At 55.8% G+C, this 57,671-nt stretch carries 49 protein-coding genes, 1 pseudogene and 2 riboswitches (1 of these 52 running past the window's edge); of the genes and pseudogenes, 20 read left to right on the top strand and 30 right to left on the bottom strand.

Translation table 11 applies throughout. The features are described 5' to 3' along the window. The 3 genes and pseudogenes from ACTNBK_RS06115 to ACTNBK_RS06105 form a co-directional block, all read right to left on the bottom strand. A protein-coding gene (locus tag ACTNBK_RS06115) for an SNF2-related protein (RefSeq protein ID WP_441144521.1) crosses the window boundary here: on the bottom strand, positions 1–546 show its 5' end (the start). 5,316 nt of this gene lie to the left of the window's left edge; only the first 546 of its 5,862 coding nucleotides appear in the window; the start codon lies at positions 544–546; its stop codon lies off the left edge, out of view. A 519-nt stretch (positions 547–1,065) separates the two neighbouring features. Then, positions 1,066–1,578 (bottom strand): annotated as a pseudogene (locus tag ACTNBK_RS06110) (hypothetical protein); the annotation flags it as partial. Positions 1,579–2,399: 821 nt separating this feature from the next. Continuing rightward, complete coding sequence (locus ACTNBK_RS06105; RefSeq protein ID WP_441144507.1) at positions 2,400–2,756, bottom strand: TnpV protein; 357 nt, start codon at positions 2,754–2,756, stop codon at positions 2,400–2,402. On the opposite strand from ACTNBK_RS06105, the gene ACTNBK_RS06100 reads away from it, so the two are divergent. Beyond that, positions 2,743–3,510: a hypothetical protein gene (locus tag ACTNBK_RS06100; RefSeq protein ID WP_441144505.1), complete on the top strand. Its 768-nt coding sequence runs from the start codon at positions 2,743–2,745 to the stop codon at positions 3,508–3,510. The genes ACTNBK_RS06105 and ACTNBK_RS06100 overlap by 14 nt on opposite strands. 131 nt (positions 3,511–3,641) lie before the next feature. On the opposite strand, the gene ACTNBK_RS06095 is transcribed toward ACTNBK_RS06100, so the two are convergent. From ACTNBK_RS06095 to ACTNBK_RS05990, 22 genes are all read right to left on the bottom strand, one after another. After that, entirely contained in the window at positions 3,642–3,884 is a 243-nt protein-coding gene (locus tag ACTNBK_RS06095; protein ID WP_441144503.1) for a hypothetical protein, read from the bottom strand. A 147-nt stretch (positions 3,885–4,031) separates the two neighbouring features. Then, on the bottom strand, positions 4,032–4,247 hold the full coding sequence (locus ACTNBK_RS06090; RefSeq protein ID WP_441144502.1) for a transposon-transfer assisting family protein: 216 nt from the start codon (positions 4,245–4,247) through the stop codon (positions 4,032–4,034). A 1-nt stretch (position 4,248) separates the two neighbouring features. After that, positions 4,249–7,293, bottom strand: a complete 3,045-nt coding sequence (locus tag ACTNBK_RS06085; protein ID WP_441144500.1) for an LPD28 domain-containing protein — start codon at positions 7,291–7,293, stop codon at positions 4,249–4,251. A 2-nt stretch (positions 7,294–7,295) separates the two neighbouring features. After that, on the bottom strand, positions 7,296–7,577 hold the full coding sequence (locus ACTNBK_RS06080; protein WP_270487280.1) for an immunoglobulin: 282 nt from the start codon (positions 7,575–7,577) through the stop codon (positions 7,296–7,298). Continuing rightward, positions 7,574–9,676 (bottom strand): DNA topoisomerase 3, encoded by a 2,103-nt coding sequence (locus ACTNBK_RS06075; RefSeq protein WP_441144498.1) that lies wholly within the window; start codon positions 9,674–9,676, stop codon positions 7,574–7,576. The genes ACTNBK_RS06080 and ACTNBK_RS06075 overlap by 4 nt, the downstream gene beginning before the upstream one ends. Further along, positions 9,648–10,340: a conjugal transfer protein TraG gene (locus ACTNBK_RS06070; protein ID WP_441144497.1), complete on the bottom strand. Its 693-nt coding sequence runs from the start codon at positions 10,338–10,340 to the stop codon at positions 9,648–9,650. The genes ACTNBK_RS06075 and ACTNBK_RS06070 overlap by 29 nt, the downstream gene beginning before the upstream one ends. Further along, positions 10,337–10,531: a hypothetical protein gene (locus ACTNBK_RS06065; RefSeq protein WP_025579406.1), complete on the bottom strand. Its 195-nt coding sequence runs from the start codon at positions 10,529–10,531 to the stop codon at positions 10,337–10,339. Before ACTNBK_RS06065 ends, ACTNBK_RS06070 begins: the two co-directional genes overlap by 4 nt. After that, positions 10,528–11,286 carry a DUF4366 domain-containing protein gene (locus tag ACTNBK_RS06060; RefSeq protein WP_441144496.1) on the bottom strand — a complete coding sequence of 253 codons (759 nt, stop codon included), beginning with the start codon at positions 11,284–11,286 and terminating at the stop codon, positions 10,528–10,530. Before ACTNBK_RS06060 ends, ACTNBK_RS06065 begins: the two co-directional genes overlap by 4 nt. Beyond that, positions 11,276–11,521: a DUF4315 family protein gene (locus tag ACTNBK_RS06055; protein WP_270587633.1), complete on the bottom strand. Its 246-nt coding sequence runs from the start codon at positions 11,519–11,521 to the stop codon at positions 11,276–11,278. The genes ACTNBK_RS06060 and ACTNBK_RS06055 overlap by 11 nt, the downstream gene beginning before the upstream one ends. A 25-nt stretch (positions 11,522–11,546) precedes the next feature. Next, positions 11,547–13,244 carry a CHAP domain-containing protein gene (locus ACTNBK_RS06050; RefSeq protein WP_441144495.1) on the bottom strand — a complete coding sequence of 566 codons (1,698 nt, stop codon included), beginning with the start codon at positions 13,242–13,244 and terminating at the stop codon, positions 11,547–11,549. Then, complete coding sequence (locus tag ACTNBK_RS06045; RefSeq protein WP_441144494.1) at positions 13,237–13,605, bottom strand: hypothetical protein; 369 nt, start codon at positions 13,603–13,605, stop codon at positions 13,237–13,239. Before ACTNBK_RS06045 ends, ACTNBK_RS06050 begins: the two co-directional genes overlap by 8 nt. Beyond that, positions 13,586–16,006, bottom strand: a complete 2,421-nt coding sequence (locus ACTNBK_RS06040) for a VirB4-like conjugal transfer ATPase, CD1110 family (protein ID WP_441144492.1) — start codon at positions 16,004–16,006, stop codon at positions 13,586–13,588. The genes ACTNBK_RS06045 and ACTNBK_RS06040 overlap by 20 nt, the downstream gene beginning before the upstream one ends. After that, positions 15,951–16,418: a PrgI family protein gene (locus ACTNBK_RS06035; RefSeq protein WP_154473817.1), complete on the bottom strand. Its 468-nt coding sequence runs from the start codon at positions 16,416–16,418 to the stop codon at positions 15,951–15,953. Before ACTNBK_RS06035 ends, ACTNBK_RS06040 begins: the two co-directional genes overlap by 56 nt. 20 nt (positions 16,419–16,438) lie before the next feature. Continuing rightward, positions 16,439–17,308, bottom strand: a complete 870-nt coding sequence (locus tag ACTNBK_RS06030; protein WP_154473816.1) for a VirB6/TrbL-like conjugal transfer protein, CD1112 family — start codon at positions 17,306–17,308, stop codon at positions 16,439–16,441. A 69-nt stretch (positions 17,309–17,377) separates the two neighbouring features. After that, positions 17,378–17,596 (bottom strand): Maff2 family mobile element protein, encoded by a 219-nt coding sequence (locus ACTNBK_RS06025; RefSeq protein WP_003525154.1) that lies wholly within the window; start codon positions 17,594–17,596, stop codon positions 17,378–17,380. Positions 17,597–17,815: 219 nt separating this feature from the next. Next, positions 17,816–19,693 (bottom strand): VirD4-like conjugal transfer protein, CD1115 family, encoded by a 1,878-nt coding sequence (locus tag ACTNBK_RS06020; protein WP_441144487.1) that lies wholly within the window; start codon positions 19,691–19,693, stop codon positions 17,816–17,818. Then, positions 19,690–20,190 carry a PcfB family protein gene (locus tag ACTNBK_RS06015; protein ID WP_154474034.1) on the bottom strand — a complete coding sequence of 167 codons (501 nt, stop codon included), beginning with the start codon at positions 20,188–20,190 and terminating at the stop codon, positions 19,690–19,692. Before ACTNBK_RS06015 ends, ACTNBK_RS06020 begins: the two co-directional genes overlap by 4 nt. A gap of 87 nt (positions 20,191–20,277) precedes the next feature. Beyond that, entirely contained in the window at positions 20,278–21,024 is a 747-nt protein-coding gene (locus ACTNBK_RS06010) for a BRO family protein (protein ID WP_441144485.1), read from the bottom strand. 53 nt (positions 21,025–21,077) lie between these two features. After that, complete coding sequence (locus tag ACTNBK_RS06005; protein ID WP_441144483.1) at positions 21,078–21,956, bottom strand: DUF6017 domain-containing protein; 879 nt, start codon at positions 21,954–21,956, stop codon at positions 21,078–21,080. Positions 21,957–22,243: 287 nt separating this feature from the next. Next, positions 22,244–22,519 carry a DUF5720 family protein gene (locus tag ACTNBK_RS06000; RefSeq protein WP_002586530.1) on the bottom strand — a complete coding sequence of 92 codons (276 nt, stop codon included), beginning with the start codon at positions 22,517–22,519 and terminating at the stop codon, positions 22,244–22,246. 14 nt (positions 22,520–22,533) lie between these two features. Then, a complete protein-coding gene (locus ACTNBK_RS05995; RefSeq protein ID WP_154474030.1) occupies positions 22,534–23,469 on the bottom strand; it encodes a ParB/RepB/Spo0J family partition protein in 936 nt (311 codons plus the stop codon). Continuing rightward, positions 23,426–24,247 (bottom strand): ParA family protein, encoded by an 822-nt coding sequence (locus ACTNBK_RS05990; protein WP_441144481.1) that lies wholly within the window; start codon positions 24,245–24,247, stop codon positions 23,426–23,428. The genes ACTNBK_RS05995 and ACTNBK_RS05990 overlap by 44 nt, the downstream gene beginning before the upstream one ends. A 207-nt stretch (positions 24,248–24,454) precedes the next feature. Between ACTNBK_RS05990 and ACTNBK_RS05985 the strand changes: the two genes are divergently transcribed. From ACTNBK_RS05985 to ACTNBK_RS05895, 19 genes are all read left to right on the top strand, one after another. Further along, the gene (locus tag ACTNBK_RS05985) at positions 24,455–25,675 is read left to right on the top strand and encodes a DUF4368 domain-containing protein (RefSeq protein WP_441144479.1); all 1,221 of its coding nucleotides are present in this window, start codon (positions 24,455–24,457) and stop codon (positions 25,673–25,675) included. Positions 25,676–25,751: 76 nt separating this feature from the next. Further along, positions 25,752–26,261, top strand: coding sequence for a hypothetical protein (locus ACTNBK_RS05980; RefSeq protein WP_441144477.1), 510 nt, complete (start codon positions 25,752–25,754; stop codon positions 26,259–26,261). Positions 26,262–26,284: 23 nt separating this feature from the next. Further along, positions 26,285–27,952 carry an ABC transporter substrate-binding protein gene (locus ACTNBK_RS05975; protein ID WP_441144476.1) on the top strand — a complete coding sequence of 556 codons (1,668 nt, stop codon included), beginning with the start codon at positions 26,285–26,287 and terminating at the stop codon, positions 27,950–27,952. Between the two features lie 69 nt (positions 27,953–28,021). Continuing rightward, positions 28,022–29,014 (top strand): ABC transporter permease, encoded by a 993-nt coding sequence (locus ACTNBK_RS05970; protein WP_441144474.1) that lies wholly within the window; start codon positions 28,022–28,024, stop codon positions 29,012–29,014. Continuing rightward, positions 29,007–29,843 carry an ABC transporter permease gene (locus ACTNBK_RS05965; protein WP_441144472.1) on the top strand — a complete coding sequence of 279 codons (837 nt, stop codon included), beginning with the start codon at positions 29,007–29,009 and terminating at the stop codon, positions 29,841–29,843. Before ACTNBK_RS05970 ends, ACTNBK_RS05965 begins: the two co-directional genes overlap by 8 nt. Continuing rightward, entirely contained in the window at positions 29,830–30,750 is a 921-nt protein-coding gene (locus ACTNBK_RS05960) for an ABC transporter ATP-binding protein (protein WP_441144470.1), read from the top strand. Before ACTNBK_RS05965 ends, ACTNBK_RS05960 begins: the two co-directional genes overlap by 14 nt. Positions 30,751–30,790: 40 nt before the next feature. Next, positions 30,791–31,435, top strand: a complete 645-nt coding sequence (locus ACTNBK_RS05955; RefSeq protein ID WP_441144468.1) for an ABC transporter ATP-binding protein — start codon at positions 30,791–30,793, stop codon at positions 31,433–31,435. A gap of 12 nt (positions 31,436–31,447) precedes the next feature. Next, positions 31,448–32,491, top strand: coding sequence for a homing endonuclease associated repeat-containing protein (locus tag ACTNBK_RS05950; RefSeq protein WP_441144466.1), 1,044 nt, complete (start codon positions 31,448–31,450; stop codon positions 32,489–32,491). 39 nt (positions 32,492–32,530) lie between these two features. After that, positions 32,531–32,666: riboswitch (cobalamin riboswitch) on the top strand. A gap of 404 nt (positions 32,667–33,070) precedes the next feature. Next, a riboswitch (cobalamin riboswitch) is annotated at positions 33,071–33,277 on the top strand. Between the two features lie 239 nt (positions 33,278–33,516). Beyond that, positions 33,517–33,909, top strand: a complete 393-nt coding sequence (locus tag ACTNBK_RS05945; protein ID WP_441144465.1) for a homing endonuclease associated repeat-containing protein — start codon at positions 33,517–33,519, stop codon at positions 33,907–33,909. Positions 33,910–34,376: 467 nt separating this feature from the next. Further along, on the top strand, positions 34,377–36,017 hold the full coding sequence (locus ACTNBK_RS05940; protein WP_441144463.1) for a hypothetical protein: 1,641 nt from the start codon (positions 34,377–34,379) through the stop codon (positions 36,015–36,017). Between the two features lie 718 nt (positions 36,018–36,735). Then, complete coding sequence (locus ACTNBK_RS05935; RefSeq protein ID WP_441144461.1) at positions 36,736–46,197, top strand: S-layer homology domain-containing protein; 9,462 nt, start codon at positions 36,736–36,738, stop codon at positions 46,195–46,197. A 193-nt stretch (positions 46,198–46,390) separates the two neighbouring features. After that, complete coding sequence (locus ACTNBK_RS05930) at positions 46,391–46,879, top strand: homing endonuclease associated repeat-containing protein (RefSeq protein WP_130848931.1); 489 nt, start codon at positions 46,391–46,393, stop codon at positions 46,877–46,879. A gap of 155 nt (positions 46,880–47,034) precedes the next feature. Further along, a complete protein-coding gene (locus ACTNBK_RS05925) occupies positions 47,035–48,543 on the top strand; it encodes an S-layer homology domain-containing protein (RefSeq protein ID WP_441144458.1) in 1,509 nt (502 codons plus the stop codon). 27 nt (positions 48,544–48,570) lie between these two features. Further along, positions 48,571–48,879: a hypothetical protein gene (locus ACTNBK_RS05920; RefSeq protein ID WP_242622403.1), complete on the top strand. Its 309-nt coding sequence runs from the start codon at positions 48,571–48,573 to the stop codon at positions 48,877–48,879. Continuing rightward, complete coding sequence (locus ACTNBK_RS05915) at positions 48,876–49,832, top strand: DUF4430 domain-containing protein (RefSeq protein ID WP_441144456.1); 957 nt, start codon at positions 48,876–48,878, stop codon at positions 49,830–49,832. The genes ACTNBK_RS05920 and ACTNBK_RS05915 overlap by 4 nt, the downstream gene beginning before the upstream one ends. A 94-nt stretch (positions 49,833–49,926) precedes the next feature. Then, positions 49,927–50,388, top strand: a complete 462-nt coding sequence (locus tag ACTNBK_RS05910; RefSeq protein WP_441144454.1) for a DUF2284 domain-containing protein — start codon at positions 49,927–49,929, stop codon at positions 50,386–50,388. A gap of 261 nt (positions 50,389–50,649) precedes the next feature. Next, positions 50,650–51,558, top strand: coding sequence for an energy-coupling factor transporter transmembrane component T (locus tag ACTNBK_RS05905; protein WP_441144518.1), 909 nt, complete (start codon positions 50,650–50,652; stop codon positions 51,556–51,558). Further along, positions 51,555–52,541 (top strand): TIM barrel protein, encoded by a 987-nt coding sequence (locus ACTNBK_RS05900; RefSeq protein WP_441144452.1) that lies wholly within the window; start codon positions 51,555–51,557, stop codon positions 52,539–52,541. Before ACTNBK_RS05905 ends, ACTNBK_RS05900 begins: the two co-directional genes overlap by 4 nt. Positions 52,542–52,545: 4 nt before the next feature. Beyond that, complete coding sequence (locus ACTNBK_RS05895) at positions 52,546–55,194, top strand: ATP-binding cassette domain-containing protein (RefSeq protein ID WP_441144516.1); 2,649 nt, start codon at positions 52,546–52,548, stop codon at positions 55,192–55,194. 198 nt (positions 55,195–55,392) lie between these two features. On the opposite strand, the gene ACTNBK_RS05890 is transcribed toward ACTNBK_RS05895, so the two are convergent. The 5 genes from ACTNBK_RS05890 to ACTNBK_RS05870 all read right to left on the bottom strand — a co-directional run bounded on the left by ACTNBK_RS05890 (position 55,393) and on the right by ACTNBK_RS05870 (position 57,548). Further along, the gene (locus ACTNBK_RS05890) at positions 55,393–55,683 is read right to left on the bottom strand and encodes a hypothetical protein (RefSeq protein ID WP_441144450.1); all 291 of its coding nucleotides are present in this window, start codon (positions 55,681–55,683) and stop codon (positions 55,393–55,395) included. A gap of 42 nt (positions 55,684–55,725) precedes the next feature. Then, positions 55,726–56,319 carry a sigma-70 family RNA polymerase sigma factor gene (locus tag ACTNBK_RS05885; RefSeq protein WP_441144448.1) on the bottom strand — a complete coding sequence of 198 codons (594 nt, stop codon included), beginning with the start codon at positions 56,317–56,319 and terminating at the stop codon, positions 55,726–55,728. A gap of 18 nt (positions 56,320–56,337) precedes the next feature. Further along, positions 56,338–56,742 carry a zinc-finger-containing protein gene (locus tag ACTNBK_RS05880; RefSeq protein WP_441144446.1) on the bottom strand — a complete coding sequence of 135 codons (405 nt, stop codon included), beginning with the start codon at positions 56,740–56,742 and terminating at the stop codon, positions 56,338–56,340. Positions 56,743–56,770: 28 nt separating this feature from the next. Next, positions 56,771–57,139: a hypothetical protein gene (locus tag ACTNBK_RS05875; protein WP_441144444.1), complete on the bottom strand. Its 369-nt coding sequence runs from the start codon at positions 57,137–57,139 to the stop codon at positions 56,771–56,773. Between the two features lie 97 nt (positions 57,140–57,236). Further along, positions 57,237–57,548, bottom strand: a complete 312-nt coding sequence (locus ACTNBK_RS05870) for a C39 family peptidase (protein ID WP_441144515.1) — start codon at positions 57,546–57,548, stop codon at positions 57,237–57,239. Positions 57,549–57,671: the final 123 nt, after the last annotated feature.

The raw sequence follows: 57,671 nt of genomic DNA, 5'->3' as shown, positions 1-57,671 counted from the left end.
AATGACTGAAATCGGCTCCACCCGGAAGATGGGGAATCCCACCGCATTTGCAAAGGTCACATCTTGAAGTTCCACCCGGCCAATATCCGGCTCCAGCTTGCTGACCCGGAAAGTGCGCCCATCCAATGCAAAGGTGGTCTCGCCGGGAATTAGGTTGTGACGGGCATACTCGGCATCGGAAAGCGATTGGTTCGACTGCTTCTGTTCTTCAGCGGCAATCTGCTCCACATCCGCCATCACGCGCTGAATGAACGGGTCATTGTCCAGCTTTTCTTCGTCCACCAGCTCGCCATTCACAATACCGCGCTCGGCCAGCGCCTCCCGGATGGCGATGGGGTCGATGTTGTCAAACCGGTCCTGTTCCGCTTCGGTATAAAACCGGTCCTCCTTGATAAGCTGAGCGATCCGGCGCTGTACCTTGGGCCAGGGCAGCTCAATTCCCTCTGGGCTTCCGGCGCGGATCACAAACAGGCTCTTGCTGTCACTGCCGCTGTATTCCTGAGCCAGCCATGCAGCGGTATCTTTTTCCCGCCCATGCTGTTCCATGTAGCGGACAACGGCGTGTTTGCTCTGAATATCGCCGTTCCATGCGCGGATGGCATCGTCAATGTCATCCTGCGAGAGAGGACGCAGCATTTCATGGAGCCGTGGGTAGGTTTCGTCAATTACTTCCCGGTGCAGCCGTTGGCGGAACTCCGGCACATCGGAATAGAGCCGAATCAGCTCCAAATCACCGGAGCCGAGAACGGCACGGCGGATGGCGGCATTGCCCTCGATGACAGCATTTTCACGGTCAGAATGACCGCAGGCATTGCGGTATGCGGCATCCTCGGAAATGGCGGCAGTCACCACAGGCTTATATTGCTCATACAATTCCCGAATCGTAGGGGATGTGGTTGCTTCTGTATCCCGGAATACTCTGTTCCCGTCTGCACCAAACTCCGCTTCCTGAGCGTCGATGTGCTGCTCTGCCTCATGGTCGATGGAGGGCATGGAATACTCCTGACGCTCCCTGCCGCCCTCCGGGACAGCGGAAATGGTCACATCATGCTGATCCCGCAGCTGTTCCACAACCTGTTCCAGCCGGTTTGCCGGAAAGCCGCACATTTCCACACGGCCACCGCCGGGGATAGCGCGGGTTGTAAGGTTGAATCCCAGCTCCGCAGCGGCGGTTTTAGCATCCTCGCCGTACAGCTCAAAGAAATCGCCCATCTGATACAGAACCATATCATCCGGGTGATGCTCCTTGACCCCGTTGTATTCCCATATCTCCGGTGTCGGTTGCTGGGCCTGAATCGCATCGTCCTCGGCCAGCGCCTTTTCCTCCCGAATTTTGTCATACTCAGCCTGTTCCTGCTCGGTGAGGTAACGGCCTTTCCGAATCAGTTCGGTGATCCGCTTGGACACCTTTTCCCAAGTGAAGTTGACGTCCGGGCAGTCTTGCTTTTTATAGTGCAGTCCTTTCCCATCGTGATCTTCGCCGCTGTGTGTTGCACCGGACAAGGCATGAGAGCGTCCGCCAATGCCATACTCGTCTTTGAGGAATCTCACTTTCTCCTTATCCGTATGGTTTGCCATGAAGAACGCATAGATACGGCCTTTTCCTCCGGCGAAACTGCTTCCGCCGGTCATGGCGGCGTCGATCTCATCCTCGGTAATAAAGTGCTGGACGGTTGGCACTTGGGAAAGGTCTGAAGAAAAGGTCCTGCGGGGCAGGTCAAGGTCCTTCAAGTTCTCCCAGATCTCCCTTGGTCTGTGATAGTGAAAACGCAACAGATCACGGTCCTGCTGATAGGCAGTCCAGAAGGCGGCGTATTCTTCCTTGAGTGTCTGGCGGAAAGCCGGGTCACTCAGCTGCTCCGTCAGGCGGCGGGTCTCCTCCGGGAAACCATTGCCTTTGATCTCTGACAGACAGGACAGATACCCGGCTTCTCTGGCTTTATCGCTGAAATCGTGGTACAGATGCCAAAGTTTTTCCGTAAGGAGGGAGCGTTCATAGCCCGCTGCCTCGGTCAGCTCCACATTGGTGGCAAAATTTCCGTCCTGCAAAAGCTGGCCGATGCGCTCGGCGGCGCTCTCCCAGGAAATGACCTGGGCGGACTTGTCGTAACGGGCTGTTTTGCCGTGGGAAAGATGGATACCGTCCTCGGCATACCATGCGGTGACGCTGCCGATCCCGTTGCCGCCGTGATAGAGCGTTTTCAGTATCTCGGCAATCTCAGCGGTAGTTTTCTGCTTTTCAAAGGCTGCAACCACACGCTCCCTTTGGCGGTCCGTGTTGCCGCCCAGCCGCAGCACATGGTCAATATCCGCCTGGGCAAAAGAAAAAGCAGAGGATGTTTTCACATTCTCTGCTTCATCTATGATTCGGATTTGTTCGTTTTCGGAGAGGAAGAAACTCAGCTGTGAATAAGCTCCGCCATCAGAATCTCCTCGGCCTGCGCCTTGCAGGTGTTCATCAGGCCCACCCAGCGCATCGGATCGCTTGCTTTCAGCTGCTCTGTTGCGCCCGCGTCTTTCGCCAGCTGGGGCATCAGCTGCTCCAGACGGCTCTGTGCGGTCTCGTCGATTTCCAGCAGGTGTGGGTACAGCTTCTCGCTCAGCAGCATCTGGTTGTAGAGGATGGGACGGTGTTCCTTCAGGTAGGTTTTCCTCATCCTGCCGTACTTGCCCAGGGGCTTCTCTGGCTGCTGGCTCAGCTTCAGGTCGGGAATCAGATAATCTCCGTTCTGGATGTAGTTCATGGGATTCTTCATGTTGGGGTCTCCTTTCTTTGATGGCCTCACGCTCGGCATTTCGGATGGTAACGCCGATCTGCCGCAGCACCTGTTGATTGATCTGGCTGACCGCCGTTCCCAGTGCGCCGATGGTAGCAGGGGTGTTGAAGTCGAAAATCGCCATAAAGTCCTCATGGGTAAAATAGCGTTCCGGCTCCAGTCCGCAGCGAGACATCAGGGCGTAGGAAATGCTGACGGTGGCGGCTGCCTTAAACTGCACTCCGATGTTATACTCATCATATTCCTCCAAAAAGGAACCGTCAACGATATAGAAGAAGTCCTGCTGATGCTCCGTCCAGTATTCCTCAGCCAGTTTTCCGGCTACCTCAGTGAGCTGTCCGGCAAGGTCATCACCGGAAACATCATAGGTGCGCTCCAGCATGACCTGCACGGAATCCAGATGGCGCTCCTCCAGCTGCCACAGCCAAGGAGTGCGGGAATGTTCACGGGTTCCGGTGTCCGTGATGTCGAACACATAGCGCAAACGGGGTCTATCACCGGAATCGTCCACCAGGGCGATACCCTTGGAGCCGCGCCTTACATACCGGCCCATCTTTTCATTCCACAAATCGTACTCTGCACAGGCGGTAGCGTCCGGGCGCTGGGCGTAGATCATCAGCTGCTCATGGAACGGGTACTTGTAAAGGCGGGAAGCAGTAGTGAGAAACCCTGCCCATTCCTGCCAGCTCCCCGTGAGCTGCGTTGTCACCTTCTCCGCCATCTGTGCATATAGTTCGGCTTTGGTTGGCATGGTGTTCTGTCCTCCTTTCGGTTTTTGGGTAAAAGAAAAGCAGGAAACCTAAAAGATTTCCTGCTAAGTAAAACTGTGAGTATTAAATTATTATTGGTTATACAAACTTGAATTTACATAAATCTGTTTATCAAATTATACGCTGTAACTGCATAGACAAAAATTGCTACACCTACAAATATTATAGCATCTTTCTTTGCCCCTTTATCATAACAATCCTTTGCATTTGTCAAAAGGGTTAATCCCATAAAAACAAACATAATTGGCATTGTAACATCATAGGAGATTATATTCATCAGTCCTAGAGAGGCAGAAATAATAGTTAAAACGGTAAATATTACTTTCCAAATACGCATACATAGTCCTCCTTTACAAATTCCGATTTGTTGCTTACATTATACTTCATTCATCCCTCCAAGTATAGTAGGAGTTTGTAAAGAATTGAGAGAAACCGCCTTCCCATCGAACAGTTTCTCTCACTATGTCATCCCGACACGATAAATTTACTGGTCAAAATCCGGGTACAACTCCAGCTCGGCAAACTCGGCATCGCTCATAGCCTGGAGCTTCATCAGGGCGCTGTCGGTCAGTTCCCTCAGTTCCGTTTCCTCCGGCGAAAGTTCGCCGCGCATCTCGGTCAGAGCCTCCATCAGCCCGGTGCGGCTGCCGGTGTTGTAAATGCACATCAGGTTCATTTCTTCAAAAGTAAAGTTTCCCATATCATAGCTCCCTTTCTGCGCTCTTTTTAGGCGCTGTCTTTTTGTGTTCCGTCCGGGGCTGGCTTTTCAGCTGCTCCATGACGGACTTTTTCTTGTCCCGTTCCTCCCGATGGGCAGCGGCAGCCAGATCCATCAGGGAAATGGGCTGACCGCTGCGGGCCTGCTGTTCCAGCTGCGCCACGGTCGGCTCTTTTGGGCCGTTGTTGATGATGCCGTCGATCATGCCGTAGTCATCCTCCAGCATCATTTCCGCATTTTTCAGCGGATTGTCCGGCAGGAATCCGGGAATCTCGGTGAAACCAACGCTGTCGCAGTAATGACAGGATACTTTACCGTCCTGCTTGATGGCAACGATGTCGCTGACACTCAGGGAAGGGCTGTGAAAATCCACAGGCTTTTTCAGGTTGAACTGTTCATACAGCGTTTCCAGCTGCTCCATAGTGCTGCCGGAACCGTTCAGCGGGGCGGTGTAGATTAAGTCATAATTACTTCGGTCCACGGCCAGATTGTGCGATTGCAGCCAGTCCAGATTCATAAACCGTACATTCTGCGGATCGTCCCGGCTCACCTGATAAATGGCAAAGCAGCAGCCCTCATGGGCAAGAAATGCCTGCTCCCGTTCCAGCTGCCGTTCCTGCCGTTCCAGCACCTTTTCATGGAACTGGGGGCTTTTCTCCCATTCCTCACGGTCCACACCAAAAATGCCGCCATGATCCATGATTTCCTGCGAGTCAAATACCAAACTCTCCGTATTGTCCTCATGGAGGACATAGACGGTCAGACCGGCAGCGTCCAGTTCCAGCGCCCGTTCTCTGGTGACAGGCAGCATCCCATCGTAAAAGTAGCCGTATTCCTGCATATCCGAAACAGATACTTCGCTGTCGGGCATAGGGTACTCATCCAAAGGCTGTTCCTGAGCATCCGGCAGCTGGGTGGCGGTTGCTTCTGCGCTCTGCTGGCTGACCTGTTCCTGCATTTGCTGGCAGGCGGCATCCTGCAAGGTCTCAATCATAGACAGCGGGGCATCCTGAACAGACGGATTTTCCAGTTCCAGCCCCTCACAAATCTGCCGGACAGCGGCGGAACGGGACAGTTTCGGGGCATCCAGCTGGCCGCCGTCCAGTTCTTTCATGGTTTCCTTGTCATAGAGGGTATAGTCCCAGCCGGTATCGCACGGCTGAATGTGCAGATAGGTGGCATCGTCCAGAAGAAACAGGGCTTCCTGCGGTATATCCGCCTGTTCCTGCTCCTGTTTGGCGGTCAGGTCAATGCCGCGCTCCTTACAGATTTCCTTGTAGTGGCGTTCGATGTTGTTAATCAGCTCACAGGAAGTCTTATTGATGGTCTCCAGGCTGGCTCGTAATTCTTTCAGCTCCTTGCCCTTGGACCAGGAAGCGATGTAACCGAAGCTGTTTTCCCCGGTCTGGATACCAAAATACTGGCAGACTGCATAGGAAATGCTTTCCGCTTCGACTTCTTCCGTGCGACGGTCCTTTTTCTGTTCCTGCAAAAACTGCGAGAGGGTAAGCATACCGCCGTTAAAATTCAGTCCGGTCTCATCTGTAAAATACAGCCTGCCTTCTTCTGGAAATTCTAACGGTGCAGTCAAAATAACAGAACCAGCGTGGTTCACCACCACTCTTTCCTCAACACAAATTGGGGAACCGGGGTCGTCATCCGAACCGCGCAGGTCATAGCAATAAACGCCTTCGGGCAGATCATCACGGGAAATACGCCCGTTGGAAAACAGGGCGGGTTTCTCAAATAACTCCACCTCCTGATATTGTTCGTCATTGTCAATTTGAATTTTTTTCTGATTATGGAGCTTGCTGTGTGCAATTTCATGGACAGTGGCAGAAACGGTCTGCACCTCGCTCATGCCTTCCCGGATGGCGATGCGCTGCTGGTCGGGGGAAAAATAGCCGTCCGTGTTGGCGACCATCGGCTCAAACTCGATGGGAACCGGGGCAGAGCGCCGCAGGGCTTCCAGAAAGGCTTCATAGTGCGGCACAGTCCCCGAAAGGCTGGAGGCCAGCTCCGGCAGGGGCTTGCCATCGGTCTGGCTCACATCAAACACCTTGACCGGGCGAAACATGGGGATTTCAATTTCTTTTTCCTCCATGACCGCCTTACCGTCTGCATCCAGAATGGGGGCATGGGTGTCCGGGTCGCGCTTCATTTCCTCGATTTTCTTTTTGTAGGGCGTGGGGGCGATGATGGTGATGCCATGCTCGCCCTTTTTCACATGGCGCGCAAACTGGTTTTTCCACTTGTTGAATCCAGCCACCAGCGTAGCTTCCGGCTTCTGCATATAGATGAGCATGGTGTTGTTCACCGAATAACGGTGAAACTTGGACATGACGGACAGATAGCGCATATACTTTTCGCTCTCGAACAGCTCCTTGATACCCTGTTCGATACCCGCCGTGATTTCCTGCAACCGTTCCCGGTTGGTGGGCTTATCAGCCATGATGTTCACTCTCCTCTCTAAATTGGCGATTGTTGATTGATGTTCAGCGATCCATAGCTTTTGTTCCTCCGGGCTGTCCTCCAGAAAAGAATCCAGCAGATAGCCGATATAATCCTTTTGCTGCACCGCCTCTAAAAAACGGGGGTGCATGGGTTCCTCCGGTGTTTTGGGTGTGTAGCCCGCTTCCCACTTGCGGAGAAGATGGAAGTAGTCCGCCAGAACCCGAAAGGCATGGTCCCGGTTCTCCTGAAACTTCTGCGCCTCGGTTTTCAGGCGAACATATCTCCTGCGGGGCGGAGCCTGACTGTCATAGATAAGGCCAAAATCCTGCGCCAGCTTCTCGGCGGCTTCCTTGGGGGACAGGTTGTAGCGCCGGGCGGTCAGGTCTATCACATCGCCGGTGGCTCCGCAACCGAAACAGTAGAAATATTCTTCGTTCAACTTCATGCTGGGATTTTTGTCATCGTGGAAGGGACAGCAGGCCATGCCGCCCCTTTTGACCTCAATCCCATATCGTTCTGCGGCTTCCCGAATGGTGACAGACTGCTTGACCGTCTCAAATACATTTGCGCCCATCGTCAATCAGTTTTTGGTTTGGGGATGGGCGGCCTGTACCCGGCAGCCTTGGCCCGTTCACTGGCAGCCTTGCGGCGCTCGGCGCTGTATGGCTCACGAACGGACACACATCGTTTGGGGACTGTAAAATTGTGCTTATCCTTTTTGCAGACCTGTTCCGGGTGCTTTTTGGAAAGGCGGGTCAGCTTCTCCATCAGTTTTCGGTCATGGGTATAAACTTCGGCGGTGTCCTCGGCCTGATTGTAGAGGAGAATGGTTTCCTGTTCATAAAGGGAGAGCTTCATTTTGCACCGCCTTTCTGCCGGTCAAATTCCAGCTTGAAGTTGGCGTACCGCCCATCGTCCTCCAGAACCACCGTGGCGTCATAGGTCTTGCCGGTCTTTTCGGAATAGCAGCCGGTGATCCTTGCGCGGCCATCCTTGAGCAGTGCCGTTACCAGCGCCTTGGTAGGCTGCTTTTTCTTCATGGCCCACCACTTGTTGTTCTTCCAGATGGCAAATTTGCAGGATTCTGTCTGGCAGAAGAACCCTTTTTGCAGTTCCGCCACATCACCGCCGCAGCGGGGGCATTTGCCCACCACTTCGCGTGGCGGCGTGAACAGGTACTCAGTCCCCTTGATGACCTGATAGGTTCCCACCAACTCCCGGAGCATGGCACAGATCCCACCCATGAAGTCCTCCGGGGACAGCTCGCCGCGCTCGATCTCGCTTAAACGGTGTTCCCATTCAGCGGTCAGCAGGGGCGATTGCAGCTGTTCCGGCAGCACGGTGATCAGGGACACCGCATCTTTGGATGGCATGAGCTGCACGGCTTTCTTACTCTTTTTGCGCTCCAAAAAGCCGGTGGACACCAGCTTTTCCAGAATCCCGGCGCGTGTGGCGGGAGTGCCAAGCCCTTTGCGCTCGGCATCGTCCGGCATTTCCTTTGAGCCGGCAGTTTCCATCGCAGAAAGCAGCGTATCCTCGGTGAAGTGTTTGGGCGGGCTGGTTTTGCCCTCCTTGACGGCAGCGCCGGAAAGGGGCAGCGTCTGACCCTCGGTTAATTCAGGCAGAGCCTTGTCCTCAGCTTCCGGCTCCGCATTTTTCAGCGCAGAACGGTAGGCAGTGTCCAGCGCCCGCCAGCCGGGGCGTTTCACCGTTTTGCCCTTGGCGGTAAACTCTGCACCGGCACACTCCACGGTGACAGCAGTTTCTGAGTAAGTATGCGGTTCCGCCACCGCGCACAGCAGGCGTTGTGCTACCAGCTCCAGCACCGCCTTTTCGCCAACCGGCAGGCCGGACAGGTCAGCGTTTTGGAGATTGCGGGTAGGGATCACTGCATGGTGGTCGGTCACTTTTTTGTCGTTGATGACCGCACCGGCATCACAGGAAATGGCGATCCCTTTGCGAAACGGCATGGCGTTGGCAACCAGATTGACCAGCACCGGCAATCCCTCCGCCATATCCGAAGTCAGATAGCGGCTGTCCGTGCGGGGATAGGTGCAGAGCTTCTTTTCGTACAGATTTTGGAGGTAGTCCAGGGTTTGCTGGGCCGTATATCCCAACAATCGGTTGGCATCCCGTTGGAGGGTAGTCAGGTCATAGAGGGCGGGCGGCTTTTCCAATTTGTCGCGGCATTCCACCTTTTTGACCGTCACATCCGCACTCTGGCAGGCGGCTTTCAACTGCTCGGCAGCAGCCTTGTCCGCCATGCGTTCCCCGGAAACGGAAAAACCGGGCAACTCCAGGACTACCGTGTAAAACGGAACCGGCTTGAAGGTGTCGATCTCGGCTTCCCGTTGGACGATGAGCGCCAATGTCGGGGACATGACGCGCCCAATATTCAAAGTGCGGTGGTACAGCACCGAAAACAGTCTTGTGGCGTTGATACCAACCAGCCAGTCCGCCTTGGCGCGGCAGAGAGCAGCTTGGCGCAGACCGTCATAATCGGCACCGGGGCGCAGGTTTGCAAAGCCCTCCCTTATGGCGGAGTCCTCCATCGAGGAAATCCACAGCCGCTTCATGGGTTTGCTGCATCCCGCCAGCTCATAGACGCTGCGGAAAATCAGTTCGCCCTCGCGTCCGGCATCACAGGCGTTTACCACCTCGGTCACATCCGGGGCGTTCATCAGCTGTTTCAGCACAGCAAACTGTTTCTTTTTGTCTTTACCCACCACCATCTGCCAGTGTTCCGGCAGGATGGGCAGATCGTCATAGCGCCACTTGGCATAGTCCGGGTTATATACATCGGCATCGGCCAGTCCAGCCAGATGACCCACACACCAGCTGACCCGCCAGCCGTTTCCCTCCAGATAGCCGTCCTTGCGGGCAGTCGCGCCGATCACGGCGGCCAGACTTTGGGCAACAGACGGCTTTTCAGCAATCACAAGTTTCATCATCTTCATCCTCCCATTCTTCCCGCACAGGCGTGTGCAGTTTTTTCTCAATGCTGTTTTCCTCATCCAGCAGCAGGTCATAGCCGAACCGATAGTCATAGCGGTACAGCTTTCCCAGCAAATCGTTGATAAGGATACGGCAGGCCAGAATGACACGGGTTTTGTCCACCTGCAACAATCGGTAGCGTTGATAATTGCTGTAATATTCCTCATGGCGGCGGGTACGGCGGACGGTTTCCTCAAACAAAATATCCACTGGGTCCTGACATCCATCCTCTTTTTCTCCCTCCATGCAGTTCAGAAGTTCCATCACCATAGGGAAGCTCCGTTCATCCATTGGGGCTTCTTCTGCCAGAAAGCCTACCAGTGCGGATAAGAGCAGGCGGGCGGCTGTCTGTTCCCGGTCTGTCAAAACTGCCATTGTCTGCGCAGCATCCGGCAGGAGCGTTTCTTCCACAAAATCCGCTACGTTGCCTGAATAAAGCTGACGAATGGAATCTATGGACAGGGGAACCGCTGCGGCATCCAGGGAGAAATCAAAAGGTTCCTCCCGTGTGGGCTTTTTCCGAAATTTGCTCCACACAGTTGAGAGAATGTCGCTGCCAAAATACACGGCGATCACCAGCAGGTCAAAAACCGCAAGCAGCTTGATAAATGTAATCAGAATACTCATTTTTTTCGTTTCCTTTCTTTGAGCCATCGTTCCATCTCACGATGGCAGACTCCCACGCAGGGCTGACCATAATTCCCACAGCCATAGCAGGGGTGGCTTTTGGGTAAAGAGAGAGGACGGGAAGTGTCCTTCCCGCCCTCCGGTCTGCGTGTCATCATGCGTTCATAGGGGCTGTCGGTGAACCGGGTCATAGGGTGTCATCCTCACTTTCTTCACCGCCGCCCCTGTCAGCGTCCAGCTCGCCCGATTCCTCGTCCTCCAGTTCAGTTTCTTCCTCATCCGGCAGTTCCTCGCCGTCCTCATAGTCATAATCGTCTGGATTGCTGTTGTTTTTATGGTTGGCTTTACCCTTAATAAATTTGAAGTAGGCAAAGGCAGCGCCGCCCATCACAGCCAGCACCAGCAGCAGGACAGCCGGATTTAACCCTGCGGGTTCTTTTTTCTCCGGTTCCGTGGGTTCCTTTGGCGGTTCCGGTTCCTTGCCGGTACAGCCAGTCATGTCCGTACTGCACACCTCGCATTTGGTGTTGACTGCACCGGCTTCACATTTTTCCGTGCAGTTGCAGACAGCGGGCACTTTCTCGGCGGATTGCCCGTCCTCCATCAGCGCCATCAGGTCGGCTTCATCCACCTGATTTAAGAAATGGACGGCGGTTTCCTTGTCCTCGTTGGCCCGGTCAATGAGGATGTAGAAATAATTGCCGGATTTTGTGGTGACGGTGATGAGCTGCTTGTTGCCGCCGAAATCATCCACCAGGGCAGCATTGCCCTCCGGGGTCAGGACAGGACTGTCCTCAGTTTCTTCCACCACATTGGTATCGTTGGTGGCATCCTCCGCCGGGGGCTGCTCCGGCCCTTGAGCAAAAGCGGTGACAGAAAAACCGCCCATCAGCACCAGTGCGGCGCAGAGGGCGGAAAGGGTCTTAAAAATTCTCTTATTCTTCATGGGCGGTGTCCTCCTGTTCTTCATGAGCATCCATACCGGGGAGTGTGCCGCCGGACAGCATGGCGCTTAACTGCTCCGGGGTCATACGCATAGCGCGCACCATCTGGACGATCTCCAGATTTTCCGCTTCGGTTTTCTGCGCTTCCAGCGCTTTCAGCTTTTCCTGATACTCTGCGATTTTCTCACGGGTTTTCGTAATTTCCCGGCCAATGCGTTCGATTTTCGTAGCCATAATCAATCACTCCTTATCAAAAGATTTGTCACCAGTTCATCAGGCCGTAGCCCTTGATGCACTCGTAGTTCACATCGTAGCTTCTGATTTTGCAGGCATCGCCGCTGTTTCCCTCTATGGTATAGACCCGGCTGCCGTCTGTGCCGATGACGATGCCCACATGGTCGGCGCTGCCGTCCATGTCCCAATCGAAAAAGATGGCATCGCCAGGGGCAAGGTTGTCATAGCCGCGCGCGCCCCATTGCCCATGTGACTGGAACCAGGGAACCCCCTGGGATTGGCAGCCTGCAAAGCGCGGTTCAGACAGACCCCTCTGGCCGTAGCACCAAGACACAAAGCAGGCGCACCATTCCACACGGGAATTGAAGCCGTACCAGCTCCAGTAGGGCTGCCCGCCCACATTTCCCACCTGACGTTTGGCCAGTTCCACCAGCTCCGGGTTGCCGGGGCGTGTGCCGTTTACAAACTCCACACCGTCCAAACTCTCGGATTCACTGGTATTTGTGGAGCCGCCGCCGAAGATCAGCGGCTTGTTGCCCAGCGTCTGCCGGTACACCTGATACATTTCCAGCTGGTCCGGGGTCAAAAGCTCTGTGGCAAGAGAGGAAATGGGGCGGCTCTCCAGCTTGACATGAAGAATCCGGTATTCGTATTCGTGGGTGTCGCCATCCTCGTCCGTATAGGTGCGAATCTGGATTTCCTCGGTGAGCGTCAGGGTATATTGGGCGGAAAACACGCGCTCCAGTTCGCCCTGGGCGCTGGACTGAGTGTACCCCTGCAAGACGGCGGAGAGAAACGCCGCCAGCTCATGGGGGTCATGCCCGATCATATCCAGGTCATAACGGTATTCGTCATATCCCGGATGGCTGCTTTCGATGTTGTCGATCTCGGCTTGCAGCGCCGTTTCTCTGGCGGCGTAATCGGCCTCCACCGCCAGCATTTCCGGGTCATCCGATGGATAAGTGGTGCCGGAGAGAACGGAACCGATGCTCTGCGCCATCATGGAGCAGGAGGACATGGTGTTGAGCAACAGGCAGATGAGAAGAAAAATAGCACCTACAAGCAAAAATCCTTTTTTATGGCGCATAATAAATGCTCCGGCCTGCTGTGCCTTTTCCTTGACCGTCTTGGCAGCCTTGCCGGTCTTTTTTGCGGTGTTGGCGGTGTTTCCGGCGCGCTTGGCGGCGGCGTATTCCTTTTTGATGGCCTGTTTCTGCTGCCAGCGTGAAAACGGATTGCTGGTAAGCTGGGGATTTTCCCGCAGGGACTTTTGATACAGGGCATTTACATTGGCCTTTTCCAGCTTTTGCTCCGCCTGTGCCGCCTTGCGGTATGGCTTCAGCTTGTGGCTGCGGTAGCCTTCCCGGACCAGCCTAACGCCGGTCTCTGCGCTTTCCTCAGACTTGTGGGCGCTCTCCACGCCCACATTGTCCTGTTCCGTTTCACGGATTTCCTTGTGGAGTTTCCCCAGCGCCGCATCTCCCGGAGCATCCCGGACCGCATGGGACAGCTTGGAGGGCGGTTTTTTCTTGTCCTCCAGCACCAGTTTGGTGGTCACTTTGCCGGTCTTAGGGTCCACCGTCTTTTGCCGCACCTGCTTTTTTGGGATTTTCGCCTGCGCCCTGTCTGCTTTGGCGGCGGCCCGGTCTGCCTTGCGGATGGGCTTTTCCAGCGCCGGGTCAGCGCGTTCCTCGTCTGTAAAGTGCAGGCGCGGTTCCTTACGCATACCAGCCACCCGCCATCAGGTCATCCAGCAGCACACAGGTTTCCGCATATACCGGAATCTGAATGGTTTCTGCCGGAAAGACCGTTGTGGACAGGAAAAGCGCCATCAGGGTTCCTCTTGCCATGTCCCGATCCTGAATCGGGCTGCCCATAAACAGCTTGGGAACATCCGGTATGCCCTCTGTCCAGATATGGTGAATCCGGGTAAATCCGGCATAGCCCTTGGGCGTGAGATTTTTTGCTGCCTTTTCCTGCTCATAGCAGTAATGGACGGCAGCGCGAAGCAGTTCTACCATCTGCTCACAGCCGCTGACAGCGGCCAGAAGCAGACCTGCGCCTTTTTCAATTTCTTTCTTTGTCATGCTGTTCATCCTCCTTTTTTAAGTCCAACGGTTTCGTGGTCATAATGCGGTACAGTTCCGTATTCTTGGGGAAATGGTCCACGAAAGGCAGGATGGTGGAGCCGTAGAACAGCAGTCCTTCACCCTCGCCGGAGTGGGTCACATAGGAAAGCTGGTGCGGGGAAATGCCCAGCTGTTTGGCAAGAATCTGCCGGTCTCCGCCCGCCTGGTTGAGCATATATACGAAGTCGGAGTTTTCAAAGATGTTCTCCACCTCGCGGCTGCTCAAAAGGTCTTTGACGTTCTGCGTGATACCGGTCGGGATGCCGCCCCATTTACGGAATCGCTTCCAGATCTCCACCGTATAAGCGGCGGTCTGTTCCTCTTTCAGCAGCAGGTGCATCTCGTCGATGTAGTAACGGGTGGACTTGTGGGCGGCACGGTTGATGGTAACGCGGTTCCACACCTGATCTTGTACCACCAGCATCCCGATTTTCTTCAGCTGCTTGCCCAGTTCCTTGATGTCATAGCAGACGATACGGTTGTTGATGTCCACATTGGTCCGGTGGTTGAACACATTGAGGGAGCCGGTCACATAGATTTCCAGCGCTGTGGCGATGTACTGTGCCTCTTTTTCCTCCTGCGCCCGCAAGAGATTATACAAATCCTCCAGTATGGGCATATTCTCCGGGCGCGGGTCATTCAGGTAAGTCTGATAGACCAGCCGCACACAACGGTCGATGATGGTTTTCTGTACTGGCTGCAAGCCCTCCTTGCCGCCCACGATCAGCTCGCACAAGCTGAGAATGAAGTCGGACTTGAGGGACAGTGGACTTTCATCATCCGAGTAGTCCAGATTCAGGTCCATCGGGTTGATATAGTTGGTAGAGGTGGGCGAAATTTTGATGACCTGCCCATGCAGACGCTCCACCAGCGGGGCATATTCCGCTTCCGGGTCCAGAATTTCCACCTCATCGGAAGTCAGCAGGAAGCAGTTGGCGATCTCACGCTTGGCGCTGAAAGATTTACCGGAACCCGGTGTGCCGAGAATCAGGCCATTGGGGTTTTTCAGCAGCTTGCGGTCCACCATGATAAGGTTGTTGGACAGGGCATTGATGCCATAGTACAGAGCTTCTTTGCCGTTCTGGAATAATTCCTGGGTGGTGAACGGCACAAAGATTGCCGTGGAACTGGTGGTCAGCCCCCGCTGAATCTCAATCTGGTTGATACCCAGGGGCAGGCAACTCATCAGCCCTTCCTCCTGCTGGAAGTCCAGCCTTGTCAGCTGGCAGTTGTATTTCTGCGCGATGGAGCTGGCTTGGAACACATTGTTGTCCAGCTGGCGGGGATTGTCTGCCGTGTTCAGCACCAGGAAGGTCACAAGGAACATACGCTCGTTGCGGCTCTGCAAATCCTGCAAGAGCTTTTTGGCCTCAACACCATAAGTGGCAAGGTCGGAAGGGATGATGTCCATGTCATATCCTGCTCTGACCGCCTTTTTCTGTTCCTCGATTTTGGATTTATCCAGATCGGTGATTTTCCGCTTCACCGTCTTGATGGCCTTGATCTGATCCACCGACTGAATGTGCATACTCACAATGAGCGAGCTTTCCATATCCAGAAAATCAGCCAGCATCCGGTCATTCAACTCCGGCGCTAAAATCTGCAAAAAAGAAACCGCCCCGTATTTCTTGCCCATACGGAACTGCTTGCCGGTGCGGAACTCAAAGGAGCTGGGGGCGATAAAGTCCTTGGTGGACAGACCGCTGGTGGAGAGCCAGTCCCACTCAAACCGGAACGGCAGCTGCTCATCCATGTGGAAGATACCATGCAGCTGGGCAAGCCGCGCCTTTCCATCCAGCGTTTCCGCCGCTACGCCCAGCCGCTTGAAGTTATTGAGAATGTCGGTCTCAATGCGCTCCAAACGGGGCTTGGCCGCCTTGATGCTGTCCGCGTCAATGCCAAAGGTGAGATACTTGGTTTTGATTAGGCCGTTGTTGCCCTTTGCCAGCTGGTTTTGCAGCATGGTGGTGTACTCCACCCGGATACTGTCAAAATCATCCCTTTGAAGGGGGATGTTGATGGCGCGGGCAAAGGTTTCCTCCGATGCTGCAAGGTTCAAAAAAGACAGCTCAAACTGAATCGAGCTGTCGAAGTAGTTGAGAAAATCGCACCAGCCCTCGAAGATCGCGGTTTTATCCTCGTTCTGTGAAAGCTGATAATTGATGTCCTGAAATTGAATGGTTTTTGTGTAGTGACCGTCTGATACCCGGCAGATACCGTCCGGCCACATCCGTTCATAAGAGATGCTGTCCTGCGCGGATTTTTCCTTTTTGTCCGTGCGGTTGGCGCGGGCAATGGCAGCTTCAATCTGCTTTCTGTCGGCGCGGGACAGCTTTTTCTTTGTTTTGACCGGCTGCACAGCTTTTTCCTCGTTTTTTCCGAACAGCTGGTGCAGCCAGTTTTTGATTGCCGTAAACAATGTGTGACACCTCCTCGTCGAGATTTGCCTGCCGCTGCAACACGGCATAGAAGTTATTGGTGCGGTAGGGGCGCTGCCTGGGGCGGATCACCGTGACGCGAATGATATTGCCCACAATCTTTTCCAACGGCTGGCCATGCTTTTCGTACATCGCCAGCAGGAAGAAGGGCAGCATAACCAGCATCATACACATGGCAGCCACGCTGTTTCCCGCAGGCCCCCGGAGCAAAAAGAAAAGCGGTACGCCGATCAGCGCCCCGCCGCCGAAGCAGACCATCTGCCTCTTGGTTAAGTTGAACGCGACCTTGGTTTTGACTTTCGTAAGGTCCTTGGGTACGGGTACATAAGCCAATGTGGAAACCTCCTTCCGTTTTAGTGCGCCTGAAAGACTGATTTTGCGAGACTGCCGGTTTTGAACAGCGTAAAGCACAGCAGCACGGTGTAGCCCACGCAGCTCCAGATCGCCATGATGATGTCATCTTCCAGAGCGATGTTCTGCACCAGCACAGCATAAATTGCCACGCAGACGATGATGAGAAACGCCTGAAAGCCCAGCGCCAGCAGGGAGCGCAGATAGTTCTGGCCCATGCCGCCCCATTCCTTGCCCATCATGGCAGCCATAGGGATGGGCGCAACGGATGTCACAAGGTAAATTTCAATCATACGGCCATAAATCACGATGAAGATGCAGATATACAGCGCCCACATGGTAACGCCGATAAACATACTCTGGAACCAAAGCCCGAACAGCGGACCCAAATCCATTTCCATCAGCCGGGGTTCCATGTCCGTAAGGACAGAGGAAATATCAATGGCGGTATCCGAAGAAATGATGCCGGATGCCTGTGCCACCACACTCTGCGCCATATCGAACACGCCCATGACGATATTCCATGTATTCGTGACAAGGAGTATGGCTGTGGCTGACTTGAACACCCATTTGAAAATCATCCAGGTGTCCACATCATGCAGGTTGTTTTTGTCGGTAATCATCTGGATCAGTTCCAGCGTCATTACAATCGCCAGAATCACACCGGCGATGGGAACCATGATGGAGTTGGACAGATTCTCAATCATACTGAAAATGCCGCCGTTCCAGCCCTGCGGCGTTTGCCCAACCTGTACGGATATATCTCCGACCTGCTGGTTTACAGAATCGAACATCCCGGACAGGTTGCCCATAATGCCGCCTACCAGCATTTCTTTCAGCCAATTTGTCAGGGCTTCAAGTAAGAAATCCATACGGTGTCAACCTCCTTTCCGCCGCCCCCGCAAAACTGCGGGAACGGCAAGGATTTCATACGGAGACGCTTAGACAGAGAAAAGCCCGGAGAGCAGAGGTACAAGGACCATACCAACAACAGCTACACCAGCACCGGCCATGAGCTGCTTCATGCCCTGTGATTTTGCACCAGGGTTGTCGTTTCCGTAACCTTCCAGCAGGTTGATGACGCCCCAGATACCAAGACCGGCACCGAGCGCGATAACGAGGGTCTGAAGAACGGTGATTGCCTGTTCAAAAAATGCCATATAGTTTGTTAGCCGGAATCTGATTAAAAAATAGGTTTGTCATGTTTCATAGGCATACAAAAGCCGGAACAATCTGCCACCCGGTTTCCGGGGGCATGATTCCGGCTGTCCTCCTTTTTCATTATTTTTTCTTGCGATTGTCCGCTTTGTACGCCAATGGCCCCAAAAGGGCAGTTGCGGCGAATAGATAAGATCACTCCCTTCTAAAGCGGAACGAAATTAAGCGCCCTGAGTATCTACTTCGTACACGTCGCAGACCTCATTGGGCTTGAGTTTCAGCCGGGTGGACAGGAACGCTTCAATGTCAAAAGTGTTCTTGTCGCTTGCGTCGGCTGTGTATTTGAAATTGGGGTGCTTGGTAATGTCGTACTTATCCGAAAGGAAAGGCCGCACACCGCGCAGCTGAAGGATGCACTTGCCGCCGTCCATAACGGCCAGTTCATCCTGGCTCATCAGCTCTTTGCCGAGCTTTTGGTAGTTGAGAGAGTGGGAGATTTCCCGCCCACGGTTCTCGCCGGTGTTGTAGGTGTCGATGGTTTCCTTGCCCAGCACGGCAGCCAGCTCTTTGAGGGTAGTCGGCTCTTTACCGCCCAGGAAAATGGAGGTATCCATATTGCCGATGATGGTATCGGCATTGTCCTTGTAGATGGCTTTCAGTTGGCTTTGCGCCTGCAAGACCAGACAGGCGGAGATCTCACGGCTTCGGATGGTAGCCACCAGCTTTTCCAGTTTGGGAATCTGGCCGATGTTGGCGCACTCGTCGATAAGGCAGCGCACATGGATCGGTAGCCGCCCGCCGTACACATCGTCGGCTTTTTCGCAGAGCAGGTTGAATAACTGGGTGTAGCACATGGAAATGAGAAAGTTAAAACTGTCATCCGTATCGCTCATAATAAGGAACAGGGCAGTTTTCCGATCTCCCAGCGTATCCAGCTCCAGCTCATCGTAGGAAGTGACCTCCCTCAGCTCCGCAATATCGAACACAGCAAGGCGCGCACCGCAGCTAATCAGTATGCTTTTAGCTGTTTTGCCGGCGGCCTGCTTGTATTTTTTATATTGGCGGACGGCAAAATGATTAGGCTTTTCTGCTTCCAGTGCATCAAACATCAGGTCCACCGGGTTCTTGAACTCCTCGTCGTCCTCCCGGACTTCCATGGCGTTGATGAACTCAATGAGGGTGGAGAAGTTCTGTTCCTCCACCGGAGCCTCATAATGGATATACCCGATGAGGGCGCAGTACAAAAGCATTTCCGCCTTGACCCAGAAATCATCTCCAGCCTTGCCTTCTCCCTTGGTATTCGCTATTAAAGTCGTAACCAGCTTCAAAATGTCCTTTTCGCTGTGCAGATAGGCAAAAGGATTGTAGTGCATGGACTTTTTGAAGTTGATGGTATTGAGAACCTTAATACGATAAGGCTCATAGACCACTTTGCCATTTTTGTCCTTTACGGTCTCATAGACCGGATTGCCATGCCGGTCCTTTACCGGCTGATGATCCTTGCCCAGCTTGGGACGCATTTTCGGTGTACCGCGCTGGAGCATTTTGCCGCACTCCACCAAAATCGTACCTTTGGGGTCTGTCACCACATAGGAACTGTGCATCTGCATCAGGTTCGGCTTTAGCCAGAACCGGGTCTTACCGGAACCGGAGCCGCCGATGACCAGCACATTTTTGTTTCTGGCAGTCTTGGGGTCTTTCGGGCGGCTGTTCATGGTCAGGCTCTCGGTTTTCGTCAGAATCACATTGTTCTGGAATACCGGGTCCACATAAGGGGCAATGTCCTCGTGGGTTCCCCATCGGGCAGAACCATACTCCATGCCGTGGCGGTATTTCTTTGCATTTTTGCTTTTCAGATACACCGCCAGCCGCAGACCAGCGCCACAGCACAGGCCCACCAGTAAATCCAGCGGGTGCAGGCTGGGCCACCAGCTTGCCAGCGCCACCGGCAGCGTGGAGAAGAAGGAGAGCATTTTTGCTGAAGCGTCCGCGCCCTGTGCCATGCGCCATGCCTCCCCGAAGTTGGTGGCAAACAAGCCCATCAGGAGATACGGCAGGTTCAAAATCAGGAGCTTTTTGATGTCAAGCTGCTTTTTCATCGTTCCAGCTCCTTTCGCTTGGTGCGGTCCACCACGGCATTTTTGACCAGCTCTTTGAACTGGTTCAGCTTTGCCAGCACAGACGGACGCTCTGTTTTCTCTGCTTTTTTGACCTTTTTGCCGGTGTACTCGGTAAAGGCTGCTGTCAGCGCATCCGCATCACGACCTTTGAAAAAGATCAGGTACTTGGGTGGGGAGCTGCTGCGGTCTTTCTTCACTGCATAATCCACACCGTATTTCCGGGCGATCTTCTCAAACTCCTTGATGGAGGGATCGGTGATCTCGATATTGGAAACGCCCTGGTTCTGACCAATGAGCTGCTTGACCGTCTGCTTACCCTGGGGCTTCACAGGCGCGTCCCGGCTTCTCTGCTTATTCAGCTTCTTTTCCTTGCGATGGGCAAGGTATTTACAAATGGCAGCCTTAAACAGCCGCCCGGTGAACTTTGTGCCGTTGACTACCAGCGTCAAAGTCCTGTTTTCTACTTCTTCCTGCATGGGGTAACGCCTCCTTTCCACGAATTTTGCAGGGATGGTTCAAAAACTAAGGCGGGACCACCAACCGCCGCAGAAGATAGTTGGTCATCAGATCATCAGCAGGATACTGTCCCGCAGTTCAGCAAAATACAGTTTTCCCTGGGGCGTCACCAGCGTGTAGGAGCCGATATGCCCGTGGTTGCAGTAGTCTTTGACGCAAAACAGGCCGTCGTTGGAGGGCTTTGCGTAGGGCAGTACATTCCCGGATGCCGTGCGGTATACAAACCGCTGTTTCAGCAGAAACCGGACAAAGCGACGCTCCGGCACAACCAGCTCCTTGGCGGTGGTACGGAGGTTGGTGCTGTGCTTGAGGTCGATGAACAGGTCGTAAAAGGCGGCCTTGCCCTCCAACATGGCATTTTCCTCCCGCAGCGCCGCATTTTTCTCGCGCTCGGCCAGCAGGTCGGAACAGAGCTTCATCATGGCCTCCGGGGAAGTCGCCATCTCCCACAGCTTTTCCCTGGTGATGTAGGCCCCATGCTTTCGGATGGTGGGCAGCACCTCATCGAATACCCAGCGTTCAAACCGTTCCGCAGAGGGCAGCTTGCTGTGAGCAATCAGGCGGTACAGATTTCCCTCCGAGATAAACCGGGTTTGCTGGGTTCTGCCCACATTGTCGATGAGTGGGTAAAACGCCCACCCATCGGATGTGCAGTGCGTTTTCAATGCTTTGGCGGAATCTTTGTAGCCGAGTGCAGCTGTAACATCCAAACCGCAGAACAGATACTTGCCGTTCTCCTCGATGACGCGGATGTTGCCAAACTCCGGGTTTTTGAAAATTTCCATCTGGCTCATGTCGTAACCTCCTGTAAAAGTCGTTATAGGGCCTTGGAATAAAAAAAGCGGCCTTACCAGCCGCCTGCGTTCATATCGTGATTGACTTGTGACGTGTAGTGATTGCTCATGGTGGTGGGCGCATTGAACAGCACTGTCAGCAGGTACTGCTTCATGTTGCGGACCTCGGTGGTATTTTTCTGCAAGCTGTCCATGACAAACCGGATATGTTCGCTGTCCAGCTTCAAAAACCGGGAGCGCACCACCTCATGGGGGAAGTCGCTGCCTGCAATCCGGGTGGTTTTGCGTCTGGCACAGACGGTTTCCACCATCAGCTCCACGATCTCATCCAAATCCTCCCGATAGGTAGCAAACTCCCTGCACAGGTAGTCATACTCGATGTTCTCTAAAATCAATTCCCGATAATTTTCTATCTCGGAGACAGACATCGCATCCCTTCCTTTCCGTTCCGGCGGTCTTGCCGCCGCTGTTTCCCGGAAGGGAATGGAATCGGTACTTGATCCATGAGTAATTGATTTTTGAGTATTTGATTTCTCTATATTTAATTCTGCGGGCTTTTCCGTATCCGGTTTCTCCATATCCGGGTTTCCCGTATCTGGTGAAGCCGTATCCGGCTGGGGCGTATCCGGGTTCTTCGGCTGTGGTTGCTCGTAGATAACATACTCGGTATCACTGATCCGCCCCTGCTTGTCTCGCAGCTGATGGCGGACAATGTACCCGGCAGTTTCCAGCTCCCGCAGCGCGCCGCCGATAGCGTCCACGCCCTCTTTGCAGATGGCGGCAAGCCCTCTGGTGGTATAGTTCCAGTCCTCCGGTAAGGACAGCATCATGGAAAGCAGCCCCTTGGCTTTCAGGGACAGTTTCCCGTTGCGTAAATGGTGATTGCTCATCACGGTATAATCTCTGGTTCGTTCAATGCGAAATACGGCCATTGACCTCACTCCTTCCAAATTTCTCAGGGTATGAAAAAAGCCACAATCCTGTAAAAAGAATTGTGGCAGTCAGCTGTTTTGTTCACTTTTTTTGCGCCGGTAGGGGCGCTTGGGAATGGGCGGTTTGTCTAACAGGTCATTTCCCTGAGAGAATGGCAGAGTTTGCAGAACACAGTCAATCTCGCCGGATTCCATATCATGCTGGGAATGGCAATCCTCCCGGATTGCTTCCCGGATTTCCTTTACAGTACACATTTCAATCCTTTCCTTTCGCAGTAATGATTTGTTTATGAGTGGCGGCGGCGCTTGTCCGGCTTAAAATCGAGGATATGTCCCTCAATCACACGGGCATACCGCTTGATTTTGATTTCCCGATGCTGCTGGCTCAGGAGGGCGGCCTGATAGCCGTCCTCGGTCAAAAACAGCCGCATTTCATCACCGGGACTGCCATAGGCACAGGAACGCAGGACAGAAAATTCAATCATCCGGCGGGTGTTGTCCTGAAAACGCTCCACGGCAAGAATGTTATGTCCTTTCAGCTCACGGGCTGAAATATCCCTCATAGGCGGCTCCTTTCTCAGCGTTCATGTTGCTGTTGGCGTTTTTTCTGCCACTGTTCCAGCAGCTTGATAATGGTTTCCTGCATCCGCTGGGGCGTGTAGCTCTTGGGAAAATACTTCCGCAGGATGTCCGAGGTGAATGTCACCTTGTCCAGATCGCTTTTCTTTTCCTCTCCCATAATGGCCCGCATCACATCAATGGATAAATGCCCCTCCTGGCTGAACTTCTTGAGCCGCTGGGCTTGAGAAAGAGAAGGGGTAGCCTGTTCGCTGTCCATCGCGTCCAAAAGCTGGGTCTGTTCCTCTTTTTTCAGGAACGACAGCTCGTAGGCCGGATTGAGAGCGATTTTTCGTTCATCCACCATATCCAGCAGTTCGGGAATCAGTTCGGTCAGGCGGATGTAGCGGGAAATCTGGTTGCGGCTTTGGCCGACCTGTTCTGCCAAAATTTCTCTGGATTCCTTTCCATCGAAATTCCGCCCAAGTTGGGCGGAATTTTTAGAAGGTCTCCCAGCCTGCCGTTTCATAGCCTCCAGCTTCATCTTGTAGGCAAAGGCCCTTTCGCTGGGAAGCAGGCTTTCGCGCTGCAAGTTGCTATCCACCATAATGATGGTGGCAGCGTCATCGTCCAACTCCCGGACAATGACCGGCATGGTTTCTTTCTCAGCCAGTTCACTGGCCCTGTGCCGTCTGTGTCCGGCTACCAGTTCATAGCCGCCCTCCGGGTCAGGTCGTGCAATCGCCGGAACCAGCACACCATACTGCCGGATACTGTCCGCAGTTTCCATCATGGATTCATCATCCTTGACTTTGAACGGATGGTTCTTAAAAGGGTGCAGCTCAGACAAGGGAATTTCCAGCACCCGTTCCCGCTGTGCATCGGCACGGCTTTCCTCGGTGGAAAACAGGTCATCTACCGATGCCAGCTCTACTTTTTTCGCGCTGCTTTTCAAGTTTTGTCACCTCCTGCGTCAGATTTTTGTAGCTTTCAGCCACCTTGCCGCCGGGGTCATGGGCGAAAATGCTCTTGCCCTCGGCGCTGGTCTCCTTTGCTCGGACAGAATGGGGAATCTCGGTGCTGAACACCTTGATTTTGCTGCCGTAGGTTTCCCGCAGCAGGGCGGCAATCTCTTTGGCAAAGTTGGTGCGGTTATCCACCATCGTCAGCAGGATACCGTCAATCTGGAGCTTAGGGTTGATCTGCCGCTTCACCTTATTTACTGTTTGGAGCAGTTGTTCCAAACCCTTGGCGGGCAGATACTCCGCCTGAACGGGGATTATGACCCTGTTGGCGGCTGCCAGGGCATTGACCGTGAGCATACCCAGGGAGGGCTGACAATCAATCAGGATATGGGAATACTGTCCCTTGAGCGTGTCCAGATACTGCCGCAGGATAGTCTCTCGGCTCATGGCGTTCACCAGAGAAACCTCCATGCCGGAGAGCTGAATGTCCGCAGGCATCAGGTCAACACCCTCCGGGTGGTGCAGGATGCCCTCGCCGGGTTTGAGTGGTTCATCCATCAGAATACGGCCCATCGCGTCGGACAGGGTAAAGGGCAGCTTGTCCGGCTGAGGGTGGCCCAGGCTGATGGTCAGGCTGCCTTGCGGGTCTCCGTCGATCAGCAGGACTTTCTTTCCGGCCTGCGCCAGCCCGATTCCCAAGTTGGCACAGGTCGTTGTCTTGCCCACACCGCCTTTCTGGTTGGCAATGGCGATAATTTGTGTGTTCATAACAATCACCTCGTTTCTGAAATGAAAAAAGGGAGAATGTGACGTAAATCAACATTCTCCCTGAGAAACGATATGCGATTGTATTGCTGCTTGTCTTATTTGTGTTCAGCTTTCAGGGAGCCATCCCGCCGCAAACCCGCATGAATACTGGATTTCTGCTTGTTTGCCTTTCCCTTTCCCGAATAACCTCTGTTCAACGAGTGGTTTGTGCGGGACACCAGCCGGAAAATTCGGGCGGTGCAGCGGGCCAAGGCCCAGCGCGGAGAGCGACTGGGGACACGGGCGCCCTACGGCTACCGAAAAGACGAGAACGTCAAGGGCAAACTCATCGTGGATGAGGAGGCTGCCGCTGTGGTGCGGCGTATCTTCGCCCTCTGCGCTGCAGGGAACGGCCCCAGCCAGATTGCCCGCCTCCTGCGGCAGGAAAAGGTACTGTGTCCTGCCATGTACGCCTACGAGCGGTTTGGCAGCAGGCACATGGGCCTCTCACTGGACAAGCCCTACAACTGGGAAAAAAGCACCGTCGCACATATGTTGGAGAGTGAGTTGTACATTGGCAACACCCTCAACATGAAGTACAGCACAAAATCCTACAAGGACAAGCGTAAAATAGAGCATCCGCGGGAGGAATGCATGGTTATTGAGGGCAGCCATGAGCCCATCATTGACCGGGAGACGTGGGATATCGTCCAGCGGGTACGGCAAAACAGGAGGCGTCCCACAAAGATAGAGGAACTCAACAAGTATTCCGGCCTCGTCATCTGTGCCGACTGCGGCTCCACCATGGTCCTGCACCGTGCCCACACCATGTCCGCCTCCTACAACCACTTTACCTGCCGTACCTATAAGAAAGCCGGGACTGATGCCTGCACGGCCCACTACATCCGGGAATGCATCCTGGACGAGATTGTGCTGGAAGATATCCGCAGGGTGACGGCCATGGCGCGGAAGCATACGCAGGAGTTCGCCGCCTATATCTGTGACCGGCAGTCTGCTGAACTACGGCGGGAGATCCACAGGCTGGAGTTGGAACTCTCAGGGATGAAAAAGCGCGAGGCGGAACTGGATGCCATCTTCAAGCGGCTGTATGAGGACTCGGTGTTGGGGCGCATCACCATGGAGCAGTTCCAGACACTCTCCGCCAGTTATGTGGCGGAGAGGGAACGGTTGAAAACCTCTATCCCGCAAAAGGAGCGGGAGGTCGCCAAACTAAAGGCCACGGTTTCTGGCGCAGATAACTTCATCGCCAAGGCAAAACGCTACACCGACATCCGGGAACTGACGCCGGAGCTGCTGCGGCTGTTCATTGAGAAAATCGTGGTGCATGAGAAGGACGTGAAGTGGTCCAAACACGCCAGCCAAACGGTGGAAATCCACTACACGGATATTGGCGCGGTTGGAAACATGGATATCTCGAAAAGTGCGTAAAAGAACAGGCAGGTGCTGCCGATGCATCACCTGCCTATCCTTAGATTTTGTAGTTGTCCTTGTGAGGACACGCCTAATGGATGTCCTCCTTACCGCTCCTTATAGTGCCACGCAGAAAGCGCTCTTCGACCGGCTTTCGGAGATTATTGTCTCCAATCTGGCGGATGTGGGGGTGAAGTGCACTATTGATGACCAGCACCAGTCCGATACGGATACCTACCGTTCCTTTATCTACAGCGGCGAGTATGAAATTACACTGGGCAGCACTTCGTCTGGTGTGGCGGCCTATGAGACCGTATTTTACTACTATGTGGACAAGGGGTATGGAAACGCCTGGGGTACCTACAGCGAACCGGAGTTTGTGCAGACCTATCTAGACATGATGAACTCGCCTGATTATGAGACCTACAACGAACGGGTGAAGGCACTGCAAGAAATGGCGGCGGAGAATGTCATTGGAATGCCGCTAGCGTGGGACAAGTGCTATTTCCCCTATCGCACCGACCGGTTTGAGGGCTGGGTTAACTATCCGGGCTGGGGCGCCATCAATAACAGCACCTGGTACACCTTGCGGCCCATTGACTGACGAAGAAAGGACGGTAGATAGTAATGAAGAAGCGGCTTTTGGCGCTGCTTCTGGCGGGCGCCATGGCTCTGAGCGCCGCCGGCTGCGGAGCCTCCACCGAAGAAAAACCGGCCCCTGAGACCAATCCCACCCAGACCCAGGCGGCCTCCGATGTGGTGGAGGAGCTGAAAATCGGCATCTGCAAGGAGGTCACGCCCAGAAGCCTGGCGTCAGAGAGCGGTTCGTTCGGCCGGATGAACTACAATGCCTTCTGCGCCGGAACCTGGCTGACCCGGGATGAAAACAACGAGATACAGCCAAACCTAATGACCTCCTGGGAGATACTGGACGGCGGAAACATCATCCGCGCCACCTTTGCCACTGACCAGGGCATCACCTGGCACGACGGCGAACCGTTCACCATCGACGACGTTATCTTCACGGTGGAGCTGATGAACGATGAGCTCAACTCGGGCTATCTCTCCAAGATCACTTCCGTGGAGAAGATTGACGAAACCACTGTGGATTTCCATGTGGCAGACGGGGCAGCGTATTTCACCCTGGGAAACTCCGCTGTCTTCGTACGCACGTATCCCAAACATATCTGGGAGAATATCGAGGATCCCGCCAGCTACACCGGCGAGGATGCGACCATCGGCTGCGGCCCCTATAAGCTGGTAAATGTGGACGAGGATGCCCAGACCATGCACTATGAGGCGGTGGGGGAGACTTATATGGACCGGGAACTCACAGTCCGCAGCGTGACGGTCCGCAGCTACGACACGCAGGATGCGCTGGTTATGGCCCTGCGCAACGGGGAGATCGACGCCATGTATGACTACTCCAATCCTATTCCGCCCACCATGCTGCCGTCTATCACTGGCGTGGAGGGAGTCGATCCCGGCAAGGGAATGAACATGGGACTCTTTGAGATCCTGTTCGGCTTCAACAAGCAGCCCACCGACAATTTGGAGTTCCGCCGGGCCGTGCGCTATGCGTTGAACTATGAGCTGCTGGCCACCACCATCGGCGGAGAGGACGGCCAGATCCCCAGCGAAGGTATCATTTCCCCGGCGGGCATTGCCTACGACGACAGCCTGCCCCAGCTGGCCCAGGATCAGGAACAGGCCAAGGCCATCCTGGAGGCCGCCGGTTATGTGGACGTAGACGGCGACGGCTGGCGGGAGATGCCGGACGGAAGCCCCATGGACGTGCTGGTTACCCCGCAGTACAATGCCACCAAGGCCGCGCTCTACCAGCGTATCGCGGAGATCATCGTGACCAACCTGGGTGAGGTGGGTGTCAAGTGTACGCTGGATGAGGAGAGCATCCGAAATTCCGACCATGAGCAGCAGATCCGAAACGACGGAGCGTATGAGATCTACATCTGCTATGCTACCCAGGGCGTGTCCTTTTACAAGACACCCTTCCTGTATATGTTTGACGACGATCTAAGCATGTGGGGTACCTGCGACCTGGAGAGCTTTGACACCGCCTACAACAACATGCTCAACGCCCAGGGGCCGGAGGACTACGCTGAGTATGTCAAGGAACTCCAGCACATCGCCTCGGAGGAAGTCATCGGCATCGCCCTGTGCTGGGACACCGCCTACTATCCCTACCGCACCGATAAGTACGAGGGCTGGATCAATTACCCCGGCTGGGGTGTGATCAACTGCGAGACCTGGTACAATCTCAGGCCCATTTCCTGACGGCCTTCTCAGCGCGGGGGCACCAAATGTGCCCCCGCGTGTCTATAACTGAAAAGGAGGGGCGATCCCTTGCGATTTTCTTTCCTTGGCAAACGGCTGCTGGAGGCCGTGTTCATCGTCTTTTGTATCATCACGATCAATTTTGTTCTGGTCCGCTTTATGCCGGGGGATCCGGTGGTCCATATCATCGGGGAGGACGAGTATCTGCGCCTGGAAGCCGAGGCGCCGGAGGTCATTGAGGAGGTCCGGCGGGAGTACGGGCTGGACAAGCCTATCCCGGTTCAATATGTGACCTACCTCAATAAGACTCTCCGCCTGGACTTCGGCAATTCCTACCGCACCAAACTGCCTGTGCTGGAGACCGTGGCCTTTCGGATGCGCTGGACACTGCTGCTCACGATCCCGGCCATCGTGCTCTCCGCGCTGGCGGGCGGCACGCTCGGACTGCGGGCCGGCTGGAAAAAGGGGGGGCATCTGGACACCATCATCTCTCCCATCATGCTCTTCCTCAACACAATCCCGACCAACTGTATGGCGATCCTCGTCCTGATGACCTTCGCCTTCCAACTGGGCCTTTTTCCTATCAGCGGTATCACTTCCGGCGGACTCTCTGGACTGACGAAGGCCCTAGATATCCTGTGGCATATGACTCTGCCCTTGATGATCTTGGTGGTTCTCCGCACTTCCTCCTACTATATGCTCATGAAGAGTACGGTACAGAGCATCCGGGACGAGGAATATATCACGGTGGCCAGGAGCAAGGGTTTCACCCAGGGCCAGGTTCTCCGGCGGCATGTGCTGAAAAATGCCCTCTGTCCTTATCTCACCTCCGTCTGTATGCAGTTCGGCCATATCCTGGGAGGCTCTATGCTGGTAGAGGTCGTTTTTTCCTGGAAGGGCATGGGGACATTGATCTACGACTCGGTCAATACCAAGGACTTCCCTATGCTCCAGACGTGCTTCCTGTTCATCGGCATTTGTGTCGTACTCTTCAATCTGCTGGCTGATATCCTCAATATGTGCATCGACCCCAGGATCCGGGAGGAGGGACACCATGCTTAAAAAGTGCAACGGCCGGGTGATCGCGGGAGTGGTCATTCTGGGCATGGTGCTGCTGGTGGCCATACTGGCCCCTGTTTTGGCACCCCACGACCCCTACGAGCTGGGGATCCCCTACCTTCGGCCCTCGGCAGAGCATCCCCTGGGCACCAATGACATTGGTCAGGACATTCTCAGCGAGCTTATTTACGGTACCCGCATTTCCTTGCTGATTGGTGTAGTCTCCGCTTTAGCGGTAACAATTGTGGGCACAGCCTTGGGTATCCTTTCAGGGTATCTGGGTGGATTGGTAGATCGGGTCATCATGCAAGCCACAAATGTGGCGATGGCGCTGCCCTCGCTGCCCCTGACAATTATCCTTGTGGCTTTCCTGGATGCCAGTGTATGGAACATCATTCTTGCAATCTGTATCACCGCTTGGACCTCTACGGCGCGCATTATCCGCAGCCGGGTACAGCAACTCAAGATCCTGCCTTTTATTCAGATCGAGCGCACTATGGGAGCCGGTGGGTTCTATATTATGGCGAGGCATCTTCTGCCCAATCTTGGAGAGATCGTCTTTATTCGGGCTGTTTTATCTGTGGGTAGCGCTATGCTGACAGAGGCCAGCCTCAGTTTTCTGGGCTTGGGTGTGATCGGGCAGAAGAGTTGGGGCGGCATCCTGCACTATGCCTTTTTCCGCAATGGGATCATCAACGGGGCCTACTGGTGGTACGTGCCCCCCATTCTCTGTATATCCGTCTCCGTGCTTGGGTTTATGCTGTTAAGCTATTACGGCGAGGGCCCCGTACGTATAAGAGGCAGAAAGGAGGAAGTTAATGCTGGAAATTGAGGGAGTCTCCATCCGCTTCGGAGACAACCCTGAGGCGGTGAGTGATACGACATTTACGGTATATGACGGCGATCGTCTGGCAGTGGTGGGGGAAACGGGGAGCGGAAAGAGCGTCCTGCTGCTTGCCGCACTGGGGTTGCTGCCCACCTCAGCACGGATCACCGGTTCTATCCGACTCAACGGCCGGGAACTGCTGGGCTGCCGGGAGCAGGAACTCAACCGAATCCGCGGGAAGGAGATCGCCTATATCCCCCAAGGCAGCGGAAATGGGCTCAACCCCCTTTTTACTGTGGGGCATCAGCTTTGCGAAACTATCCGCAAGCACCAACGCTGTACCCGGAGGGAGGCGCTGATTCAGGCTGCCATGTTGCTGGAATCTTTTGGACTGGAACAAAGTGAGGCCCTGTGCCGCAGCTATCCCTTCCAACTCTCTGGCGGTATGCGCCAGCGGGTGCTGATCGCCATGGGCATAGCTGCTGGGGCGGGACTTGTTTTGGCAGATGAGCCTACCAAAGGCCTGGATCGCCACCGCATCGCTCTGGTAGAGGATGCCTTTCAGAGATTGGGAGAGCGCACGCTGCTCTGTGTCACTCATGATCTCCACTTCGCACAGACTATTTCGTCCCGTGTGGTAGTCATGTATGCCTCCCAACAGATTGAGAGCGGTGACAGTACTTCTTTCTTTGGCGAACCTCTACACCCGTATTCTAGAGCTATGCTGGACGCTCTTCCAGAGAATGGTCTACAGGCAAATATGGGGTTTGCACCACCCAGGAAGGATACCATTGCCCAGAGTGCATGCCATTTTTATGACCGTTGCGTATGGAGAACGGAGCAGTGTAGAAAGGCACCGCCACTGATTGAAGTGGATGAGCGGGCTGTGAGGTGTTGGAAGTATGCTCATTGAGGCGATAAAGGTATCCAAACGCTATTTCGCACGAGGACCCATGATCGTGGAGGACATTTCTTTTACGGTTGACCGAGGAGAAACACTGGCTGTTTTTGGAGACAGCGGCAGCGGAAAATCTACCATTGGTCAGATTTTGGCAGGACTCTTCCCTGTTACCACGGGAGAAGTGCGGTTGGATGGAGAAAAGCTGACCTACCCCTACCGAGGCAAACCCCGCAAAAGGATCCAAATCCTTTTTCAACACCCGGAGGTGGCCTTTGACCCCAAGATGAAACTGGCGGACAGCATGAAGGAGCCGTACCTATTCTTAAAGATGCCCTACTCTCGGAAAACTTTGTGCGGCTATCTGGAGCGGTATGGCATCTATGATGAGCATTTGGAGCGCCGACCAGCGGAGCTCAGCGGCGGTGAGCTTCAACGTTTGGCATTGGCCCGTGCCATGCTTCTGGAACCCTCTTTCCTGGTGCTGGACGAGCCGACCTCTATGCTTGATGTCATCTCACAGGCCCAGATCATCCATTTACTGCAGGAAATCCAGCGGGAAAAGGGACTTGGGTACCTGTTTATATCCCATGACATGGCTCTCTGCAAGCATTTTTGTACAAAGATCCTTCACCTGTCAGGAAGGAAGCTGTGGCCGGCAGAAGAGGGAGCAGATGTGCCGGAACAGTGCCGGCTCTAAGAGGAGAAAATGATGGCCAGAGAAAAGATCAAGCATCCCCCGTATCTAACACCGCAAGAAGTGTGTTATTATCAACAGGTGGTGGAGAGCCTGGCAAAAGAGGGAGTTTCGGAAGCATATCTCCGGCAGGAATATCGGGATTATGCGCCAGATAAGCCGTTGGGGCGGGCAATTTGCGAAAGCTATTCCATCCAGGAGTTGGCGGCGATTCTAACTGAAAGAGCAAAAGAATTGGGCCGTACGCCCACACAGCAGGATATTTTTCCGCTCTACCGGGCGTATCTGAAGCGCCGATTTGGAACCTGGCCCGCCGCGCTCCGGGCGGCGGGGTTGCGGTACGGCATGGAGAAACAGTCAGTAACAGCAGACTGGATGGCGGTGCTCACACAACAGCCGGAGGCAGGCTGGGCACTTCTGGCGTTGTCAGAGCGATGGGTGACTTGCGGGGTACCGCCGCTTCGGCGTGAGATACCAGAAGCGGAGCTGCTCCGCACCCATTTTGGTGCCTGGAATCAGGTCCTGATGGCTGCGAAAACCTTAGACCAATGGCTGGAAGCCCACCCGCTCCACACAGAGCCCCCGGAACCCGAACAGATAAAAGAGCTGGAGGGACTCGCAGGACGCTTGGGACGTACCCCGCTGCGGGAAGAGGTTCCGGAACCACTGCGGCTGACACTCCGCACAGGCTGGCGAAGCTGGGGAAGTATTCTGGAGGCTGCTGGCCTAACACCATTGTCGGGAGATGAAGAGGTGCGGGCAAAGTGGGAGTACCAGCAGCGAATATGTGCTGGGAGCTGTGTACTTACCTTGATACAGGCGCCGACCGCCAAACAGAGCAAATTGCTGGCGCGCCTGGAGGAGATCTGCCGTAGACTGGGCCGCTCTCCGCTCCGGGACGAGCTCTCTCCGTCACTGCGAAATGAGCTGTCGGAAAACTTCGGCTCACTGCGGAATGCGCTCTTTCAACTGGGCAGGGCGCCGCTCACAGGCTCGGAAGCACAGAGGCTCCGCATCAAATTAAGAAAATCAGGCAGCAATAAAGCATCCCACACTTGACAGCACAACAGGAAACTGCTATGCTGATTACAATAAGTAAATACAGGAATGTCATAAGGTGGCGCCGCAGGGCGTCTGAAACGGCAAGCCGGTGAAATTCCGGCGCAGTCTTATCTCTACTGTGTGCGGCTTGGAGCCGTGAGCCAGGAATGTCGACCTTGTGGCGGACAAGAGCATCAAGGTGGAATGCTTTGTCGGTATCTCGTCTTTTTTGAAGGTTCAGAAAAGGCTTTGGTTGGTTTACCCTTTAAAGCGGAGATATCGGCACTGCGTCCACCTTTTGCATGGGTAATCCGGCGGAAAGTGGTCCGCCGGATTTTTTAAAAAGAAAAACACCGGGGGGCTTTGTTTTCGCGCATTTTTTGACGAAAAAGCGATTTTTGATAACTATTTATTGACTTAAGAACTCTGCGGTGCTATAATCTGATGCAGATAAGAACGACCTCTCCCATATGTATCAGAGCTTTCTCGTTCCGGCAGGAAATGCCCAAAACTGAATACTGCATCCGGCTTTTGTGGCAAATGCGCGACCCGGCTCCGGAACACCGGAGCGGACACGCATCCTTGTTCGGCTGAACAAGGGAATCAGGTGTAATTCCTGGACATGTTTTGCGGCAGGAACCGCGGCGAAAGCTGCGGGGACGCGCAATTCAATAGCTGTGATTGTGGAGTATATCCGTTTTCTGCGAAAGCAGGTCACTGGCGGTCGTAATGGCTTAGCTGGGAAGGCGGCGGGTATGCAAGGGCGGTCAATATGGCCGTCGGGACACATCAGTCAGAAGACCTACTAAGAGCTCAATCCCGGGTTTCGGGACTGCTCTGACAAAAAACGCCAGATGAGAGGTGTGCACGGGATCAGTGTACCCTTTCACCCCCTGAAAAGGAGCAAAAGCGGACGTATGATGATACGTCCGCTTTTTTCTTCCATACCATTGGGGATAAAGACGGACGCATTTTATGCGCCTGTCTTTTTTTGTTTGGTGCCGGAGGGAACCGCTCTGTACCTGTATCTGGAGGGACTGCCCGTGGAGAATAAAACATTCCAAGAAGGCCGGTCATTTAACCGAAAGGTCATAGGACGAACCAAAGAGGCCTTGCGGGCTCTGAACATACAGTTTGCACAGGAACATGCCGAGGACAGTAACGATATGCTGCTGGAGTACGTCCGACAGGAGGCGGTCCGCTTTGGATTTACGCCCAACGCCGGCGAGATCATCGGCGGGGCCTACATCTCCTCCCGTTTTGGCGGTTGGAAACATGTGATCGCGGCGGCGGGGCTGCCTTCTCCGAAGCGGCAGAGGCCCATCACCAGCCGGAAGATCTTTCAAGACGAGTTTGAGCGGCAGACGCAGCTCTACGCCCGGGAGCTCCGTGATCAGGAGGCAGAAGAGCATCCGGAGAAGGCAGGAAAACCATAAAGAGAAGGAGGGGAACCCCTCCTTCCGGCATAGGGTTCCCCTATGCCGATTCCTTTCCCAGATTCCAACGGGCCTTTGCCCGTCTCATATGGCCGGTTTGCGGCCGACAACTGAATACCCAGCACCGAAAGCGATATTCCGTGAGCGGAGTAGGCCAGGACGCCGGGAGACCGGCCGAGCCACCAACGGCGGAGAGACGTGGAGCAATGCGGGGCGGCAACTGCACAGGAACGGTATTGGTGTCTGGCGGGAAGGAATGGATCAAGTGTGGAAGGGCCACCGGTACGGCGGCCTCTGCGCTTTGTGACAGGAGCGCGGCGGCGGCCGCATTGGCGGCTGGACACGGATTTGAACCATTGAGGTTTCTCTATCGACCGGCGGAGGGAGGAGGCGAAGGGCAGACAGGGAAACACGAGAGAACATGCGGGATCCTAAACCAGCGGGATATTTTTAAGGAGGTTTTGGGTATGAAAACGAGAAAATTCACAGCCATGCTGCTGGCCCTGACGATGGCATTCAGCTTGCTGTCGGTCAGTGCGGGAGCGGTGATGGACAATGACCATGACCGTATCAGCGTGGATACCGCCGGCGCCCTGTCGGTGGTGTGGGATAGTGAAAACGTAAATTCCAATGATTATCACACGGGAGATATCGTGTCGAGTGAGGACGGCTACTATCCCTCCGGCTTCTACCTCTATGTAGACAGCGCCGAGGACAACGGAATCACCATTACTGGCGGCACCCTGTCCGCGCCTGTGGAGGAAACGGAGGGTGGCACCAAGTATTTGGTGACCAACAGCAGCGGGGGCAGCATTGTGATCAAACTGGAAAATGCGGCCCAGAGCAACAATGTCTATACGCTGAGCTTTGATGCGCCGGAGGGGCAGCTGGCCGGCGGCGCCATCACTGGAGTCCTGCAGGGCTATCTGCCGCTGGGCCAGTATGCCCGTGGTACGATGTGGGGCAGCCCTTATACTGACGGCGGCACGACGGATGGCAGCACTCCCAAGATCCTGGGCGGGTTTTCTTCTACCGGCGTCTCCCTGGGCGCCGGCGGCGGCTACGTCCAGTATGCCCTGCGGGACAGCGAAGGAAACCAGGCCTATATCGAGGATGACCCCAGCAATCCCTATGGCGTGGACTTCATCGTCTACGGCAACGCCTTCAACGGCAACCCTGAGGCGGCCTCTGTCCAGGTCTCCGAAGATGGAAAGACCTGGTATGAGCTGGCCGGAAGCTTGTACTATGACCCCAATACGCTTCGCGATGTGAACATCACCTATACCCTGAGCGGGAGCGATATTCAGTACAGCATCACGGATCCGAACGGGCGCAATCCCGGCGTTTCCTTCCCACTCACCGGGACGTTCAAGGCTGGCGCCGCTGCGTGGTTCCCCACCACGGCGAACTACGGCGGCGTGTGGAAGACGTCCGCCGTCTCCAGCGATCAGACCGTCGGCGCTTCCGCCTTTAACGGCGCCAGCGTGACTTATACCGGCGTTACACTGGTGAAGGACACGGACACCACTGCGGACTATCAATTTGGCTATGCGGATGTCCATATCAATGGCGGCAATTATGGCACCGCGATCAATCCCTACACCGCCGCGGCCACCACGCAGGGCGGGGATGGCTTCGACATTGCGTGGGCGGTAAAGCCGGACGGTACGCCTGCGGGGCTTACAAGCATCAGCTATATCCGGGTATATACATCCGCACTGATGAGCAGCACGGATAACACCACCATCCCCACACCCGGTATCTTCGGTGAGACCTCCGCTGAGGTTTGCGGCATCTACACGGTGACGGGGACTGGGACAGGGACCTCTGCGATACCCTCTGTTTTGATTGATGGTAATCAGGACCTTGCTGGATTGGTGGATATGGGTGGAACAGTGACCAAAGTTGGAAGTGTGACTGTTTACGATATTTCTGCTACTGGAGCGATGAGCGCGGGAAGCGTAGTCACCGCAACCGTAGACAGCGGGAATTTGTATATAAATGAGTCTACTTCTGGCAGTTATACGATTCCTACTGGCACGAATTGTGTTCGGATTATCTCTCAAAATGGTACAGCGTCTCCGAACATCATTCTGATTAGATTCTGAAAAGAATCCCCGGGAGCAAGTATTCGCTTGCTCCCGGGGGATTCTTTTCGATTTTAAGAACATGATGAAGAAAATGAGAACTTTTATAGCATTGCTGTGCATAATGGGAATGTGCATCTCCTGGATACCAACAGGGGTACTAGCGGTTGGAGATCAAGATAATGAAGCAGTTGTTAATATAGTTTATACCATCGGAGAGGCTGCAGAAACCCATGTTGCAGAATTGTCGCTGATTGGAACAACCAAGATAGGACCTAATAGTGGTAATGCCTATTTAGCTGCATTGCCAGAAGGGGCAAAGGTTCAGTCCTATACGTGGAATTCCAAGGTCGGAGCGGTTCTGTTACTGAGTAAAGGAGGTGCGCGGACTGGCATTGCGTCAAGCACGGCGTATGACCATGGTGCGATTATAGCGGATACTTCTAATTATTTACAAAATGGAGAATTTCAAGGGGTAGATGGTAAAGCTGCCATTGCTGCTCAGGGATGGAACACATTAGATGACAATGCGAAAGCAGCTATCCCCCTCACAGGGGTTTCAGGATTCATTCTGCTTACTGCGAAGCCGCGAGCAATCGTCTATGTCCAAATTCCCACTGCGGAAGTGAATACCGAAAGCTTACAGGCATTAGTGGAGTCCGTTCCAACAGATGGATACCATACAAAAAATGATCGCTGGAATGGAAAAAACTACAGCAACCAAGGCTTCTGGCTGGATATGCAGTCTGCGTATCAACAAGCCACTGAACTCTTAAACGGTGGTCAGTCTGCCACGCAGAGTGCGATTGATGATGCGGCAGAGGAACTGGAAAAAGCCATCGCCAACCTGATCCCCACCACCCAGGTCAACGCCACTGTCCTGTATGAAGCCATCCAGGAGGTGGAAAGCCGAGGGTACCGGCAGGAGGACTATACGCCGGAGACCTGGACTGCGTATAGGACAGTCTATGAGAAGGGCAAAGCTTACCTCGCTTCCCTCTATGACCAGGATGGGAACCCCACAATGGAGAACAAGGCTGAGCATCAGGACACTGTGGAGCAGTACGCGGAGGAGTTGCTGGCTGCCGCCGGCGATCTGGACGCTGTTTACACCGGCGACGATCAGGTGACCAGCGCGTCGATCTATCGGCAGTCGCTTGCCGGTATGCTCGCTCAGTTCGCGGGCGCTTTGGAACATGAGAGCGACTATACAAAGGAGAGCTTTACCGCGTTCCAGACGGCCTACCAGGAAGCCCAATCCTACTATCAGCAGCACGGTCCGATAGGGACGTCGGTGTCCGATTCTGTCCTGAATGGATATCAGAGACATGCGGCGGCGCTGTGGTCGGCCTACTACGAGGGGCTGGAGAGCGCGAAGGAAACAATTTCTGTCTCCCTCCGCGTGGCCGACAGCCAGGTTGCCTACGACCTCGCCAGCCCGGACGGAGCGAAGCTGGGACTCCCGCCCTCGGAAGGCATCTATGAGAACCCTGACGTCTCCCTGAGCGGTGCGGGCCGCACCGTTGCCGGACTGGTCGCGTCAGCCGGGCTCCAGCTGCAGGTGAAATACAGTTCCATGACATACCGAGCAACCAATGTCGCGGTCTTCGTCAACGGCATTCAGCTCCGGGATGCCGGATTAAATCCGACACTGCTCCACGGAGTGGCCGTAGCTCGAGAGAAGTGGGGCGACATAAAGCTCCGGGACGGCGATAAAGTTGTGATCCTGTTCGCCCCCACTCCCATGGACAGGGAATACAGCGCCATGGGCGAAACGGCGTATGTCAACACGACAGACTTCTGGGGCCTGCTGTCGTTTGAAGACCATGCGAAGACCGTGGCAGAGGGCGAGGCGCTTACGCTGAAGGTGACCCGAACTGGAGGCTGGGTGGGAAGCTACGACGGCCGCTCTGCGCCGTTCAACGGCGCCCGCCTGCTGGCAGTGAAGCTGGATGAGAGTGGAGCGCCGTCCGGGGAGTACCAGCTTCTGGAGGGGAGCACCGACGCAAGCGGGACGGTGACCACGCATCTCAATGAGGCGGGCCAATATGTGCTGGTTGCGGCGAATCCGGAATCCGTGGTATTTGACCGGACGGCCAGCGGCGCCCAGTACCAGTACGCATCGCTGAACGCGCCCGCCCGGACCACAGTGACGGTCACCCCTCTGAATGAGGAAGAACTTGCGGCGGCGAAGGAAGCGCGCAAGAGCCGTCTGGCTGCGGCGCTGGCCGGATGCAACGCCACTGAGTTGGGAGAAGCCGTCTACGCCCAGGTCAAGGCGGCCCATGATGCGGGAGTGCAGGCCATCGAGAACGCGACAAGCCTTAAAGCGGCCGAAGACGCGCTCTCAAATGCGCTGACCCAAATCAAGAGCCTGGTGGAGAACGCGGAGAAATCCAATAAGGAATCTGTCTCTGCCATGCGGAAATACCTGGCGAAGCTCCCAACAGTGGCACAGATCGGGGAGGGACTCTTCCTGCAGAGCGACATCTCCACCATGCAGAAGGCGAGTTCCCACTATGCCGGGATGACCGGCTACCAGAAATCACAGCTCACCGGCCAGGAACAGGCACAGTGGGAGGCTCTGGTAAAAGCCTATGGCAAGGACGGAAGCAGCCTGCCGAAAAAGACCTTTACGCTGACCTTTGAGTTCATTGGGCAGGAGGGATCCAGTGACCCATTCAAGAGCTTTTTGGCCCATAAAAACAGCGGCTTTCGATATGCGAACTCCCTTGAACTCTCGCCCAATGATGAGTGGTGGGTATATATCCGTACGGAAACCGGCGCTGCATTGAATGAACTGGACTATGAGATCTATCGTGTGGAGTCCACGGGGGCGACACTGAGCGAATTGAGGCTGGATAGGCCCCCAACCGATCCGAAAGGCGGATACGACAGGGGTTGGGAAGGGGTTGCCCCCTTCTACTTCGCTGACTCCACCACAGCGCTCATGCCGAGGAACGATGTGACGGTCACATTTCATATCCGAGGCAAAACATCGGTGGAAAGTCTGCGCAGCAGTGCGCTGGATCAACTGTCAGAGGCGTTCAAGGGCTATAAGCGGTCTGATTACAGCGATACAAACTGGAAGACACTGACATCTGCGTATGACGAGGGCGTGTCCAAGATCAATGCGGCGGAGAACGCCGAAGCAATAAAAACAGCCTTGAGCGATGCCCTCAATGCGATGAAAGCCGTTGAGACGCGCGTTTCCAGCGGAAATCTCGGCAGCGTGCATGTGACCGTTGAGAACACTACTTACGCAGCCGGCGGCTTCTACCAAAACGGCGGGGCCTTTGTGGAGGCGGACATCACGCTTGACAGCGATACCACCATGATGACCGCCATTTTGAAGGCCCTGTCTGAGAACGGCTATGGCTGGAACAACGGGAAAGACACAAATGTCACCTACATCGAAAATGTCTACTATGACAGCAACAGTAATGGCCAGTGGGACAGCGGAGAAACGAAGCTGGCGGCATTTGACGGGAGTGTGAGCTCCGGCTGGATGGGCGTGCTCAACGATTGGTTTACCAACGAGGGATTTGCTTCTTATGCTGTCTCGAATGTGAAGCGCGACTACCGCCTGGTCGATGGTGACGAGATCCGGATGATGTTCACGATGTCCGGGTATGGAAATGATCTGGGTGGAACCTGGGGCAACGGGGACACCAGCCTCAAGGAGCTGGAGGTCACCGGAGGCACCCTGTCTCCGGCTTTCGACGGGGAGACTGCCAGCTATGCCCTGACTCTGGACGGCAGCGCCGTGTCGGTCACACCCACAGCGTCCAACAAAAACTTCCTGGTCAAAGTATTTATCAACAGTAAGACCACGGCCAACAATGTGGAGTACTACCGCCGTGGAGAAAATCTGCCGGTCCAGCCGGGCGACATCATTTATATCGGTGTGGGCGAATACGCCTGGCCGTCCATGAACAACCAGTCCGGCAACACGCTCCGTTATACCGGTACCTGGTACAGCATCCAGGTTTACGAGAGCGGGGCGGACGGCATCCAGGCCCGGATCGACGCCCTGCCCAGCAAGTCGCAGATTACCTACAGCAGCTATCAGACCTACCAGCAGACCGTCGAGGCCCTGCAGGAGGATTACGATGCCCTGGCGGACACGACAGGGATTGACGCCACAAAGCTGACGGAGGCCATCGCGCAGATCCAGGCATTTGCGGCCGTTGACAGGGTCAAGGCTCAAATCGCCGTCCTGCCGGACGCGGCGGCAATCCAGGCAAATCCGTCGGCATACCGCCAGCAGGTGGATAAGGCCAAGAGCGCTTACGACGCCCTGGGTACTGGTCAGCTCTATCTGACAGTGGCCGAAGTCAACCGCCTCAACGAGGCCGTGGAGGCCCTGGGCGGGAGCATACCGCAGGACGACGTGGCCGCGGTGCAGGCGTTCAACGGGCTGGTGGCGCAGATTGGAGAAAAAGTCACCACCGGCAGCAAGAGCGCCATCGAGGCCGCCAGAGCCGGGTATAACGACCTGACCCAAGCGCAGAAGGATCTGGTCGCATCTGCGCCGGACGCATACAACACCCTCCTCAGCGCCGAAGCCGCCCTGCCTGTGGTGGAGCAGATCGCCGCCATTGGTGAGGTCACTTTGGAGAAAGCGGAGGCCATTGCCGCTGCACGGGCCGCCTATGACGCCTATGCCGACAAGTTCAGCGCACAGAACATGGTCTCCAACCTGAATGTGCTGGAGGCCGCGGAAGCTGCGCTGGAGGCCCTTCAGGGCGGCGGACAGGACACTTCCGGCTACCGGGAGGCCCTGAAGGAGGCGCTGAGCTACCTGGCAGGGAGCGTCACCAGCCCAATCGTCGGATCGGAAAAGGGTGAGTGGGCCGTGCTGGCCCAGGCCAGAGCCGGTTCGCTGGACAGCACTACCCGGACCAGTTACCTGGCCAACCTGCGGACGTATGTGCAGCAGCGGGGTGGCGAGCTGGACAAGTCAGCTGACCAGACCCTGCACACCGAGTACTCCCGGGTCGTCCTGGCTCTGACCTCTCTGGGGGAGGACGCGGAGCACTTCCAGGTGGGCGACGTCACCTACAACCTGGTGGAGCCGTTGCTGGAGCCCTCGCAGGATAAGACCAGCGCTTATGCGTATCAGGTCTCTGAGCAGGGCAACAACGGCACCATCTGGGCCCTCATCGCCCTGGACTCCGGCGGCTACCGGAACGATGACGAGGGCAACGCCGCTCGGGCGGCGTGGATCGACCTGCTCATCGACAAGCAGCAGTCCGACGGCAACTGGCCCATCTATAACCCGGATCAGGTGGACACCGAAAGTGAGCTGGGCGGCGTGGATGTCTGCGCCATGGCGGTGCAGGCCCTGGCACCCTACTACCTCGACCAGAGCCGGTTCCAGGCGCTGGGCGCGACGCACTCCCACGCAGAACTCAAGAGCGCCGTAGATAAGGCAGTGAACTTCCTCTCCACCTCTCAGAACGATACCGGAGGCTACGGAAGCGCCGAATCCAGCGCCCAGGTCATTGTGGCTCTGGCCGCCCTGGGCAGAGACGCTGCCACCGACAGCGACTTTACCAAGAACAGCATCAGCGCTCTGGCCGGCCTGCTGGGCTACCAGCAGGAGGATGGAGGCTTCAGCCACGCGACTGGCGGCACCAATCAGATGGCCTCTGAGCAGGCGGCCTATGCCCTGGTGGCTTACGACCGGTTCCAAAAGAAGCAGAGCCCCCTCTATGACATGACCGACGTGTTCACCGGCCAGCCCAGCGACACGCACACGATTCATGCGGAGGCAGGGACAGGCGGAAGCATCGCCCCGTCCGGTACATTTACCGTCGGGGACGGCGCGGATGTGACCTTCACCATCACCCCGAATGACGGCTACCAGATCGCGGACATCCAGGTGGACGGGAACTCGGTGTGGGCCGGAGGCAGCGCAGTACAGAGCGCGATGGCAATCATCTCCGACAGCAATCTCATCGAGGAGGCCGAGACCGCGGAGACCTGCGCGAATGGGACGCACATCGGTGAAAGGGTCGTCATCGGCCGGAGAGCGGCCACCTGCACAGAGCCGGGCTACACTGGAGACACCATCTGCGGAAGCTGCGGCAAAGTGCTGGAGAGCGGTATGGAGACCGGCTTGGCGGCTCACCAGTATGCGAGCGGCTGGCAGTCGGACGCCACAGGCCATTGGCACATCTGCCTGGTCTGCGGGGAAAAGAGCGCTGTGGAGTCCCACGTATTTGAGAACGAGGAGAGCTCCGACCTTCCGGAGACAGGACCCAAGGAGGGCAGCGACGTCGAGGAAACGGAGGACGAGACCGCCCTGACAGAAACCAATGATGAAACCGAGGAAGGCACTGCAGAGACTGAAAACCCGGAGGACAGCCTGCTCAGCCTTGCCGGTATCCACCCGATGCTGCTCATGAACGTGGGCAGCGGGCTGACCCCGGTGGACGCAGCAGCCCCCACGACGGAGGATGCGGTCTGCCAGGTGTGCGGCTACAGCGAGACGGCGGGCAGCACCGCCACTTGTGACCATCACGGCGGCACGACCACCTGCACGGCCCTGGCAATCTGCCAGGACTGCGGGCTGCCCTATGGCGGCTATGCGGAGCACAGCTTCACCGAGATGGTGCACAGCAGCGGGATGCACTGGTCGGTGTGTGCTGATTGCGGCATGGAAGATGTGTCTACCCTGGCCAGTCACAGCTGGGTACTGGATGAGTCAAGCTCCACGGAGACGGCCGACGTCTATGTGTGCTTGGATTGTGGTGCGGAGCGGACAGAGACAGTGGCAGAGGTTTTCCCCATCCCCCTGGAGGAAAACGCGATGCTCACCGCCTCCGCCGCCACAGTTCAGACCTACACGCTGGAAAACGTCACAAGTGACCATACCGTCTCGGTCACGTTTGAGGTGCTCACCCCTGTGATTGAGCAGGAGGTCACCGTCGGCGGAGACACCCAGACGGCAACGATTACAAGCAACGCGATCAGCGAGGCGGTCAAGGCGGTGAAGGAGACAAGCGCCGACACCATCACCGTCATCCCGACCGAGGTCAGCTCCGGTACCCGCGCGGTGAGCGTGGTGCTCCCCGCCGGTTCGGCACACTCTATCGCCAATGCGGGCGCGGGCCTTGCCGTCCAGACGCCCAAGGGCAATGTCACACTGTCTGAGGAAGTCCTGAGCAGTATCCAGGATCCTGGAGAGCTGATCATCCGTGTGGAGGAGACATCCATTCTTACGGTGGCAGAGCAGCTTCCCACCGGCACAGACCTGACCAACAGCACCGCGGTGGAAGTCACCATTACAGTGGGTGGCCAGGAGCTGACCACCTTCGGTGGGCACGGTCTGACCGTTATGATCCCAGTGGGCAGCAACTTCACGCTTGGCCAGCAGTATGACGTCCTGGTCATCAGCGACAATGGTACGGTGGAGACCTTGACTGGCCGGTGCGTCATCTCAGATGGCCAGCGCTATGTGACAGTTAGCGTAGATCATCTGAGCACCTTCGTTGTCTTGGCGGATGCCATGGAAGAGATCTACACCATCACGGCTACGGCCGGCGCTGGTGGCAGAATCGAGCCCGCAGGTGAGACCAAGGTAACGGCCGGCGGCAGCCAGACGTACTACATCACGCCGGATGAAGGCTATGTGGTGGATGACGTTCTGGTAGACTGGAGATCTGTGGGTGCGGTGGACTCTTACACCTTCCGCAATGTGGATGCGGACCATGAGATCCGTGCGACCTTCCGGCGGGGCGTGGAGATCCCAGACTTCGGCCCGGTCATCGGCTCGGTCTATATCAGTGTGGAGAACAACACCTACAGCGGCGGAGACTTCCGCGGCACCCTGGTGTCCGGCTGGTACGACCTGTGCGCCCGGGACACCATGATGACCAGCGTGCTCAAGGCCCTGGCCCTGGGCGGATACTCCTGGTGGGGAACCGGCGCCAGCGACACCGGCGGCTATGACATCACCTATCTCTCCGGTATCTATGTGGACGAGAACAGGAACGGCCGCAAGGACAGCAGCGAGCCCAGCTTGGCTGAGTTCGATGGCGCCAGGGGAGCCGGCTGGATGGGCACCCTCAACGACTGGTTCGTCAACGAGGGCTTCCAGTCCTTCCGGGCCAACGGCAGCGGTAACTATGAGCTGGGTGACGGCGATTACCTGAACATCGTCTACACCTGCAACTTGGGCGAGGACGTGGGGAGCCTCTGGGGCAACACGGATACCAGCCTGGCCTCCCTGCGGATCAGCGGAGGGACCCTCCGGCCCAGCTTTGACGGCGACACCCTGGAATATACCCTGAGCATTTCCGGGAACAGTGCGCGGGTCACGGTGACTCCCACTGCCGTCAACAAGAACTACATGGTAAAGACCTTCCTGAACTACTATAACCGCGATTCCGCCTGCTACAAGCGGACGCAGACCATCACTGTAAAACCTGGTGACGTCCTCTACATCGGCGTGGGCGAGCCCTCCTGGCCCTCCATGAACAACCAGGGCTCGGATGCGGTCAACTACACGGCGACCCGGTACACCATTACAGTGGTCAGCAACAACAGTGCGGAAGCGGTCATCGAGATGATCAAGGCCCTGCCGGAAATCACCTATGCCAACTACAAAACGCAGGCTGCAAAGGTAGCGGCTGCACGAGCCGCCTATCATGCGCTGAGCAGTGATTCCAAGGCAAAGGTGAGCCGGACGCTTCTGGACAAACTGGAGGAAGCAGAGGCAAAAGTAAAGTTCTATGAACAGATCGACGACGTGAAAGAGCTGCTGAGGGCTTTGCCCAAGGTGGATCGGGGTAGCACGCCCAGTACGCGTCTGATTCAGCAGGTAAAGGAGGCGGCGGCAGCTTATAAAAATCTGAACGAGGAACAGAAAACGTATATCACTGCGGAAGATGCCGAGTGGTACGAAGCCCTGCGGCTTTGGCTGATTGAAACCGGAGCAGTAAAGCCCGACGAACTGCCGGTCATTGATGGCAATTTTGTCATGCCTGAGCTGGACGGGATTGAGATTCTTTTGGAACCCAAGGCGACCGTGGACAGCAATGGGAAGGCCGTTGCCACCGTGACATCTGCGGAGTTCAATACCCTTCTGGAGGAGGCTGTGGAGGCCGGCGCTACTCTAATCGTTATCGCACCCACCGGTGCGGAGCGGGCGACCGACATCTCCGTGGAGCTGCCCCGAAGGGCGCTCAGCGGCGTGATCGACGAGACGGACGCCGGACTGGCCGTTCGCACACACCTTGGTGAAACGAATATTCCCAACAGTACTCTGGCAAAGATCCTGGAAGAGGCGAACGGGCAGGATTTGACTGTCCGTATGGAGGAGCATCCAGCTTCCGAAGCCAGAACCCTCCTGGCGAACAAAGTGGATATCCCGGAAGACCGCCTGGAGGATGCCAGTGTCACTAAAGTGACCATCACTTCCGGCAGTAAATCCATCACCAGCTTTGGCGGGCGTGCCATTACCCTGCTCCTGCCTGTGAGTGAAAGCCTGTTCCAGACCGGTAAACGCTGTGTCGTGTACCAGATCAGTGAAAGCGGCGCGGTGGATGAGCTGACAGGACTGTGCAGGAGACAGAACAACCAACTTTGGGTAGAGGTCACAACAACACACCTGAGCACCTTTGTAGCTGTCCCGCCCATCCGGCTGCCATTCACTGATGTGAAGGAAAGTGACTGGTTCTATGACGCGGTGGTCTATGCCTATATCAATGAGCTTTTCAACGGTACCAGCGCCACCACCTTCTCGCCCAATGATACCATGACCCGCGCCATGCTGGTGACGGTGCTTTGGCGAATGGAAGGTGAACCCACGATGAACAGCACCGAGCCCTTTAACGATGTGGTAGCGGGAAACTGGTATACCAACGCAGTGGTATGGGCCAATGGCTCCGGGATTGTCAACGGCACCAGCGCCACGACCTTTGATCCAGACGGCAGCGTGACCCGTGAGCAGATCGCTGCGATCCTGTACCGCTATGCCAAGACCAAGGGCTGGGATGTCAGCAGTGCATCCGGGCTGGGCAGTTTCCCGGACAGTGAGCAAGTCTCCGATTGGGCGGCCCGGGCTATTGAGTGGACTTATGCGGAAGGACTGATCACCGGCAAGGATGGCGGCCGTTTGGATCCTCAGGGCCAGGCAAGCCGCGCTGAAGTGGCAACGATCCTGATGCGCTTTCTGGAAAGTCGTTCCTGACGAATCCAGGGGCACAAAAGCGGAAATCATGACAAAAAAGTGCGTGAAATTCGCCGCAGGCTTACCCCTCCCGTAACAGCCGGGGAATCACAGAATCTGGCTGTGCGGGATGGGTACGGCCAGGAAAAAGCAAGTGCGGGAGCCCATCCGATAGATGGGCTCCCGCTTGTCCTTGATGGAGGGTGAGCAGAAGATGAGATCCAGAGAAATTATCCGGCTGAAACAGGCCCTGTCACAGACAGCGGCGGAGGAGAGCGGGAAAACAGAGGATGCAGGATGGATGGAACCATCGCAGTGGATCATGTTCATGGGCAAACAGGCTCGAGGGGAGCTGTATGCGGCCTTCTCCAATGAAGAACTGTTATCTATTCTTCGGGAGACAGCAGAGCGTCTGGGACATAATCCCAGCAAAAAAGAGGTGTTTTGCGTCTACCGTGTATTTTTGATCGAGCGGTTCGGTAACTGGCCGAAGGCGTTGGTGGCTGCAGGCCTGAAGAAACCACGTAAGGAGCGGCGAGAGGCCAACCGGCGCCGGGAGATTGAGGCAATGAAGCGAAACACAAAATGGAAACAGTCCTTGATGCGGTGTGAGGAATGGCCGCATGGAAAAGGAACACAGGAGACAAATACATTGGCGGGAGATATTGCTGCCACAATCAGCATGGAAGGAGGAGCGGGATGAAACGAATCTGGAAAAGATGCGCCGCCGCGCTTATGACACTGTCATTGGCAATAGGGATGGGTGTGCCGGCCCATGCCGCCGTGACGAATAGTGAGGTGACTGCGGCTGTCCAAGACACGGCAAAATATGTTTATACTACGGTTCAGGATCCCCAGGTGGGATCCATCGGCGGCGAGTGGGCAGTTCTGGGTCTGGCACGGAGCGGCTATGAGGTACCGGACAGTTACTACCAGGACTATTACGCCACGGTGAAAAAGTATGTGGAGGCGTGTGACGGCGTACTCCATGACAAAAAGTACACGGAGTATTCCAGGGTCATTGTGGCGTTGAGCGCCATTGGAAAGGACGCCCGGGATGTGGCAGGCTATGACCTGACGAAGCCTCTGGGAGATTATGATAAGACCATCTGGCAGGGGCTTAACGGCCCCATCTGGGCTTTGATTGCCCTGGACAGCGCCGGCTATCCTATGCCGGAGAATCCAGAGGCGGAGACCCAGGCCACCCGGCAGATGTATATTGACCGCATATTGGAGTGCCAGCTTCGAGATGGCGGGTGGAGCCTGTTCGGCGGTACAGAATCTGCAACGGCCAGCGACGGCACAGCGGATCCGGACATCACAGGCATGGCGCTCCAGGCCCTGGCCAAGTATCAGGATCAGCCCGCGGTGGCCCAGGCCACCCAGGAGGCGCTGGCCTGTATGTCCGAGCAGCAGAGCGATGACGGAGGTTTTTCCTCTTGGGGAACCGCCAATGCGGAAAGCTGCGTTCAAATGATCATTGCCCTGTGTGAGCTGGGAATTGACCTGGATGACCCCCGGTTTGTAAAGAATGGAAACACCATGCTGGACAATCTGATGACCTTCTACCGCAAGGGGGAGGGCTTCCTGCACACCCAGTCGGGCTCCGGCTCCAACCAGATGGCTACAGAACAGGGCTTCTACGGCCTGGTAGCCGTCCAGCGGGCGGCAGAGGGGAACAGCAGTCTCTACCGCATGTCTGATGCGCTTTCGATCCCCGATGCCGTGGAGACGGAGACGGCCAAAGGGCAGGGCCTGGAAGGCAAGGATCCTGCCGTGACCGCCCAGCCCATCACATCGCCGGGCAAGACCTTCCCGGATATCGTGTTCAGCGACCAGATCACAGCCATCGAGGCCCTGGCCGCTCGGGGTATCATTGATGGCAAGTCAGATGGCAATTTTGATCCTACAGGAAGCATGACACGGGCGGAGTTTGCAACCATCGTGGTGCGGGCTCTTGGACTAACGCCGGTGGATACCGGCGCCTTTGTGGATGTGTATTCCACTGCCTGGTACGCCTCCTATGTGGGGGCCGCCAGCACATACGCCCTCATCAACGGCGTGGGTGAGGGGCGGTTCAACCCGGATGGAACCATCACCCGGCAGGAGGCCACCGTCATGGTGTCCCGTGCGGCACAACTGTGTGGATTGGAAACGGAAATGGATACGGCTGCAGTGCGGAATATGCTGGCCCAGTTCCCAGACTACATGACCTCCGCCGAATGGGCCAGAGCCCAACTTGCCTTCTGCTACCAAGAGGGAATTTTAAGCCAAACAGAGTTGAACATCCGACCTCAGGATGCCGTGACCCGGGCGGAGGTGGCCCAGATGCTTTTCAACCTTTTAAGTAGTGCCGATCTATTGTAAACTGAGAAGGGGGCGTACACGACCGTGATGAATCGGAACTGGTTTCAGAACAGAGACCATGTGGCGTACTGTAACGAGGCAGAGATTATTCCTCGTCTTTCCAGGGAACTGGGAATCAGCGATCTGGGGCAGCGGGTGGCGGCTTTCCGTGAGCACCCTGCCCCGGAGGGGGAGAACATCAGAGGGTGCAAGCGCACCACTCTCAAGCTGATGATCCCCAATCTGGTGTTTTCCGAACCCATCGACATGGGAGAGAACGTATGGATTTACATGGGTGATCTGTGCCCGGCTTATTGCCTGTATACGCCGTGGAAAAATGGTGAGGCGGCCAAATGAAGCTGACAAAAGGGAAGCTCATTGCCGCGCTGATCATTGTAGCCGTCCTTGCGGCGGCCTTCTGGTATGGCGGCAATGCGCCAGGGCTCCAAGGCTGGACGGTACGAGGGCAGGAGAGCGGCGCAGTCCTGGAGGTCTCACCGTCCGCTTCTGGAGCAGATGAGTCTGAAGTGTTTGAAAAGAAACCTGGCTGGGAGGCGGAAAAGTCCCCGCAGGCAGAGAGCAGCAACCCAATATGTTCTGAGCCACCACGGGCGAGTGAACCAGCTAACACCCCCGAGCCATCCCCCACGCCCGGCGGGCTGGATACCCGCCCAGGCGGCACAGAGGGGGGGATGACTGCCCAGGAAAAAGTGGAAGCCGCCGCTGAACTGGCGGGAGGTTCCTCCGCCGGGGTGGAGCAGGGTAACAAGGAGTACTCGGAAGCCAACGGCATGGTCATCGATCCGGAGACGGGGAAGGACCGCTATCTTACCGACCCTGTGCCGGAGGGGAAACCCCTGCCGGTGGAGCCCCAGGATGTGGAGTTCTCCGATGTGACCCACACCTGTACCCTCTCGGTGAGGTGCGATACCATACTGGAAAACATAAACTGGCTGGATCCAGAAAAAGTGGAATTGGTACCGGAGGACGGTGTCATCTTCCCTGCCACAGAGGTCACCTTTTACGAAGGGGAGAGCGTCTTCAACGTACTTCAACGGGAGATGCGGAAGGCTGGTATCCACATGGAGTTTGTGGATACACCTATGTACAATTCTGCCTATATCGAGGGAATCAACAACCTTTACGAGTTTGACTGCGGCGAGTTGTCCGGTTGGATGTACAAGGTCAATGACTGGTTCCCTAACTACGGTTGCTCCCGCTATCAGCTCCAGCCCGGTGATGTAGTGGAGTGGGTGTACACCTGCGATTTGGGAATTGACGTGGGAGGCTATTACGCTGCCAGTGGATAAAGATGTTCAGAGAGGAAGACGCTCTATGCCATATTCTGTCGAGGCATTGGAACAGGAAGTGTCTGTAAGCAGGTATCTCAAGGAGTGTGTGGATGTGGAACAGTTTCTGGGATACTGCCAGGCTTGTGAAAACTACGGAAAGCGATGGCCCTGCCCGCCATATGCTTTCCAGCCGCGGCAACTTTGGAAACAATATAAACGTCTGCACCTATTTGCCCGCATACTCTGTCCTTCATCGGACGAGACACTCACCGGATTGCTGAAAGGGATGCGAGCGGAAAAGGAAAAGCTGATGACCGAGCTCCTGGTTCTGGAGCGCAGAAAGCCCGGTGCTCTGGCTTTGTCTGCTGGCAGTTGTGCCCTGTGCAGTGACGACTGCACGCGTCCACACGGGGCACGGTGCCGACATCCAGAGGAAATGCGCCGATCCATTGAGGCTCTTGGTGGCGATGTTGAGAAGACGATGGAGCTGTATTTTCACCGCCCCATCGTCTGGGTAAAAAATGGGGAGGTTCCAAGCTACCTTACCCTCGTTGGCGGGCTTCTGCTGAAATGAGTTGCCTGTCGGACACGTCAGGCTCCGGAAAAAGAGACGCTATGAACACGGGCAAACCGATATCTATGCTGGGGCGAAAGCAGCGGAAGATTCACTTGCTTGGAAAACGGCATTAAGGACAGCTATGGCTATATTGCCGGCCACTTTCAGAAAATTGCCAGTGAGATGGCCCGGTGAGAGCGGGAGGAGACGCAGTCCGGGCAGTAAACTTCATGCTCATGGGTACGGCGGTCTGCTGCGTCCCATAAGGGGGGATGTTCTATTCAAAACAGAGATACATTTTCCAGCTGCCATCCAGCCATCAATTTTCTCTATTTTGCGCTGGTCATTGGCTTCTCCATGTTTTTAATGCACCCGGTTTGCCTGGCCGTTTCCCTGGCTGCTTCATTGGCTTACGCAATCTATCTGAATGGCCGAAAGACTGTCCGTTTTTCTGTGCTGGTGATGCTCCCCATGATGGCGGTAGCCGCATTGGTTAATCCCGCCTTCAACCATGAGGGGGCGACCCTGTTGCTCTACCTCCCCTCGGGGAATCCGCTGACTCTGGAGAGTATCCTGTATGGGTTGGCTGCAGCGACCATGCTGGCAGCGGTGATCACTTGGTTCTCCTGTTATACGGCGGTGATGACCTCTGATAAGTTTGTCTACCTCTTCGGACGGGTCATTCCGGCCCTCAGCCTGGTGTTGAGCATGGCCCTGCGCTTCGTGCCCAAATTCCAAACTCAGTTCAAAGTGGTGTCTGAGGCACAGCAGTGCATAGGGCGGGATATTCATAATGGCGGGGTGATCCAGCGGTTGCGGAATGCGGTCACAACATTTTCTATTATGCTTACCTGGAGCCTTGAAAACGCCATTGAAACAGCAGACAGTATGAAGAGCCGCGGATACGGCCTGCCTGGCCGAACAGCGTTCTCCATTTATCGGTTTGACAGCCGGGACAGAGCTGTGCTGGGGTGGCTTGTGTATTGCGGAGTCTTTCTTTGCTGCGGTGCGGCAACGGGCGCCTTTACCTGGCGATATTACCCTACAGCAAAAGGCGCACCCTGGACGCCGCTGACGGTCTGCCTCCATCTGATTTATTTAGCTGCGTGCCTAACGCCGCTTATTTTAGATGTGTGGGAAGAAAGAAAATGGCGAAGGCTGTATGGAGAGAAGAAGGGGATATCTTGAAACAGACGATGAGCCTCCCTCTCTATTCCGGGAGTTTTATTGAATATCATGGCTGGGATGACATGCGTAGGGAACTGGCTCGGTTGGGATGTGACGGACTGGAGGGCGTATGGAGCGGCGAGGCTTTTCCTCCAGATTTACCCTCCGAACTGATAATTGGCTACCACTTGCTGTTCTATCCGGACTGGCTGGATTTTTACCGGGACAACAAAGCGATGCTCGTACGAAAATTTGGTGCCTTAAATACTGTTGAGCGTTTTTATGGAGGGTTGGACCCGGAAATTTTACTGAAACAGTATCAACAGGATTTGGAACGGGCAGCTTCCTTGAATGCAGAATATGTGGTGTTTCATGTCTCTGATGTCTCTATTGAAGAAGGCTATACCTACCGCTGGCTTCACAGTAACCAAGAGGTCATCGACACAGCAATAGAGATCATCAATTTAATTTTAGGGGAACGAGATTGGCCCTTCGTATTCCTGGTAGAGAATCAGTGGTGGCCGGGCTTCACCTTTACCAACCCGGAGGAGACTGCCCGACTGATAGGAGGGATTCGTTATCCCAAGAAGGGGATCATGCTGGACACCGGCCATCTCATGAACACAAACACCTCCCTGCGCACGCAAAGAGAAGGAGCGGCCTACCTGCGGAAAATGCTGAATACCCACGGTTCCCTGTGCAGATATATTCAGGGGGTACACCTCCACCAATCATTAAGCGGGCCCTATGTGACAGCATGCACTGGCAAACTTCCAACAGACTTGCCGAGAGACTACCTGGAGCGATTTGCTGTAAACTACAGCCACATCCTTCGGATTGACCAGCACCTGCCATGGACGGATCCGGCGATCCTCCCGGTACTGGAACGCATTGAGCCGCATTGGCTGACTCATGAGCTCTCTTCCCGGAATCGGAGGGCCCGTGCTGCGGCAGTGATGGCGCAGACGACATTATTGAGGGGAGGAGGATTGGCTTGTGGCTGAAGTGATGGAAGAAAGCATAAAAATAGAGCACCTGTCCTTCTCATATCCGGAGCAGGAGCGTTTGGCCTTGGATGACTTAAATCTGACCATCAAGCAAGGAGAGTTCTTAGTTTTGTGCGGGCCCTCTGGCTGTGGGAAATCCACCCTGCTGCGGCAACTCAAGACGGTCTTGACGCCTCATGGCCAGCGGACGGGCCTTATATGGTTCCGGGGTCAGCCTTTGGACACGTTGGATCAGCGGCTCCAAAGTTCTGCAATTGGCTTTGTGCAGCAGTCCCCGGAGAATCAGATTGTCACGGACAAGGTCTGGCATGAGCTGGCCTTTGGACTGGAGAGCCTGGGGTACGATACCCCAACCATCCGGCGGCGGGTGGCGGAGATGGCCTCCTTCTTCGGGATCGAGGGGTGGTTTTACAAAAATGTCACTGAGCTCTCCGGCGGCCAGAAGCAGCTGTTGAACCTGGCCTCCATTATGGCCATGCAGCCGGATATCCTCATTCTGGATGAGCCCACCAGCCAGCTGGATCCCATCGCTGCCGGGGACTTTATCGCCACCCTGGGAAAGATCAACCGGGAGCTGGGCACGACCATCCTGCTGACGGAGCACCGGCTGGAGGAAGCATTCCCCTTAGCCAGCAAGGTGGTGGTGATGGATGCGGGGAAACTCCTCTGCGCCGGTTCTCCCCAGGAAGTGGGCGTGGCCCTGAAACAGAGCGGACACGCCATGTTCCTGGCCATGCCGACGGCTATGCGGGTCTGGGCGTCGGTGGAAAACGATGCGCCCTGCCCCGTTACCGTGCGGGAGGGCCGCAGGTGGCTGACGGACTATGCGGGGAGGCATTCCCTGAAGCCACTGCCGGAGATGGCGGTGCCATCAGGATCGGGTGAGGCGGCGCTGACCGCCGAGGAGCTGTGGTTCAAGTATGAGAAGGATGGGCCGGACGTAGTGCGAGGGCTGGAGCTCTCCGTCCGAAAGGGGGAGTTCCTGGCGCTCCTGGGAGGCAACGGCACTGGCAAGACCACCAGCCTGAAGCTGCTCTCCGGCCTGCTGACGCCCTACCGGGGACAGGTGCAGATCCATGGCAGCCTTGGCATCCTGCCCCAGAACCCCCAGGCTCTCTTCGTAAAAAAGACGGTGCGGGAGGATCTTTTTGAGATCTTTCAGGGGAAACAGATCCCCCGGCAGATCCAAGAAGGACGGGTGGCCCATGTGACCGCCCTGTGCCGCCTGGGCCCGCTGCTGGATCGCCACCCCTACGACTTGTCCGGCGGCGAGCAGCAGAGGGCGGCCCTGGCCAAGGTGCTGCTGCTGGATCCGGATATCCTGCTGATGGATGAGCCCACCAAGGGACTGGACGCGGAGTTCAAACAGGCTTTTGCGGAGATCCTGCGGGTGTTGCTCCGGCGGGGTGTGACCGTCCTCATGGTCAGCCACGACATCGAGTTCTGCGCCAGATATGCCCACCGCTGCGCCCTCTTCTTTGACGGAAGTGTGGTCACGGAGGGCCGGCCCCGGGACTTCTTCTCCGGTAACAGCTTCTACACGACCTCTGCCAACCGGATGGCCCGGGGCCTTCTGCCCCGGGCGGTGACGCCGGAGGACGTAATGGTCGCCTGCGGCGGGGCCCTGTCTCCGGAACCAGCGCTGCCGGAGGACATTCCACCCCTGCCGGAGCTGGAGAAAAACAGCCCGGCAGCCAGGCCCCGGAAGCTCCCCTGGTGGCGGAAACTGCTGGCTGCGGCATCCGGACTTGCGGTGTTGGTGCTGTTTTTGAAGGTGCTGGGCGTTACGGATCTGACTGCCTTAGTAACCCAGGAGGGCGCCACCGCCCTGGCGGAGGATCAGCTGCGGCTCTATGGTGTGATGATCGCCGCCATGTTTGTTTTTGCCCTCTCCATTACCCGGCGCACCCATCGGCCAGAGTATCTGGTGCAGACGCCAAAGGAGAAGCGGAAGCTGACAAAACGCACCCTGGCAGCCACGGTGCTGATCCTGCTGCTGATCCCGCTGACCCTGTATGTGGGCGTGTTCTACTTGGATAACAAAAAATACTACTTTATCTCGCTGATGGTGCTGCTGGAGTGTATGCTCCCCTTTTTCCTGATCTTCGAGGACCGGAAGCCCCAGGCCAGGGAGTTAGTTATCATCGCGGTGCTGTGCGCCATTGGGATTGCCGGGCGGGCGGCGCTCTTTATGCTGCCCCAGTTCAAGCCGGTGATGGCCATGACCATTATCGCCGGCGTGGCCTTCGGCGGCGAGACAGGTTTTCTGGCGGGGGCCATGACCATGCTTGTGTCCAATGTGCTCTTTGGGCAGGGACCGATGACGCCCTGGCAGATGTTCGCCATGGGCATCATCGGCTTCCTGGCCGGAGTGCTCTTCCGCAAGGGCTGGCTGCGGCGGAGCCGCGGGTCCCTGAGCGTGTTCGGTGCGTTGTGCGCCATCCTGATCTATGGCGGGATTATGAATCCGGCATCTGCCCTTACCTGGTTGGGAGAGCTCAATGGAAAGATCCTTCTGACTTACTATATTTCGGGCTTCCCCTTCGACTGTATCCAGGCCGCCGCCACCTGGCTGTTCCTCTTCTTCGGCGCCGAGCCTATGCTGGAGAAACTGGATCGAATCAAAGTAAAGTATGGCCTGGTGGAATAGGGAGTTTAAGGGGGAACCATCAGCAAGTATCAGCCCATTGAGGAATCTGGGTAATCTGGTGGAGATACGGATTACCCTATGCTGCCTGTACTAGGGGAAGCACTGCCATTGCTTGGCTTCTTTATATCAAAAACCCGGTTCGTGTTTGACGAACCGGGTTTTTGGCTGACTCAGGGCCGGTATAGCCATAGGGAACTGTCAGCTGAAATGTCTGCGCTGCTGGTATGGCTCTCGCCATAGAGGGAGGACGGAGTTGAGCCAAGACTGCTCGGGATACCATGCGCCCCATCTCCGTTCAGGTTTAACCTCGTCTGGAATGGGAATGACCATATGTATATGAACCATGGCGACGCAATGGTTGTCTGTCTCGCTGCGGAAAATTCGCACATAAGTCTGGGCATCCTCCGGCTTGTCGGGCTCCACGGGCTCATACCACAGGATCACAGCACCGAACCGGCACTCCTCCAGTAAAATACAGCGTTTTTTCACGGCTTCCGGTAAACTCCTTTCCGGCACTCAAAGATCGGACATTCATTTTGTGTACTCAGAATTACAGGCGCGCAGGAAGCCCCGATCTCGGCGCAGTTTGCTGGCGGCCCGGGAGATCCAAGCGCCCACATGATTGGATTTGACGCCGTAGAGCGCGGCAATTTCCCGACCGTCCATTCCCTTCGCCTTGAGCTCTAGGGCCTCGATTCCGAGCCGCACCACTCCGGAGGATTGGCGGTGGGCCTTGTGGAGGGCCCGGAAGAGATCTTCGCGGATTAACTGATCCAGAATTTTCTGCTCCAGATGGGAAGGCCCCTCCGAAGGGGCGCCGTCCTCGCTCAGGCACTCCTCAAGCAGAGGAAGGGCTGGCTCTTGACGGCAGACCTGGCGGCAGTAGGAAATCAGACCATTGCGGACGACCTTGCGGGCATAGGCGCCAAACTTTTCCGGTGCCCCGGGATAGGAAGCGGCCGCCCGGCACAAATGGAGACAGCCCTCCTGATAGATGTCGGCATAGTCCAGTCCGCAGATCTGTGGGTTGACTTTGATATAATCCATGATGACCCAATCGACCACAGACAGATAGTGTTCGACCAGTTCGCGTTGTGCATCGGTCAATACGATCTGCTCATTCATTGGTACACCTCCTCAGGGTCAGGCGGCCAGACGGTTGGACTGATGGGGCGCGGTGCACAGGGCGATGACCCGGTCACATTGATAGTGGGAGAAACAGCCAATGTGAGCCTGTGTCTCGGGCAGGCCCAGCGCGCCCTGCAGCCACCGGTACGCTTGTTTCTTGGTCAGTGGGCCGGATTTCCAGAGCTGGTCAAATGCCTGATGAGCCTGGATGCGTTTCCGCCGCAGCGCGGGGTTCGCCAGTGTACCCATTGGAAGACCGCTTCTCCTGTGAGCACTTACATAGGAGTCGCAGAAGGGATAGCGGGCGCAGACATAATAGAGCGCATCCGGATCCCGGGCCGCCGGGCCGAACAGCGCCCTGCCGCGGCGGCGCACGACGGGAGCTCGGCAGTATGGGCAATGCAGATGAAGACGTTTCATGGAACAATCACCTCCTGGTGAGGAATCATCAGGGAGACACGCCCTGTATCTCCCGGCAGGACAGCGGCGGCTGGGCGGCTGCCAGCTGACATACACCGCAAAGCTGGTTTGATGGCGACAGCCAGAGCAGCTTCCGATGGTACATCCGCTCAAAGGCAAAGCAGCTCAGATGTCCGCCGCACTCCGCCGGATCCACCAGCTCTCCGGTGAGCCGGTGAAATAAGTCGGCGGCAATTAGAACGGGCTCTCCGTCCGCGTCTGCGGCAAACAGATGACCGGAGCAGGGCTCGCTGGCCCGGCAGCCGGATTGGCCGCAGCTGTCGATAAAGACGGCGTTGCGCCAGTCTCCCTCCACGAGGATGAGAAATCTGGCTAGGATACAGGGACATTTCAACATTAAGATCCCCCTTACTATTACTACGCCCATTTTCTGAGCGATTTTGTCCGGTGCAGATGTAAATATTTTGTGAATTCACGCCTGCCCAGGGCCTGCTCTACCCAATGATCCAGAAGGGCCCGCCGGAACTGGCTCTGGTGCTGGCTTCGTTGAGGATGATGGCCAGATCCCAAGACTTTTCCGAGCGGGTATAGCTGGCCGGGTCGGCGACCAAAATCTGGCCGTCCGAGGTGACACCCCGGAGTACCATAAAGTGGCCGCTGCTGGTAAAGTGTCCTTTGCTCATAAGGGCAACGACCAGCTTTCCCTGGCTCAAAGCGTCCACGATGCGCTGGGGCTCTGAGGCGGTGCAGCCCTCTAATGTGCGTAAAACAGTACACTTCCAGCAACTAACGGTGTGTTTATTCAGTGTGCTGTATGATTAGGGAATCTCTGATTTAATCCGCACTACCATAAAGGCTCCGGATGTGGGATAATAACACTATCAACGCAATGGTGGTGTATGGGGATGAAGAAACAGGAAACATTTACG

The sequence above is a fragment of the Intestinimonas sp. HCP28S3_D6 genome, from assembly GCF_052065695.1.
Taxonomy (GTDB): Bacteria; Bacillota; Clostridia; order Oscillospirales; family Oscillospiraceae; genus Intestinimonas.
This window is presented reverse-complemented; position numbering and strand designations above follow the sequence as displayed.

What these genes read in the sequence shown, in the direction of transcription:
- ACTNBK_RS05895 (WP_441144516.1), top strand. Translation starts at nt 52,546, where the DNA reads ATGGAAGAAAGCATAAAAATAGAGCACCTGTCCTTCTCATATCCGGAG.
- ACTNBK_RS05885 (WP_441144448.1), bottom strand. Translation starts at nt 56,319, where the DNA reads ATGAATGAGCAGATCGTATTGACCGATGCACAACGCGAACTGGTCGAA.
- ACTNBK_RS05980 (WP_441144477.1), top strand. Translation starts at nt 25,752, where the DNA reads ATGGATGTCCTCCTTACCGCTCCTTATAGTGCCACGCAGAAAGCGCTC.
- ACTNBK_RS06090 (WP_441144502.1), bottom strand. Translation starts at nt 4,247, where the DNA reads ATGGGAAACTTTACTTTTGAAGAAATGAACCTGATGTGCATTTACAAC.
- ACTNBK_RS06085 (WP_441144500.1), bottom strand. Translation starts at nt 7,293, where the DNA reads ATGGGCGCAAATGTATTTGAGACGGTCAAGCAGTCTGTCACCATTCGG.
- ACTNBK_RS05950 (WP_441144466.1), top strand. Translation starts at nt 31,448, where the DNA reads ATGGCCAGAGAAAAGATCAAGCATCCCCCGTATCTAACACCGCAAGAA.
- ACTNBK_RS06045 (WP_441144494.1), bottom strand. Translation starts at nt 13,605, where the DNA reads ATGACAAAGAAAGAAATTGAAAAAGGCGCAGGTCTGCTTCTGGCCGCT.
- ACTNBK_RS05960 (WP_441144470.1), top strand. Translation starts at nt 29,830, where the DNA reads ATGCTGGAAATTGAGGGAGTCTCCATCCGCTTCGGAGACAACCCTGAG.
- ACTNBK_RS06070 (WP_441144497.1), bottom strand. Translation starts at nt 10,340, where the DNA reads ATGAGTATTCTGATTACATTTATCAAGCTGCTTGCGGTTTTTGACCTG.
- ACTNBK_RS06065 (WP_025579406.1), bottom strand. Translation starts at nt 10,531, where the DNA reads ATGACCCGGTTCACCGACAGCCCCTATGAACGCATGATGACACGCAGA.
- ACTNBK_RS05965 (WP_441144472.1), top strand. Translation starts at nt 29,007, where the DNA reads ATGCTTAAAAAGTGCAACGGCCGGGTGATCGCGGGAGTGGTCATTCTG.
- ACTNBK_RS06015 (WP_154474034.1), bottom strand. Translation starts at nt 20,190, where the DNA reads ATGCAGGAAGAAGTAGAAAACAGGACTTTGACGCTGGTAGTCAACGGC.
- ACTNBK_RS05880 (WP_441144446.1), bottom strand. Translation starts at nt 56,742, where the DNA reads ATGAAACGTCTTCATCTGCATTGCCCATACTGCCGAGCTCCCGTCGTG.
- ACTNBK_RS06080 (WP_270487280.1), bottom strand. Translation starts at nt 7,577, where the DNA reads ATGAAGCTCTCCCTTTATGAACAGGAAACCATTCTCCTCTACAATCAG.
- ACTNBK_RS06100 (WP_441144505.1), top strand. Translation starts at nt 2,743, where the DNA reads ATGGGATTCTTCATGTTGGGGTCTCCTTTCTTTGATGGCCTCACGCTC.
- ACTNBK_RS06075 (WP_441144498.1), bottom strand. Translation starts at nt 9,676, where the DNA reads ATGAAGATGATGAAACTTGTGATTGCTGAAAAGCCGTCTGTTGCCCAA.
- ACTNBK_RS06005 (WP_441144483.1), bottom strand. Translation starts at nt 21,956, where the DNA reads ATGGCCGTATTTCGCATTGAACGAACCAGAGATTATACCGTGATGAGC.
- ACTNBK_RS06050 (WP_441144495.1), bottom strand. Translation starts at nt 13,244, where the DNA reads ATGCGTAAGGAACCGCGCCTGCACTTTACAGACGAGGAACGCGCTGAC.
- ACTNBK_RS06020 (WP_441144487.1), bottom strand. Translation starts at nt 19,693, where the DNA reads ATGAAAAAGCAGCTTGACATCAAAAAGCTCCTGATTTTGAACCTGCCG.
- ACTNBK_RS06000 (WP_002586530.1), bottom strand. Translation starts at nt 22,519, where the DNA reads ATGAGGGATATTTCAGCCCGTGAGCTGAAAGGACATAACATTCTTGCC.
- ACTNBK_RS05875 (WP_441144444.1), bottom strand. Translation starts at nt 57,139, where the DNA reads ATGTTGAAATGTCCCTGTATCCTAGCCAGATTTCTCATCCTCGTGGAG.
- ACTNBK_RS06025 (WP_003525154.1), bottom strand. Translation starts at nt 17,596, where the DNA reads ATGGCATTTTTTGAACAGGCAATCACCGTTCTTCAGACCCTCGTTATC.
- ACTNBK_RS05930 (WP_130848931.1), top strand. Translation starts at nt 46,391, where the DNA reads ATGAGATCCAGAGAAATTATCCGGCTGAAACAGGCCCTGTCACAGACA.
- ACTNBK_RS06105 (WP_441144507.1), bottom strand. Translation starts at nt 2,756, where the DNA reads ATGAAGAATCCCATGAACTACATCCAGAACGGAGATTATCTGATTCCC.
- ACTNBK_RS05990 (WP_441144481.1), bottom strand. Translation starts at nt 24,247, where the DNA reads ATGAACACACAAATTATCGCCATTGCCAACCAGAAAGGCGGTGTGGGC.
- ACTNBK_RS06060 (WP_441144496.1), bottom strand. Translation starts at nt 11,286, where the DNA reads ATGAAGAATAAGAGAATTTTTAAGACCCTTTCCGCCCTCTGCGCCGCA.
- ACTNBK_RS05935 (WP_441144461.1), top strand. Translation starts at nt 36,736, where the DNA reads ATGCAGTCTGCGTATCAACAAGCCACTGAACTCTTAAACGGTGGTCAG.
- ACTNBK_RS05915 (WP_441144456.1), top strand. Translation starts at nt 48,876, where the DNA reads ATGAAGCTGACAAAAGGGAAGCTCATTGCCGCGCTGATCATTGTAGCC.
- ACTNBK_RS06010 (WP_441144485.1), bottom strand. Translation starts at nt 21,024, where the DNA reads ATGAGCCAGATGGAAATTTTCAAAAACCCGGAGTTTGGCAACATCCGC.
- ACTNBK_RS05940 (WP_441144463.1), top strand. Translation starts at nt 34,377, where the DNA reads ATGAAAACGAGAAAATTCACAGCCATGCTGCTGGCCCTGACGATGGCA.
- ACTNBK_RS05955 (WP_441144468.1), top strand. Translation starts at nt 30,791, where the DNA reads ATGATCGTGGAGGACATTTCTTTTACGGTTGACCGAGGAGAAACACTG.
- ACTNBK_RS06095 (WP_441144503.1), bottom strand. Translation starts at nt 3,884, where the DNA reads ATGCGTATTTGGAAAGTAATATTTACCGTTTTAACTATTATTTCTGCC.
- ACTNBK_RS05920 (WP_242622403.1), top strand. Translation starts at nt 48,571, where the DNA reads ATGAATCGGAACTGGTTTCAGAACAGAGACCATGTGGCGTACTGTAAC.
- ACTNBK_RS05975 (WP_441144476.1), top strand. Translation starts at nt 26,285, where the DNA reads ATGAAGAAGCGGCTTTTGGCGCTGCTTCTGGCGGGCGCCATGGCTCTG.
- ACTNBK_RS06030 (WP_154473816.1), bottom strand. Translation starts at nt 17,308, where the DNA reads ATGGATTTCTTACTTGAAGCCCTGACAAATTGGCTGAAAGAAATGCTG.